Below are 55,668 nucleotides of genomic sequence, written 5' to 3'. Positions count from 1 at the left end.
CGCACCGGCCGCACCCGTGGCAGTTGCCGCAGCCAAGCCGGCCGGCCGCACGCTGCAAACGCGCGTGGATGACGACGTGGCGTTTGGCGAAGAAGATGCGCTGGCGGCGTCCACCCGCATGCTGGCTGGCTTGTCGCTCGACCGTGCCAGCGCGGACGTTGCCCAGTCTGCGGCGCAGGCCCTGGCCAGCACCGCTCAGTTCATCGCCCGCCGCACCACGGTGGAAGACGAGCAGCCGGAGATGGAATCGACCGCCCGCTTTGCCGCCCGCCGCGAACAGGCGCGTGAACAGGCACGCGAGCAGGATGATCGCCCGGTCACGCTGCGCAGCTTTGCCGAGCGCGTGGAAGCCCAGGCCCGCACCCTCCGTGCAGAACAGCAGAAGGCCGAAGCGCCCATGAAGGCGCGCACCGAGGGGCATACCGAGGCACAAGCCGACGTCGGCAAGTCGTCCGACATTTTCGTCCGCGTGGAGGACACGATGGCCAAGCCCGAAGCCCCGCGTGAAGACGTGAGCCTGCAGCGTTCGGCCATCCAGGCCGACGTGAAGGAAAGCATCCGTGCCGAGACCGACGTGATGACCCGCCGCATGGTCGGCGAGATCGAAACGCTCAAGAGCACGCTGAACGACGCCATGTCGAGCCTCGCCTCGCTGGGCGTGAAGCTGGGCGACCCGGTGCGTACGCGCCTGTTCCAGACCATGCTCAACGCAGGGTTCTCGGCACAGCTCACGCGCTACGTGCTGGAGAACATGCCGCAGCACGACTCGTATGAAGGCGCGCTGGACTTCGTGCAGCGCGCGATTGAAAAGAACCTGACCACCGTGTCGGATGAAAACAGCCTGCTCGACCAGGGCGGCGTGTTTGCACTGATGGGCCCGACCGGCGTGGGCAAGACCACGACCACCGCCAAGCTGGCTGCGCGCTTCGTGCTGCGCCATGGCGCATCGCGCGTGGCACTGCTCTCGACCGACAGCTACCGGATCGGCGGCCATGAACAACTTCGCATCTACGGCAAGATCCTGGGCGTTTCGGTGCATGCCGTGAAAGACGCGCAAGACCTGAGCCTGGCGCTGAACGATCTGCGCGAGAAGCACGTGGTGCTGATCGACACCATCGGCATGAGCCAGCGTGACCGCGCTGTGTCCGAGCAGATGGCGATGCTGCATGCCGTGGGGCCGTCGATCAAGCGCCTGCTGCTGCTCAATGCAGCCAGCAACGGCAAGACGCTCGATGAAGTCGTGGGCGCCTACCGCGACGCCAACCTGGCCGGCTGCATCCTGACCAAGATCGACGAGGCTGCCTCCGTGGGCCATGCGATGGACGTGATGATCCGCCGCCGCCTGCCGCTGCACTACGTGTCGTACGGCCAGCGTGTGCCGGAAGACATTGCGGTGCCGAACAAGAAGCTGCTGATCCACCGCTCGTTCCGGGCCGGTGCGGAGCAGTCGTCGTTCACGCTGGATTCGGATGAATCGTTGCTTGTGGCGCAGGGCGCTACGCGTAACCGCGAACCTGGCCTGGCCGCTTTCGATTTCGCCTGAGAAGGGGGGCGACCATGACAACGCCATTCGCCAAGGATCAAGCCGCAGGGCTGCGGCGCATGCTCGGTCATGCCGCTGCACGCCGCGTGCTGGTGATCGGCGCGGAAGAGCAGGTCGATGACTTTGTCGACAACCTGCGCATCGCGCTGTCCGCCATGGGCCGCGACACCGCCGTGGTGAGCGCCCAGACCGTACTGGCCATGGCGGGCGTGCTCGAACAACACGACGAGACGGCGGATGTGACGCTTGTTGCCGCGCATTTCGGCACCCGGGCGCTGGGTACCGTGGCCGAAGCCTGCGACGACGTGCTGCTGACCTTCTCCGATGGTCCGGAAGGCATCAAGAGCGCGTACACGCTGCTCAAGAAAACCGCCGTGCTGCAAGGCAGCGCCGGCATCCGCACCGTGGTGTGCGGCGCGCATTCGGTGGATTCCGCCGTGCGCGTGTTCGGCAACCTGGCCAACACCGTGGGCCAATACCTGAACACCCGTATCGATTTCGCCGGCTACCTTCCTGAGGACCGGCACGTAGAACTCGCGCTCTCGCTTGGCAAGCCCGTGGCGAGCGCGTTTCCCGCATCGCCTTCGGCCATGGCCTTCCGCCAGCTTGCCGAAGAAATGTTGAGCTGGGCCAGCGCCGAGGCCCAAGCCGGTGATGGCAGTGCGCCGTCGCGGGTGGTCATGTCGGCGCGGGCTCCGGCACAGCCGGCAGATGAATCGGCGCAAGCAACGTCAATGTCGGCATCGACTGCGACGGCCTGCGCCACCGCAGGCGCGGCCGAATTGGTTTATTGAGGCGCAGCATGAACGAAGCGTCAAAGGCAGGCATGGATATGTACACCGCAACCGGTCGCAAGACCAAGTCCGACGAAATGGCCACGTACGCACCACTGGTACGCCGCATTGCCAACCAGATGATGGTCAAGCTGCCGGCCAGCGTTGAGCTGGACGACCTGATCCAGGCCGGCATGATGGGCTTGCTCGATGCGCTGTCGCGCTATGAGGAAACGCAGGGTGTGCAGTTCGAGTTCTACGCGGCCCAGCGTATTCGCGGCGCGATCCTGGACGAGCTGCGCGGCTCGGATTGGCTGCCGCGCGGCTTGCGCCGCAACGCGCGCACGATCGAACAGGCGATCCAGAAACTGCAGCAGCAGAAGGGCCGCGCGCCCACCGAAACCGAGATCGCCGCGGCGCTGGGCATGTCGCTGGCCGAATACCAGAAGCAACTGGTCGACCTGCAAGGCAGCCAGCTGCTGTATTACGAAGATTTCGACCGCGAAGACGCGGACGCCTTCATCGAGAACCGCGCGCCCGAGAACGACGCCACGCCGCTGGACCAACTGCTGGACCACGACCTGCGCGAATCGGTTGTCGCGGCCATCGAGGCACTGCCCGAGCGCGAAAAGCTCATGATGAGCCTCTACTACGAGCAGGATTTGAACCTGCGCGAAATCGGCGCCGTGATGGGCGTGTCGGAATCGCGCGTGTGCCAGATCCACAGCCAGGCGATTGCCCGCATTCGCTCGCGCCTGCGTGATCGCGCATGGTTGCCGACGCCGACCTGATCTGATGTCGACTGAGCGCCACTGGCATAACCCTTCACGCGTCGCCAGGGCTGCGTTGCCGGGGTTTTGACGGCAGCGCTCAGTTTCCGTTTTTACCTGCCATTTTTTACTGCGCGGCCAGCGCGTCATTTCGCGGCCGCGCTTTTTCTTTGGGGGCCTCAGTAACGAGGCGCGAGGTGGCGGCATCCCACACACGGGTCTCGCCATGCTTGAAGCGGGCGAACCGTTCGGCGGGCACCTCGGCCACCTGCAGCGCATGGGCCAGATCGGTGATGGGCTGGTCCAGCGTTTGTCCGCCAGCGCAAACGCGGGTGGGGTGCGCTTGATCACGGCGTGGCGATGTTCGAAGCGCACTCCCGTTTTGGAACGCAAAATATGTACACAAAAAACGATTGAAATTGTTGACATAAAAATGAAGGCCCTCCAAGATTCCGGCAAATACGCGGCATCACGCCGCATGAATGCTGGCGGACGGAACCCACCCCATCCGCCAAAAGTACGCTCCCTGCAATGACATGGGGGCGGCCCCAGGAGACAGACAATGCGCCCATCCCCCGGCCAACCCTCGCATTCTTCGTCGACAATCGGTGACGCCGTTGCCGATCCCGTCAACGAGTTTCTGCCACTGCCCCGCCTGTTCGCGCTTGGCCTGCAGCACCTGCTGGTGATGTACGCCGGTGCGATTGCAGTGCCGCTGATTGTCGGCAATGCGCTCGGCCTGTCGAAGGGCGATCTGTCGTATCTGGTCAATTGCGACCTGTTTGCGGCCGGTATCGGCACGCTCATCCAATCGCTCGGTTTCCTGATCTTCGGGATCCGCCTGCCGGTGATGATGGGGGTCACGTTTGCTGCGGTTGCACCGATGATCGCCATCGGCGTGGAGCCCGGTATGGGGCTGCCCGGCATCTTCGGGGCATCGATCGTTTCGGGCGTGTTCGGCATTGCCGTTGCCCCGCTGATGGGTCGGCTGCTCGGCTTGTTCCCGCGCGTGGTGACGGGCACGGTCATCATGCTGATCGGTTTTTCGCTGCTGAGCGTGGGGATCAACTGGGCTGCGGGTGGTCAGCAGATGATTCCGGAGGTGGTGGATGGCGTGCGCCACATGGTGCCGAATCCCGCCTTTGGCGATCCGTTCGGCCTGGCCATTGCCGCGCTTGTGCTGGTGACGATCCTGCTGCTGACCAAGTTCGGTAACGCACTGCTGTGCAATATCGCTGTGCTGCTGGGCATCGTGACAGGCACGCTCGTGGCGGCGGCGTTCGGCAAGGTGTCGCTGGCCGACGCGAGCGCCGCGCCGCTGATGACGCTGGTCACGCCGTTCTACTTCGGTATGCCGAAGTTCGAGTTGTCGGCCATTCTCTCGATGTGCATCGTGATCGTGATCACGCTGGTGGAATCAACCGGCATGTTCCTCGCGCTGTCGCACGTGGTGGGCAAGCCGATCTCGCGCAACGAACTGACCAACGGCCTGCGTGCCGACGGTCTGGCGACGGTCGTGGCCGGTGTGTTCAACACGTTCCCGCATACGTCGTTCTCCCAGAACATCGGGCTTGTGTCGATCACGGGCGTGCGTTCGCGCTACGTGGCGGCTGCCGGCGGGGTGCTGCTGATCGTGCTGGGGCTGTTTCCGAAACTGTCTTACGTGGTGGCATCGGTGCCGCAATACGTGCTGGGCGGCGCGGGCATCGTGATGTTCGGCATGGTGGCCGCAGCCGGTATCCGCATGCTCGGCATGGTGGATTTCCAGCAGCAGCGCCACAACCTGCTGATCATCGCGGTGTCGGTCGGCTTTGGCATGATGCCCACGCTGGCGCCGGCGTTCTTCCACCACTTTCCGGACTGGACGCGCCCGATCACCCACAGCGGCATCGTGATGGGCACGTTGGTTGCCGTGGTGCTGAACGCGTGGTTCAACGGCGTTCGCGGGTCGCAAGAGATCATGCATGGTGCGGCCGCCGCCGCGCATTGAGGATCGAGCCCCGCGCCTCAAGTCTCCCGGGCAACCGAGACGCGGTATGCGGTGCGCTGCCGATACACCGCGCCCGGGCGGAGCATGACCATTTCCGCATCGGGCATGTTGACCTGGTTCGGGAACGCGCTCGCTTCCAGACATAAGCCGCTGCGCAGCGCGTGTGTGCCCGCGAGCTTGTGGCCCGAGTAGAACTGAAGCCCGCGCTGGTCGGTGAGCACCGTCAATTCGCGGCCGCTGCCCGGGTCATACAGCCGGGCGACCGCGCGCACCTGAGGGCGATCGTCCGGCGCCGTATTGCGCAGCACGAAGCAGTGGTCGAACCCGCCGGCCTGCGCCAGTTGCGCGTTAGGCCAGTCCAGCCGTACCCCGATCGGTGCTCCCTGGCGAAAATCGAATGCCGTGCCCGCGACACTGGATGCCCGCGTCGGAATCAGCTTTGCATCGACTTCCAGATACGCGTCGGCGTCGATCGACAGGATGTGGCCCTTGATGTCCGTGCCGGGCTTGCCGCTCAGGTTGAAATACCCGTGGCTCGTCAGGTTGATCGGCGTGGGCGCATCGGACCGCGCTTCGTAGTCGATCGTCAGCGTGCCCCCGTCGTCAAGCGCATAGCGCACCTGGACGGCGACATTGCCAGGGAATCCGGCATCGCCTTCCGGGGACGTGAGCCGCATGACCAATGCGCCGTCTTGTTCCTCCGCGTCCCACAGCGCCCGATGGAATCCGCTTGCCCCTCCATGGAGCAGATTGCCGCCCTCATTACGGTCGAGCGCGTAGTCGATGCCGTCGAGCGTAAAGCGCGCACCGGCAATCCGGTTGGCCCAGCGCCCGATCAAGCCCCCGAGATAGGCCGTCGATTCAAGGTAGTCGGCGGGCGACGCGTGGTTGAGGAGAATCTCTCCCAGGCGTCCGCCGCGATCAGGCGCTTGCCACGAGACGAGCGTCGCCCCCAAGTCGCTGATCGATACGCGCATGCCCAGGGCATTGCGCAGCGTAAACAGCCGAACCGGTTCACCGTCGGGCAATGGCCCCCATGTTGCCGACGAGATGGCGCCGTCGACCGGCGCATGTGCGGACAGCGCTGGCGCGATGCTCATGATTGGTCCTCTGTGATGGTGCGTTCCTGGTATTCGCGTGGCGTGCAATCCAACTCACGGCGGAAGACGGCGTGCATGTATTGCGGTGAGGTGAAACCGCAGCGCACCGCCACCTCGGCGGTTGCGACATCACGGCTGGCCAGCATGTGCTTGGCGGCGTCGAGCTTATGGCGAAGGATTTCCTGGTGCACGGTGCAATGCAATTCACGACGAAAATGTTCTTCGAGCGAGGACCGCGAGATACCGACGTAGTCCGCGACCTGCTCGGTCTTGATCCCCTGGCAGGCATATTGCCGAATGAAGTGCCGCGCGCGCATGACATACGGGCTGGCAAGCGGCTGGTGCCGGGATGACGCCAGCACATTGATGCCGACCGGCGGCACGAGAATCTGCCGGCCTGCCAGGCGGGCACCCCCCAGCATCTGATGCAGCAGATGGGCGGCGGTGCGCCCCATCTCCATGGTGCCCTGAATGACCGATGACAGCGGGATACGGCTCAAGGTGCGCGTCAGCGGATCATTGTCGATGCCGATGATGGCGATTTCCTCCGGCACGGCCAACCCAGCCGTCATGCAAGCCTGAAGCAGGTGCCGCGCCCGCGCATCGGTCACGGCAATGATGCCGATGGGCTTGGGCAAGCCCCGCAGCCATTCAATCAACTGGCCGATTGCCTGATGCCAGGTTGGCGCGCTGGTCGAGAGGCCCCGGTAAATCTCCTGCTCAACCGGGGCGGCGGGATTGTCCTGGCGACGCAAGCGGGTAAAGGCCAGTTCGCGCTGCTGTGCCCAGCGGTTCTCGGGCGCCTGGGGCAGGCTGTACAACGCAAAATGCTGCAGGCCGGCCTCGATCAGGTGCCGGTATGCCAGCGACACCAGCTTGCCGTTGTCCGTTGCGACATAAGGCGCCTTTGCCGGGTATTGCGCTGCGTCTTCATACGAAGAGCCGACGGCCACCACCGGCAGCGGGCAACCGCGCAGCGCTTCGGCGACGGCTGGGTCGTCGAAATCCGCGATGATGCCGTCGCCATCAAAGCGCTCGATCCCGGGCAGTCTGCAGCGGAAATCCTCTTCCAGAAACAAGTCCCACGTCACGCGGGTGGAGCGCATGTAGTCGCCAATGCCCGCAATGATTTCGCGGTCATACACCTTGTTGGCATTGAACAGCAGCGCAATGCGATGAATCTGCGCCTGCTGCGATGGATCGGACGATTGACGGTGCATGGTGGCTCGGGCCGCTCGCGGTGGCAGGGGTTTGCCAAACGGCTGCGGCGCACAGAGGGGTGCCGCTCGCTCGCACATTCTATGGGCTACATGGGGCGCTGTCAGACGATCGCGGCGGGGTGGCAAGAAATGTTAGGGCGGTTGGGCAATTTCGTAATTGCTCGTGCTGAGTGGGCGCATGCACCATGCGATTGCCGTGGAGCCGGGCGAGATCACTATTGCGGCGCACCACGCGCCCCGTCGGCCTAGGGGTATCCACCAACAATAGAAGATGGAGTGAGACATGAAATCGAACCACCGCCGTAGTGTTCTGAGAGCCGCCTTTTGCGGTGCAATGCTCGCCAGCCTGACGATGGCGGCGCCGCTGGCGTACGCAAGCAAGGCGCATCCGGAAATTGGCTTCTGTATTGACGACCTGCGCGTCGAGCGCTGGTCGCGCGACCGCGATTACTTTGTCGCCGCAGCGGAAAAGCTCGGAGCAAAGGTGTCGGTGCAATCGGCCGATGCCAGCGAGCAACGCCAGATCTCTCAGATCGAGAACCTGATCTCGCGCGGCGTCGACGTGATCGTCATCGTGCCGTTCAACTCCAAGGCGCTGACCAATGTGGTGGCGGAGGCGAAGAAGGCGGGCATCAAGGTGGTCTCGTATGACCGCCTGATTCTCGATGCCGATGTCGACGCCTACATCTCGTTCGACAACGAAAAGGTGGGCGAGCTGCAAGCCCAGGGCGTCTACAACGTGCGGCCGAAGGGAAACTACTTCCTGCTCGGCGGTGCACCCACCGACAACAACGCGAAGATGCTGCGGCAGGGCCAGATGAAGGTGCTGCAGCCGGCAATCGACCGCGGCGACATCAAGGTCGTCGGCTCGCAATGGGTGCCCGAGTGGAGCGCGTCTGCGGCGCTGGGTATCGTTGAAAACGCGCTGACGGCCAACAACAACAGGATCGATGCGGTGGTCGCGTCCAACGACGGCACGGCAGGTGGCGCGATCCAGGCACTGGCTGCGCAGAAGCTGGCGGGGAAGGTACCGGTGTCGGGGCAGGATGCGGACCTTGCCGCCGTCAAGCGCGTGATTGCCGGAACGCAGACGATGACGGTCTACAAGCCGCTCAAGCTGATAGCCACGGAGGCCGCGCAGCTTTCGGTGGCGCTCGCCAAGGGTGACAAGCCGAAATACAACGCGCAATACGACAACGGCAAGAAGAAGGTCGACACGGTGTTGCTGCAACCGACCCAGCTCACCAAGGACAACGTCAACCTGGTGGTGAAAGACGGCTTCTACACGCAGGCTCAGATCGGCGGCCAGTAAGGCTCAGAGCGTGCCGGTGACGGGCCCGTGCTTCGTCGCCGGCCACTTGTACCTCAAGGACCAAGCATGTCTGAACCTCTGCTGCAGATGCGCGGCATCGTCAAGACGTTTGACGGCGTAAAGGCGCTCGACGGTATCAACCTGGTCGTGAGGCCGGGCGAGTGCGTTGGCCTGTGTGGCGAGAACGGTGCCGGAAAATCGACACTCATGAAGGTGCTCTCTGGCGTCTACCCGAGCGGCACCTGGGATGGCGAAATCCTCTGGGAGGGCCGGCCGCTGCAGGCCAACGGTATTCGTGACACGGAACGGGCGGGCATCGTCATCATCCATCAGGAACTGATGCTCGTGCCGGAATTGTCGGTGGCCGAGAACATCTATCTCGGCAACGAGGTGACGCTGCCCGGCGGCCGCATGAACTACGCGGCCATGTACCAGGGCGCAGACAAGCTGCTGCGCGACCTGAACATCCAGGGCATCAACGTCGCTCTGCCTGTGATGCACTACGGTGGCGGCCATCAGCAACTGATTGAAATCGCCAAGGCGCTCAACAAGCGCGCAAAGTTGCTGATTCTGGACGAGCCGTCCTCATCGCTTACGGCGGCTGAAACGCGCATCCTGCTCGACATCGTCCGCGACCTGAAGGCGCGCGGCATTGCATGCGTCTATATCTCGCACAAGCTCGACGAGGTGGAAGCGGTGTGCGACACGGTCACCGTCATCCGTGACGGCCGCCATGTGTCGACCGCACCGATGCGCGACCTGAGCACCGATCGCATCATCGCGCAGATGGTCGGGCGCGAGATTACGCAACTGTTCCCGCGCGAACCCCATCCCATCGGGGAGGTAGTTTTCGAGGCGCGCAACGTGACGTGCTACGACGTGAACAACCCGGCTCGCAAGCGGGTCGATGGTGTGTCGTTCTCGGTGCGGCGTGGCGAAATTCTTGGCGTGGCGGGCCTGGTCGGGGCGGGGCGCACCGAGCTGATGCAGGCGGTTTTTGGCGCTTATGAGGGTGCCAGTGAAGTGGAACTCGTGCTTGACGGAAAACCGTTGAGAGTCCGGGCGCCGCTTGACGCCATTCGCGCGGGCATCGCGATGGTTCCTGAAGACCGCAAGCGTCACGGCATCGTCTCGCTGATGAGCGTTGGGCACAACATCACGCTTGCCGTTCTCCAGCGTTTCGCAAACTTCGGGCGTATTGACGGGGCGGCCGAGCTTGACACGATCCGCACGGAGATGCGGCGGCTCGCGGTGCGGGCCGCGCACCCGATGCTGCCGATTGCCAGCCTGTCCGGCGGCAATCAGCAAAAGGCCGTTCTCACTCGAATGCTGCTCACCGAGCCACGCGTCCTGATCCTGGATGAGCCGACGCGCGGCGTGGATGTCGGCGCCAAGTACGAGATCTACAAGCTGATCGGCGACCTCGCCAAGCGCGGCATGGCCATCATCGTCATTTCATCGGAGCTGCCCGAAGTGCTTGGCCTCTCGGATCGCGTGCTCGTGATCGGAGAGGGCGAACTGCGTGGCGACTTCGTGAACGATGGGCTGACGCAGGAACACATTCTGACCGCAGCCATTCAACCGGTGCGGCACGCATCAACTTTCCATCAGGTAGGCCAGGCATGACTTCTCAAACGCGCCCACAAGCCGCCAGCGGGGTGGACCCTTCGCGCAGTACTTTCAACGCAACGCAGCGCCTGAGGCAACTTTTCGCACGCTACAAGATCCTGGCGTTGCTGATCGCCGTGGCTGCGATCTGGCTGTTCTTTTCGATGCTGACCAACGGTGCGTTTACCTCGCCTCGCAACCTCTCCAATCTGCTGCGCCAGATGTCGATTACGGGGATGCTGGCCTGCGGGATGGTATTCGTCATCATTGCGGGCGAGATCGATCTCTCGGTCGGTTCGCTGCTTGGCTTGCTTGGTGGTGTTGCTGCCATCCTGGACCAGGGACTGGGCTGGCCGATCACGGCCACGGTGCCCGTAGTGCTGCTGCTCGGCGTGGCCATGGGTCTGTTCAACGGATGGTGGTCGACCTACCGGGGCGTTCCGTCCTTCATCGTTGGCCTGGGCGGCATGCTCGCGTATCGCGGCATCCTGCTGGGCCTCACACATGGCTCGACGATTGCGCCGGTGTCGGACAGCTTCGTGCTGATCGGCCAGGGCTATCTGCCGCGCCAGGTGGGTGACCTGATGGCGGTGCTGATCTTCTGCCTGTTGATCTTCGTGGTGATCCGGCAGCGGCGTGAGCACCGCCGTTATGAACTCGACGTCGCGCCGCTATGGCAAGACGTCGCCAAGCTGATTGCTGCGGGCGCGGTCATCGTCGCATTTGTCGCCACGCTCAACAGCTATGGCGGCATCCCGGTGCCCGTGCTCCTCGTGCTGGCCCTGCTGGGTATTTTTTCGTGGATTGCGAGCCAGACGGTATTCGGGCGCCGCGTCTACTCCGTGGGTTCGAACCTCGAGGCCACGCGCCTGTCGGGCATCAATACCGATCGCGTCAAGCTGGCCATCTTCGGGCTCATGGGCCTGATGTGCGCGTTTGCCGGCATCGTCAATACAGCGCGTCTCGCTGCCGGTTCGCCATCTGCCGGAACCATGGGCGAGCTGGATGCCATTGCGGCCTGCTTTATCGGCGGCACGTCGATGCGAGGCGGTGCGGGCACGGTCTACGGCGCGCTGGTCGGCGCGCTGGTCATGGCGAGTCTGGATAACGGCATGTCCATGCTCGACGTCGACGCTTACTGGCAGATGATCGTCAAGGGCGGCATTCTCGTGTTGGCCGTCTGGGTGGATGTCATCTCGCGCTCCGGCCGCCGCTGAATCTGCACTACAGGCTTTATCCCTTTGCTGTCATTGGAATCTCTTATGTCTTACGCAATCTATCCGAGCCTCGTTAATAAGAACGTTGTGATTACCGGCGGCGGCAGCGGCATTGGTGCTGCCATCGTTGAAGGCTTTGCCAAGCAGGGGGCGCGCGTTACGTTTCTGGATATATCGCGTGCGGATTCAGAAGCGCTGGCGGCCTCGCTGGGTGAGTGCGTGCATCCGCCGGTCTTCCGCTACTGCGACCTGCGCGACATCGACGCGCTGAACGCAACATTCTCGGATATAGAAGCCGAATCCGGCCCCATCGAAGTCCTGATCAACAACGCGGCGAATGATGACCGCCACCAGATAGGAACGGTGTCCGAGGCGTATTGGGACAACCGCGTCGAGGTGAACCTGCGCCATCAGTTCTTCTGCGCGCAAGCCGTGCTGCCGGGCATGAAGAAGCAGGGGCGGGGGGTGATTCTGAACCTCGGGTCCATCTCCTGGCACCTTGCCCAGCCGGACCTCGCCATCTACATGACAGCCAAAGCCGGCATCGAAGGCCTGACGCGCGGCCTGGCGCGTGATCTTGGCGGATTCGGTATTCGCGTCAATTGCATCGTGCCCGGCGCGGTTCGCACGCCGCGGCAGATGGCGCTCTGGCAATCGGCCGAAAGCGAAGCCAAGCTGCTGCGCGAGCAATGCCTGCATGAACGTGTCGAACCCGAGCATGTGGCGCGTATGGCATTGTTCCTCGCATCGGACGATGCCGCCCGCTGCACGGCGCGTGAGTACTTTGTCGATGCCGGGTGGTACGGCGCATGATGGCGCCCGTCATGCCGGATTGCGTCTGGCGTGTGGCAGCGACGCTGGGTGAAGGCGCGGTGTGGCACGCTGCGTCGCGCTGCGTGGTCTTTGTCGATATCAAAGGCAGGCGGCTCTATCGATATGACCCCGACACCGCTGTGTGCCGCAGTTGGGTCGCACCGGGCCAGATCGGCTTTGCGCTGCCCTGCGTTGACGGCAACTGGATCTGCGGCGTGCAAGGCGGCCTCTACCGGTTCGGTTTTGCATCGGGCACCTTCAGCCGCGTGTTGCCGGTCGAGACCGATCGGCCGGGGAACCGCCTGAACGACGGCTATGTCGATCGCACGGGGGCGCTGTGGTTTGGCTCGATGGACGATGCGGAGTCTGAGCCGAGCGGGCAACTCTATCGCGTAGGTCGGGATGCCCGGCTGAGCGTGCGCGATTCGGGCTACGTGATCACGAATGGCCCGACCGCCAGCCCGGACGGCCGCACGCTGTATCACACAGATACCTTGCGGCGCGTGGTCTATGCCTTCGATCTGGACGGCGACGGTAGGCTGGAACGCAAGCGCGTCTTCACCTTAATTGAGGGCAACGGTCATCCGGACGGCATGGCCGTCGACGAGGAAGGGTGCGTGTGGGTCGCGCTGTTCGGCGGAGGACGGATCGAGCGGTTCTCGCCCGACGGCCGATACATCGGGCGCGTCGACTTTCCGTGTTCCAACATCACCAAGCTCGCGTTTGGCGGCGATGACTTGCAGACAGTCTATGCAACCACTGCCCGAAAGGGCCTGACGGACGAGGCGTTGCAGGCGCAGCCGCTTGCAGGCGGATTGTTCGCGTTTCGCGCGCCGGTCAAGGGGCTGCCTTCCACGGAGTGTGCGGTGGCGTTTCCCGCGGCGACGGTGGGTCAGTCCTGACGGACAAGCCCGCGTGCGGCCAGGCTGCGATACAGGGCGCGGACACCGAACGTCCACGGCGCGATCTCCGTCGACAGGCGCACCGTGTTGACGAGCGCACCGAGCGCAGGCGCGCTGATCATCACGCGGTCGCCCAGGTGGTGCGTAAAGCCGGCGCCCGGCGCGTCTCGGTCCTTGATCGGCGAGAACATCGTGCCGAGGAAGAGCATGAAGCCGTCGGGGTACTGATGGTGCGGCCCGCAGGTCTGGGCGACGAGGTCGAGCGGGTCGCGGCTGATCTCGCTCATGTGGCTCACGCCGGTGAGCACGAAGCCGTCGTCGGCGCCCTCGACACGCAGCGATACCTGGGTCGTGCGGATCGTGTCGATGGTGAAGTGCTCGTCAAACAGGCGCACGAATGGGCCGATGGCGCAGGAGCCGTTGTTGTCCTTGCATTTGCCCAGCAGCAATGCAGAGCGTCCCTCGATGTCGCGCAGATTCACGTCATTGCCGAGCGCCGCCCCTACGACATGCCCAGCACTGCTGACCGCAAGCACGATCTCCGGCTCGGGGTTGTTCCAGCGCGAGGCCGGATGCAGGCCCACGTCGGCGCCGAACCCCACGGCCGACATCGGCTGCGATTTGGAAAACACTTCCGCATCGGGCCCAATGCCGACTTCCATGTATTGCGACCACGCGCCCTGGCGCTGCAGCTCCGCCTTGAGCCGCATGGCGGCATCGGAGCCGGGCTTGATCTGTGAGAGATCGGAGCCCACCACCTCGACAATGGACTCGCGCACGTCGCGGGCCTTTGCCGGATCACCGCCAGCCTGTTCTTCGATCACACGCTCGATCAGGCTGACCGCAAACGTCACACCGCAGGCCTTGATCGCCTGGAGATCGTTCGGGGCGAGCAGAGTTGGGGCATGGTTTGTCCGAGCGCCAGCAATGGACTGTTCGACAAGCGCTTCGACGCGGCCCAGGTCTTCCCCGGGTGCCTGCCGGGCAACGGCCAGGGCGTCGGGATGCTCGAACAGGTCCGCCACCGTTGGCACGGCTTGCGTGATGTCGAACACGATACCGTTGCGCACCACCACGACAGATGGGCCCTCGCCATGGGCGGTCGTGCGCCAGACCCGGCCCACGAGCGTTGACTGCTCCAGATCGTGCGGCAAGTAGTTGGCGATCGCGGTCATGTGCGCTCCATCAATTGGACACCCTTGTTGCCAGGGAACCCGAGAGATCGTAGAGAGGGCGATGCACGGTGTCCAACACAGTGACGGAATTTCCAACCTGTTGGACAATCGAGCCAATCATGAAGGGGCCAGGTTTCCGGTGAAGACAGACTATGAGGTGCCAGCACTCAAGCGCATTCATGACGTGCTGGAACTACTCTGCGCGGCGACGTCCCCCGTCAGGCCCGCCGCGTTGGCGCAGGCGACGGGTATGTCCCGAAGCACGTTGTATCTGCTGCTGGAGTCGCTCGAAAAGCGCCGCTGGATCGAGAAGCGGGCTGACGGCTATCTGATCGGCTTGACCCTGTTTGAACTGGGCAACGCCTATTTCCGCCACGACCGCTTGCTGGCAGCGTTCCGGCGCGAATCCGCCGCCTTTGTGGCCACGCACAACGAAGTCGTGCAGCTCGCCGTGCTCGACGGCACGGAAGTCGTCTACATCGCGCGGGAGGATGCGCCGAGGCCGGTTCGCCTGGTATCGGACGTCGGCCTGCGCCTGCCGGCGCATTGCTGCGCGCTGGGCAAGGCGCTGCTTGCCAGCCTCGATGACGAAGCGGTATGCGCTCTATTGCCGGCCCGTCTTGCCGCCATGACGGCGCACACCACCACGCGCCGTGCCGATCTCCTCCATGAGCTTGCGAGCATTCGCGTGCGGGGGTTGGCGACGGAGCGAGAGGAGGTGGTGGCCGGGCTGGCCTGCTTCGCGGCGTTCGTGGGGGTCACGCCACTGGGAAAGCGCGTTGCTGTGAGTTCCAGCGTGCCCACCAGCCGACTGGACGCCCGAAGGGAGAAGCGGCTCGTTGTCGGTGTTGCAGGCATGGCAGACCGTATCAGCCGCGCGCTGGCGCAGGCGTAGCGCCCGGCTGTTTCACGGCCGGTTCCGCTATGATCGCAACTCCTCATTCCCCTCGCACGTAGACGTTTCTCATGACGGCAGGCCCTACACCCCCTCGCATGGCCGATGTTGCGCGCGTTGCCGGCGTGTCGAAGATGACGGTGTCGCGGGTGCTGACAGGCGGCAGCGTGTCCCCCGCGACCCGGGCGCGCGTGCAGCAGGCCATCGACGAACTCGGTTACGTTGCAACGGCAGCGGCCGGCATGCTGTCCAGCGGACGCTCGGAATTCGTGGCCGCCTTGGTGCCCTCGCTGGCCAGTTCCAACTTTGCCGATACCGTGCGCGGCCTGACGGATGCGCTAGCGCCGCACGGTCTGCAATTGCTGCTCGGTGACACCGGCTACCACCTCGATCAGGAAGAGGCGCTTGTGAAATCGCTTCTGCGCCATCAGCCGCGTGGCATCGCCCTGACGGGGCGCCACCACAGTGCAGGCACGCGCGCGCTGCTGGAGCGCGCCGGGATTCCGGTTGTCGAGATGTGGGATCTGCCCGAGCGTCCGATCGATATGGCGGTGGGATTCTCAAACGCCAAGGCGTCGCTTGCGATGGTGTGCCACCTGCACCAGCGGGGCTACCGGCGCATCGGGTTCCTGTGTGGCGCAAGCGAGCTGGACCGGCGCGGCACGGATCGCATGCGCGGATACGCGAGCGGGATCAAGGCGCTGGGCCTGGGCGAGCCGCGCGTGATCCGCCTGGGCGACTCCCCCATCACCATGAGCCACGGCGGGCCCGCCATGGCCGCCTTGCTGCAAGCCTGGCCGGATACCGATGCCGTGATGTGCGTGAGCGACATGTCCGCATTCGGCGCCATCATGGAATGTCACCGGCGCGGCCTGTCCGTGCCCGGCGACATCGCCGTGGCGGGCTTCGGCAATTTTGAAATCGCGTGGTGCTGCCACCCGACCATCACGACCATTTCCGTCGATGCCTATGGCATCGGGCTGCGCACGGGGGAGGTCTTGCTCGATGCGCTCGACGATGGCGAGGCCACAGCTGCGCGCAAGCTCTCGCGCATCGACTTCAGCGTTGTGGAGCGCGAGAGCGCATAGCCGGCACCCAGGCCGCCGCCTGCTCACTGTGTCAATGCGAGTGCCGTGGGTTGCCGCGTGTCTCGATGACGTTCAGATACAGCGTTGCAGGCTCCAGACAGCCGCCCGTTGAAAGCTGCCCGACGCACTTCCGATAGATTTCCTGCCAAGGCGTTTGCGACTGCGGCACGCTGAACGTTGCGGTTTCACGCCGGCGTTCAAGCTCGTCCGCATCAACCAGCACATCGACCTTGCGCGCATTGAGGTCGACACGGATGCGGTCACCCGTGCGCAATAGCGCCAGGCCGCCACCGGCGGCCGCCTCCGGAGACATGTTCAGGATGGATGGGCTTGCGGAGGTGCCGCTCTGCCGACCATCGCCCATGCACGGCAGCGATTCGATCCCTTGCTTGACCAGTGCCGCCGGCGGCGCCATGTTGACGACCTCGGCACTGCCCGGATATCCGACCGTTCCGCAGCCACGGATGACGAGAATGCAGCGTTCGTCAATGGCGAGCGCCGGGTCATTGATGCGGGCGTGATAGTCCTCGGGGCCATCGAAGACGATCGCCCGCGTCTCGAAGACGTTTTCCGCGCCGGGTTCGCTCAGATACGTCTTCCGGAATGCCTCGCCCACCACCGACATCTTCATGATGGCGCTGTCAAAGAAGTTGCCCGACAGCACGATGAACCCCGCGCGATGCTTGAGCGGTGCGTCCGCGGGAAAGATGACTTCGCGGTCGGCGTCGGGGGCGGCATCGGCAATTGCGCCGATCGTGCGGCCCGACACGGTCGGGCAATCGCGCCGCAGCAGCGCCGCTGCGGCGAGCTGGCGCAACACGGCGGGCACGCCCCCCGCGCGGTGAAAGCTCTCCCCCAGGTATTCGCCTGCCGGCATGCAGTTCACCAGAAGCGGAACCGATTCTCCGTGACGCTGCCAGTCTTCGAGGCTCAGCTCCACGCCCATGTGGCGCGCGATCGCGATGAGGTGAGGCGGGCAATTGGTCGACGCGCCAAGCGCCGAGGCCACCATGATGGCGTTTTCGAACGCCGCACGCGTCATGATCTTCGAGGGGCGGATGTCTTCGTGCACGAGGTCGACGATGCGCTTGCCGGTGACGTAGGCCATCTGCCCGCGCTCCCGATAGGCCGCCGGGATGCTGGCACACCCAGGCAGCGACATCCCCAGCGCTTCGGCCAGGCTGTTCATCGACAGTGCAGTGCCCATCGTGTTGCAGTGGCCGATCGACGGCGACGATGCGGTGGTCAACTCCATGAAGCCTTCGTAGTCGATGTCGCCGGCAGCCAGCCGGTTGCGCGCGTGCCAGATGACGGTGCCGGAGCCGACCCGCTTGCCCTCGTGCCAGCCGTCCAGCATCGGCCCGCCAGACAGGACGATGGCCGGCAGGTCGACCGTGGCGGCGGCCATCAGGCAGGCAGGCGTGGTCTTGTCGCAACCCGTCGTCAGCACAACGCCGTCGAGCGGAAAGCCGTGCAGGATCTCGACCAGCCCGAGATAGGCGAGATTGCGGTCGAGCGCGGCGGTCGGGCGGCGGCTCTGCTCGGCAAGCGGGTGAACCGGAAACTCCATCGGGATGCCGCCTGCGTCGCGTATGCCGGCCTTCACACGCTGCGCCAGCTCCAGGTGGTGCCGGTTGCACGGCGCCAGATCGCTACCCGTCTGTGCAATGCCGATGATCGGCCGGCCAGACTGCAGCTCTTCGCGCGTCAGGCCGTAGTTCATGAAGCGTTCTACGTAGAGGGCGGTCATGTCTGCATGGCTTGGGTCGTCGAACCAAAGCTGGCTGCGCAGTCTGCGTGGAGGTTGGGCGGGCATGGTGTCTCGGTTGTTGTGTGGAACAGGGTTCCCTCTGCGGGGAATCGGCGTGGTGGCGTGGTGGTTTCCAGAGGCTTGCCATCCGATTTTGGTACCGGTAACAACGAATAGTAGAACCGGACGCAGGCGCAGGCAATAGCGGGCTGGCGAGGGGGTGTCAGGCCATGCGCGGCGCGTGCCGCATCAACGATGTGCGCGCGTTGTCAGCCCCACTTCGGGGGAGGGTGTTTTGATTTGACGACATCCGCCTGAGCGCAAGCGTTTGCCGGGCGCCGGCTGAAGGCGGGGCGCCCACGTTTCACGATTCTGCAAACAACGCCCCCTATGTTGTGCCGATCTTCGGGCGAGGATGGGGGCTGCCATGCAGGGGTTATCTGCACGATTCGAAAAAACAGACGCGGGGCGCCGTGAGATCGCCACGCGCAACGGCGCGCTCAGCCGCTCAAGCCGCGCGCTGCTGATCATGGTGGATGGCCAGGTCACGGGCGAAGACCTGGCCGTGCGTGCCGGCCAGCTTGGCCTGGAAGCGCAGGCCGTGTTCGAGCTGGTGCAAGCCGGTTTTATTCAGAGCGCAACGGATGTTGCCGGCGAGCCCGTCTTCGTTCGGGTGGCCGAACCGCAGCCCGAGGCGCCCAAACTGACCGCGCCCGCTGCACCGGCGCGCAAGCGTTCGCTGGCGGCCGCACGCATGTACCTGATGGACATTGCGGCACGTACGTTCAGTTCGGCCGAGCATCCGCTGCGCCAGCGCCTGGTCGAGGCCACCGACCGCGCCTCCGTGGAAAGCGCGTTCGATGCGTTGCTGGCGGCCCTGCGCGAAGCCACATCTGCGTCGATGGTGGAGCAGGTGGAAGTGTCGTTCCGCGGGTTTCTGCCGGCAGAAGAGGGTGCGGCTGGCTGATCGATCACGCTGCCCGATGCACCGCCTCATCCTTGAGCAGCCCACGCGCGCGCTGGTTTGACAGATAGATGTTGTCGCGCACCGGCAGCGCGCCGGTCTTCACGCTGTGCACCCATTCCTGGGTCGACATCACCGCCGCAAAGCGCGATTGCAGCACGACGCTGAACACGCGGTGAATCTCTTCCGCACTCGCAAAGCCTGCCTGGTTTTGATATGGCACCGCGCCCGACGCGTCGTGCAGAAACTCGACTGCCGTGCCGTTGTGCAACGCGTGGTTGATGGTCGACGCATCGCAGTTGTGCGTCATGTAGCCGACCACGGTCAGCGTATCGATGCCGCGTGCTTCCAGCCATTGCGCCAGGTCCGTCTCCGGATAGGCGCTGGGCAGCAGCTTGCGCAGGTAGTGGTCATGCGGGCGCGACGCCACCACGGGGTGCAGCTGCCAGCCATCGGTGTCGATGGCAAACAGGGGCGAGCTGGCGGGCGAGGTCTGCTGCACAACGATGACCGGAATGCCCGCCTCGCGCGCCGCATCCATAGCGACACCGACGTTGGCGACCGTCTGCTGCGGGTCCGGATACTCGATCGGCAGGCCGCCGGTGAAGTATTCGTTCTGCACATCGATGACGATCAGAGCGCGCTTCGGGGTGGCGGTTGCAGTCATGGCAAAGCTCCTCAGGGTGGTTAGTGGCGGGCATTTGCGTGAGCCCGTGGACAGCATCTTCGTGGATGACTATCCTTTCCGACAGTGGCCCGGAAGACGTTTATCGAAAGAATCGGGCCAAAGCGCGGAGCCCCCTATGCCACCTCAGGAAATCGCCGTTCTGGCCTTCAACGACATCAGCCCGTTTCACCTGTCCGTGCCGTGTCTCGTGTTTGAAGACCGCATCTGGGCAGGGCTGCCGTCTTACCGCCTGCGGATATGCGCGGGGGAGCCCGCGAGGAAAGGTGCCTTGCGCACCACCGCCGGGTTTGCCGTGCAGACCGATCTCACACTCGAAGACGCTGCCCGCGCTGATGTGCTGATCGTGCCCTCCTGGCGCGATACGCAAGAGCGCCCGCCCGCGCCCATGGTGAAAGCGGTGCGCGATGCCTACGAGCGCGGCGCCACGGTGGTCGGCCTGTGCCTGGGAGCGTTTGTGCTGGCCGAAGCAGGCGTGCTCGACGGCCGTGAGGCGACCACGCACTGGAGCGCCGCCGATGCGTTCTCGCAGCGCTACCCGCGTGTGAAGCTTGTGCCGGATGTGCTTTATCTGGACGCCGACGATGGCCGGCTGGTGACATCCGCGGGTACGGCCGCCGGGCTCGATTGCTGCCTGCACCTCGTGCGCCGCTGGCATGGCGCGGAGGTCGCCAACCGGATCGCACGGCGGCTGGTGGTGGCGCCCCACAGGCAGGGCGGCCAGGCGCAATACATCGAGCAACCGCTGCACGATGCGCCCGGCGGCGATCGCCTGTCGGATCTGCTGAACTGGACGGTGGCCAACCTCGCGCAGCCGCATTCGCTCGATTCGCTGGCCGCGCGCGCGGCCATGAGCCGCCGCAATTTCACGCGACGCTTTCGTGAGTTGACGGGAACGACCGTTGGCCAGTGGTTGCTCGGGCAGCGTCTGGCCTATGCGCAGCGCATGCTGGAGACGACGGCTCAGCCCGTGGAATCGATCGCACTACTGGCGGGGTTTGGTAGCGCGGTATCGCTGCGGCAGCATTTCAGCCGGACGTATCACACGTCGCCCAGCGCCTACCGCGCCTTGTTTGCGCAAGCCTGAAAGGAGAAAGCGGCCGGTCGGCCGCTGGTGGGTTACTTGCTCAGCTCGTGCCCGATGACGGCGCCTGCTGCGGCACCCCCGATCGTCCCGGCCGTGCTATGCGTGAGTTCGTGGCCGGCCACACCGCCTGCTACCGCGCCGCCTGCCGTACACGCCGTGAGCGTAGGAGCCAGCAAGGCAATTGCGCATACCAGCGCTGTTTTCCATGCGTTCATGATGTCCTCCTGAGTCGCCGGCCGGATGCAGGCCGGCATACCCTCAGGCGAGCAAGGCGCGTGCCGTACTCACATGAACAATGGCGAGAGCGACAGATGCGACAGCGCGATCACGATCACCTGTGCAATCACCAGCAGGATCAGCGGAGACAGATCGAGCCGCCCGCCCAGCGGCGGCACCACACGGCGGATCGGGCGCAACAGCGGGTCGACCAGCGTGTTGAGCACAGCGCCCATGGGCGATGCCGGCCCCATCCACGACAGCACTGCCGACGCAATGGTCACCCACACCAGCACGTTGAACGCCCACTTGAGCACCGTAAAGAGCGCCGCCACAAAGCCCATCGGCACGAGTGCCACCGGGCTTACGCCCACCGATGCCAGCAGCAGGAACAGATACACAAGCGCCGTGGCATAGGCCGCCACCAGCGACGACCAATCGATATAGCCCGTGGCCGGAATCACCCGGCGCAGCGGATGCACCAACCAGCCGGTCAACTGAAAGATGGCCTGCGACAGCGGATTGCGCGGCGACAGCCGCACCGCTTGCGTCCAGGCGCGCAGGAGCAGCGCTGCGCCAAAGAGCGAGAAGATCGTGTCGAGCAGGAAACGCGTGATATCGCCGAACATGCGTCCGGTTCTCCTATGGTCAGGTCAGGCAAGAGCGCGCGGCAAACCTGGCGCGCTGGGGCGCGGTATTGTCGCACGGCAGTCTGACAGCCATCTGTGCGGGGATGTCGCAGCGCACGGGCGGCGCATTCGCGTATTGTGGTATCCCTTCGCCGCCTTTCCTGCCAGGAGACCTGCCTTGAAGCCAACTCTGTTTCGCGCGTTGTTGTCGTTGGCGTGCCTGTCCGCTGTACCGCATGTGCATGCGCAGGCCGATACCACGTTCACCGTCGAGTCGTCTGCGTTTGCCGACAACGGCGTCATGGACCGCAAATACGCCGGCAAGAATCCCGCCAACGCCAATTGCACGGGCGACAACATCTCGCCGCCGCTGCACTGGTCCAACGTGCCTGCCGGCACCAACAGCCTTGCGCTGATCGCCACCGACCCGCAGGGCGCGGGCGGCCTGGGCGTGAACCACTGGATGGCCTATGGCATTCCTGTCACGCAGACCAGCTTGCCGGAAGGGGCCGGCACCGGCAGTGCCCTGCGCATGGGCCAGAACGCCATCGGCAAGCCTGCGTACCTCGGGCCGTGTCCGCCCAAGGGCACAGGCATGCACCACTACGTTTTTGTGCTGATCGCCACGGATCTGGCGCCAGACGCGCTGCCCAATGGGCTGACCCGCGCCGAACTGGACGCCGCGCTCAAGGGGCACACCAAGGGCGCGGCTGCCTGGATCGGCCGGTTCGGCAACTTCTGATGCTGATGAATGAGCGGCCGCCCACGGTGCGCATTGCGGGCGGCCGTCGGCGACTCACAACCCCGCCACCGGGAAGCTCGCTTGCCAGACCGCGTCCTGCACGTTCACGGCCTTCGGGATCAGCTTGTGCTGCAGGAACAGGTCAGCAATCTGCTGCTGCGAGGCCACGATCTGTGGCGTGACTGGCGTGACGCCGTAGGGCACGCGCCGCAGCCAGGTTTCCACAACGGGTTGCTCGATGCCGAGCTTGGGCGCCAGCAGGGCCGCGGTTTCCTGCGGGTGCTGATTCACCCACTGCCCGGTCGTGCGCAGTTGCGCCAGGATGGCGTTGACCGCGCGCGGATGTGCCTTCACGAATTCCGGCGTGGCTTCGTAGAAGTTGAACACCGGCAAGTCGCTGAAATCGCCTAGGGTGCGCGTCTTCAACGCCTTCTGTGCCAGCGCGTAGTACGGGTCCCACACCACCCAGGCATCGACTGCGCCGCTCTCGAACGCGGCCCGCGCCTCGGCAGGCGGCAGGTAGATCGGCTGGACATCGTGCACCGTGAGGTTGGCGCGCCGGAGCAACTGCACCAGCAGGTAGTTGGAACTGGAGCCTTTCTGCAGCGCGATGCGCTTGCCTTTCAGGTCTGCCACGCTGTGCGCGGGTGAGCTGTCCAGCACGAAAAGCGCCTCGTTGGTCTTGCCGCCCGGCTCGGCACCCACATAGACGAGGCGCGCGCCTGCGGCCTGCGCAAACACCGCCGGCGGCGCGCCGGTATAGCCGAAGTCAATGCTGCCGGTGTTGAGCGCTTCAAGCAATTGGGGCCCGGCCGGGAATTCCTTCCACTCGACCTTGTAGCCAAGCTCGGCCAGGGGCTTGTCGAGCGCACCCTGCGTTTTCAGCACGGCCAGCAGACCGGCTTTCTGGAAGCCGATGCGCACGGTGGCCGGGTCGGCTGCCTGTGTCAGGGTCGTAGACAGCGCCATGCCGGCGCCAAGCAATGCGGCAAGCCAGCGTCGGCGGCCAGATGGGGCGGTGTGGGGCGAATTTCGTTGCATGGTTCCTCCTGCGTCGTCTGTGTTGTGCGGGTGATGCTACGGACCGCGCACGCGCGAAGGAACGAACAAGATTGCATGTGCATAGACGTCGCCAGCGTCAGCCTGCCGCCGCGGTTGCGGCAAGCTCCGCCAGATACGCCCACGGATAGATGCCGCGCGCGTGCCCATCGCTGAACACCAGTTGCACGCCGTAACCGGCGGGCTCGATGGTGGTGACGCGCACGTCGGCCGCCACATTGATCGGCGTGCCGTGATGACGCTTGAACTGGCACGCGGCGCAGCGGCACGCCTCGCGCAACGTCACGTGGCTGAACGTGACAACGGCCTCTGCCCAGTGCAGCCGCAGCCGGCCTTGTGCGGTGTCGTTGTCGATGCGCTCAGGTGCCTGCATGGGCGCCCTCGATTTGTGCCCGTGCGATCCGCACCGCCTTGACGACTTCCGGGTCGCCATCGGTTTCCGCGTTGCGCAAGGCGGGCAGGGCGGCGGCGTCGCCGGTTTCGCCCAATGCGAGCGCTGCCTCCTTGCGCAGATTGCTGATGGGGTGCGTGAGCAATGCGGCGAGCGCATCGACGGCATGCGCAGCGCGCCACCGGCCAAGCGCGCGTGCGGCTTGCAGGCGGACCTGCCAATACGCATCAGCCAGTGCTTCGACCAACGCTTGCGTGACGTGCGAGTCGGGAGCAAGCGCGCGCAGCTTGCCGAGCGTGCTGGCGCTTTCCTCGCGCACGCGCCAGGCGGTGTCGTGCAGCCCATCGAGCAGCGCGGGCAGGACGGCGGCATCGGTGGCGAGGCCGAGGGCGCCCACTGCGGCGCGGCGCACGTCGACATCTGCGTCATGACGCGCACGCTCTGCCAATGCGGGCAGTGCGCCCACATGCTTGCGCCAGCCGAGCACCGCAACGGCTTCACGGCGCACGGCGGCATCGGTGTCCTGCAAGGCGCGCAGCGCGGGCGCTTCGCTCTCGGGCACGCGCAGTTCACGCAGGCCGCGCAACGCGGCGGCGCGCACAAAGGCGCTCATATGATCGACGTAAGGCAACAGCGCAGGGGCAGAGTCGGGCGATTTCAAATCCCCCAGGCCGAGTGCAGCCGCCTCACGCACGGCGGCATCAACGTCTTCCAACGCGCGGGCGAGTGCGGCCACCGTATCCGGCTGCTCCCACGTCGCAAGGATGCGCGCGGCTTCCAGGCGCACCTCCGGCGCCGGGTCGTGTGCAAGCAGTGCAATCACGTCGGGAAGCGCGTCGGCATCTTCCGCATCGGCAAGCTGTAGGAGCGCGACGCGGCGGGTGGCGGCATCCGTGTCGCGCAGGCGGGCCAGGAGTGTTGTCGTCATTGCCACCTCAACGCAGCAGGTAGGGGATGTCGACCTTGACCGCGCCGGTCGGGCAGTCCTGCTCGCAGGGCATGCAGTACCAGCATTCGTCGAATTGCATGAAGGCCTTGCCCTTGGTCAGGTCAATGGCGAGCAGATCGAGCGGGCACACGTCCACACACACGGTGCAGCCCTTGTCGGCAATGCACTTGGCTTCGTCGATGGTGACGGGTGCGCTGCTGCGCGAGGTGATGTCGTGGGGCGTGTGGGTCAAAGGAATGGTCTGGAGCATGGTCATGCGGCCTTCGGAATGCGCATGTGCGCGTAGGAATCGGTGCCGAGTACATCGACAGGGATGACGTACGGCTCAACCGCCTGCTTGCGGCTGGCCATCGCGCCGTGCGCATCCTTGTACAAGCGCGTGTGGCAGAACCAGTTGGCGTCGTCGCATTCGGGGTAATCCACGCGGTGGTGGTACAGGCCCCAGCGGCTCTCGGTGCGAAAGAGCGAGGCGCGTGCGGCCATCTCTGCGCAATCGCGGATGAAGCCGACTTCCATCGCACGCATCAGCTCGTGCGGGTTGCGCGCGTGCAGGTGCGTAATGTCTTCGGCAATCTCGTTGAAGCGGCGCAGGCCGATCTCCATCTTGCGCGTGACCTTGGGCGGCTGCAGGTAGTCGTTGACCATGCGGCGCAGCTTGTATTCGACCTGCGCGGGGGCGAGGCCGTGGTCGCGTTGCAGCGGCGCAAAGATGCGCGCCCGCTCGCGGGCGATCTGCTCGTCGTTGATGCGCGCGTCGCCTTGCCGGCCGGCAATGTAGTCCGCCGCGTTCTGCCCAGCAAACCAGCCATACGTGAATGCGCCGAGCATGTAGTTGTGCGGAACGGCGGCCATGTCGCCGGCGGCGTAGAGCCCGCGCACCGTCGTCTGCGCACGCGCATCCACGTGTACGCCCGAGGCGCTGTGCCCGCTGCAGAAGCCGATTTCCGAGATGTGCATCTCCACCATCTGCGTGCGGTAGTCGGTGCCGCGCCCGGCGTGAAAGCGGCCGCGGCTGGGGCGCTCGTTGGTGTGCAGGATGGTCTCGATGGTCTGGATGGTTTCTTCGGCCAGGTGGTCGAGCTTGAGGAACACCGGGCCCTTTCCGCCCTGCAGCTCCTGGTAAAACTCCCACATCATCTGGCCGCTCCAGTAGTCGCACTGGATGAAGCGCTCGCCGCGCGCGTTGGCCGTGTAGCCGCCGAGCGGGCCAGTCACGTACGCGCAGGCGGGGCCGTTGTAATCCTTGATGAGCGGGTTGATCTGGAAGCATTCCAGGTTGGAAAGCTCGGCGCCCGCGTGATACGCCATCGCATAGCCATCGCCTGCATTGGTGGGGTTCTCGTACGTGCCCATCAGGTAGCCGGACGAGGGCAAACCAAGCCGACCGGCTGCGCCGCAGCTCAGCACCACGGCCTTGGCGCGCACCACGAGGAAATCCGCCGTGCGGCAATCGAAGCCGAGCACGCCGCAGGCTGTGCCATCGGCATCCGTCAGCACACGTGTAACGACGATGCGGTTGGTGATCTCCACCCGCGCACGCTTGAGCTGCCGATACAGCACCTTCTTGATGTCGTGCCCCTCCGGCATCGGCAGCACGTAGCTGCCCATGTGATGGACCTTCTTGACGGCGTAGTCGCCGGTTTCGTCTTTCTCGAACTTCACGCCCCAGCGGTCGAGCTGTTCGATGGTGGCAAAGCTATGCTGGGCATACGCATACACGGCCGATTGATCGACGATGCCATCGTTGGCCAGCGTGATCTCGCGCGTGTATTGCTCCGGCGTGGCATGCCCCGGAATGACGGCGTTGTTCAGCCCGTCCATGCCCATCGAGATGGCGCCGCTGCGCTTCACGTGCGCCTTGTCGATCAGCAGCACGCGCAGGGCGGGGTTGCGTTCTTTTGCCTTGATGGCGGCCATCGGGCCGGCCGTACCGCCGCCCACTACGACGAGGTCGTATTCCAGTTCCAGCGTGTTCATGCGTGTTCCTGCAGGGGGAGAATCGATTGGGCAGCCGCCGCCACGTGCCGGTCCAGCCGAAGCCGGTACTGGAAGGCGTCGCCGCGAAAATAAAGACGTTCAAAGTCGATGGGCGCGCCCCGTGCGTCATGCGTCAGGCGCTCCACGCGCAGCAGCGCTGTGCCCGCACCCGTGTCGAGTGCTGCGGCAGTGGCGTGGTCAGCCAGTGCCGCGTCGATGGACAGCGTGGCGTGGCCCAGCGCCACACCCGCGTCCTGCTCCAGCACGAGAAACACGTCGCGCGTGACGAGGTCCGCCCGGCTAACGATGCAGCCCAGTGCTTCGGGCAGCCACGTCACCTCAAGCGACACCGGCAACTGGTCCAGCAACCGCACGCGATGCAATTCCGTGACGGGCGTACCTGGCGCCAGTTGCAGCGCCTGCGCCACGTCGGTCGGCGCAGAGACCGTCCGCAGTTTCAGCACGCGGTTGCGAATGGCGTGGCCTTGTGCCGACATCGCCTCGGCAAAGCCCTGCAGCGCCGTCACGTTCTGGAAGGCCTTCGGCTGGCTTACAAACGTGCCTTTCCCGTGGCGGCGGAAGATCAGCCCCTCGTTTTGCAGATCGGCCAGGGCCTGACGCACGGTGATGCGGCTGGCGTTGAACTGCTCGCCCAGCGCCGCTTCCGAAGGCAGGAGCGACGCCGGCGCGTAGCGGCCGCTGAGAATGCCCTCGCGCAGCGTGCCCTTGATCCGCTCATAGAGCGGCGGGGCCGGTTGGCGGTGCAGGGTAGGGGGTGTCATCGGTGGCGGAACTCGTCATAACAAGTGCGCCCAGTGTAAAAAGCAGACGTATGCAGCGGAACGAAGCTTTTTCGATATGCATGCTCGGTTTCTGACATGAGCCGCCGCTAGAGTTGCGAGAGTGCTTTGAGCCGCCCGCGCGCCTGCAAGACTTTTCTGCCGGCTTTGCCGACACGTTGCGGCAGACCATGCACGACGTCGACTTCGACTTCGACGGGCTCTCGTTTGGCCTGATGGAATACCTCGGCGAGGCGAGCAAGCAGCGGGGCAAGCAGCGCGTGCTTTACAACACCAACTCCCCTGCCGGCTGGAAAGAGCGCTATCTGGACGAGCCCGACTTCGAGATCGACCCACGCACCGCGCTGCAGGGGAACAGCGGCGTACGTCGGTCCTTGCCCTGCGCGATTTTGGTGCGCTGCACGATGCGCAAACGTCCTGTCTGATATCAAAACCGATATCGGTTGACCCCCAAAAAAACATTAGACGGTCATGTCAGGGTGTCCATACCATGGCTCACCACGAATCACCGGCAAGGGAAGACGGGCGCCCCATGCCGGGTTTGACTCGTGCCTCGCGTTGCAAAGACGACGTGCGCAGCCCCGGGGGCAGTCACCGGCTGCGTCCCACCATAACGGAGACAAACGATGCAAAAAACGAGCGCCGCGCGCGCCAGACGGACCGTATTGACCTTCCTGGCCACGGCGGGTGTGCTGCTGGCCACGGGCCTGACGACAGCGGCCCATGCGGCTGACAAGTCGTTCACCATGGGTTTTGCCCAGGTGGGCGCCGAGAGCGAATGGCGGACCGCCAATTCGGAGTCCATCAAATCGACGGCCAAGGCGCAGGGCGTGAACCTGAAGTTCTCGGACGCGCAGCAGAAGCAGGAAAACCAGATCAAGGCGATCCGCTCGTACATCGCGCAGAAGGTCGACGTCATTGCGTTCTCGCCGGTGGTGGAATCCGGCTGGGACACCGTGCTGCAAGAAGCCAAGGCCGCCAAGATTCCGGTCATCCTCACTGACCGCGGCGTCGACAGCAAAGACACCTCGCTCTACACCACGTTCATCGGGTCGGATTTCGTCGAGGAAGGCCGCAAGGCGGGCCGCTGGCTGGTCGACAACTACAAGGGCAAGGGCGATGTGAACATCGTCGAGCTGCAAGGCACCGTGGGTTCCGCCCCGGCCATCGACCGCAAGCGCGGCTTTGAAGAGATCATCAAGGCCGACCCGCGCTACAAGATCATCCGCTCGCAAACCGGCGACTTCACCCGCGCCAAGGGCAAGGAAGTGATGGAAGCCTTCCTGAAGGCCGAGGGCAAGAAGATCAACGTGCTGTTCGCGCACAACGACGACATGGCGATCGGTGCCATCCAGGCCATTGAAGAGGCGGGCCTCAAGCCGGGCAAGGACATCATCATCATCTCGATCGACGGCGTGAAGGGCGCGTTTGAAGCCATGATGGCCGGCAAGCTGAACGTGACGGTGGAATGCAGCCCGCTGCTCGGGCCGCAACTGATGGATACCGCGCGCGCCGTGCTGGCGGGCAAGACTGTGCCCAAGCGCATCGTCACCAAGGAAGGCATCTTCCCGATGGACGTGGCGGCCAAGGAGTTTCCGAACCGCAAGTACTGAGTACTGAGCTGCGTTCGCAGGCCCTTTGCTGAACCGGGGCATGCCGGCAGGGCGGGTGACGGTGACTCGCCTTGCCGGCATGCCTCATCAACAGGCGATATCCATGTCGGACCACGTTGATCATGCCGCCGCGTCCGAGGCACGTGGCGCACTGCTGCACATGCGCGGCATCTCCAAGAACTTTCCCGGCGTGCAGGCGCTGGCCGGGGTCGATTTCCGCATGTTTCCCGGTGAAGTGCATGCCTTGATGGGGCAGAACGGCGCTGGCAAATCGACGCTCATCAAGGTGCTGACCGGAGTGGAAGCGCCCGATGGGGGGCAGATCCTGCTGGGCGGTCAGCCCATCTCCCCAGGCTCGCCGCTGGAGGCGCAAAAGCTCGGTATCAGCACGGTGTATCAGGAGGTCAACCTCTGCCCCAATCTGACGGTGGCGGAGAACATCCATATCGGCCGCTTTCCCATGCGCCTGGGCAGCATCGATTGGCGCGCCACTAACCGCGCGGCGCAGGCACTGCTGGCCGATCTGAACATCCACATCGACGTGACGCTGCCGCTGTCGCTCTACCCGGTGGCCATTCAGCAGATGGTGGCGATTGCCCGCGCACTCTCCACGGAAGCCCGCATCCTGATCCTGGACGAGCCCACCTCCAGCCTGGACGACGACGAAGTGGCCCGCCTGTTTGCCGCCATCCGCACGCTCAAGGCGCGCGGCATGGCCGTGCTGTTCGTCACGCATTTTCTGGAGCAGACCTACGCCATTGCCGACCGCATCACGGTGCTGCGCAACGGCCGGCTGGAAGGCGAATACGCCGCGCGCGATCTGCCGCAACTGCAATTGATCAACAAGATGGTCGGGCGCGACATTGACGCGAGCCGCTTCGAGCGCACCGAAGTGCCGCCCGTGGACGACGCCGCGCCGGCATTCCTCAGTGCGCGCGGCATGGGCCGCCGCGGTGTGGTGCAGCCGTTGGATCTGGACGTCCGCCCCGGGCAGGTGCTGGGCCTGGGCGGGCTGCTGGGCTCGGGCCGCACCGAGACCGCGCGGCTGCTGTTCGGCGTTGACCGCAACGATGCGGGCTCGATCAACGTGCAGGGCCGGGCGCGTCAGTTCAGCTCCCCACGTGACGCCATCCGCCAGGGCATCGGCTTCTGCCCGGAAGACCGCAAGACCGAGGGCATCATTGCCGAGCTGTCGATTCGCGAGAACATCATCCTCGCGCTGCAGGCCAAGCGTGGGCTGTTCCGCTATCTGTCCAGGAAGCGCCAGCGCGAGATTGCCGACCAGTACATCGCCCAGCTCGGCATCAAGACGCCCGACGCTGAAAAGCCCATCGGCCAGCTCTCGGGCGGTAACCAGCAGAAAGCCGTGCTCGCGCGCTGGCTGGCGACCGACCCCGCCATGCTGATCCTGGACGAGCCCACGCGCGGCATCGACATTGCGGCCAAGCTCGACATCATGGACCTGGTGACCGCGCAGTGCCGCAAGGGCATGGCGATCCTGTTCATCTCCAGCGAGTTGCCGGAGGTGCTGCGCGTGAGCCACCGGCTGGCGATCCTGCGCGATCGCAAGAAGGTGGGCGAGCTTGCCGGCGCCGATGTCACCGAAGACAACCTGTGCCACGTGATTGCCGGCGGCGAGGTGCCCGCCAGCCAATCCACCACCACCGGAGGCGCCGCATGAATCCCGCCCGCCTGCGCGCACTCAGCGGCCACCGGTTGTTCTGGCCGTGCGTGACGCTACTGCTGCTGTGCTTGCTCAATGCGTGGTTCAACCCGCATTTCTTTCACCTCGATATCCGCAACGGGCACCTGTACGGCAGCCTGATCGACATCCTCAACCGTGCAGCGCCGCTGATGCTCGTATCGCTGGGCATGACGCTGGTGATTGCCGTGGGCGGCATCGACATTTCCGTCGGCGCGGTGGTGGCCATTTCCGGCGCCATTGCGGCATCGCTCATCGGCGGCACGCTGGTGGTGCAGAACGGCCTGCCCGTCTACGTGACCAAGGTGCCGCTGCTTTTGGCGCTGCTTGCCGCCGTGGGCGCGGCGCTGGTGTGTGGCTTGTGGAATGGGTTGCTGGTGGCGGGCGCTGGCATGCAGCCCATCATCGCCACGCTGATCCTGATGGTGGCCGGGCGCGGCGTGGCGCAGCTCATTACCGGCGGGCAGATCATCACCGTCTACTACGAGCCCTTCTTCTTCGTGGGCAATGGCTATCTGTTCGGGCTGCCGTTTGGGCTGTACATCGCAGCCGCTGTGCTGGGGCTTTTGCTCCTGTTGATGCATCGCACGGCGCTGGGCCTGTTTATCGAGGCAGTCGGCATCAACCCCGTGGCCGCACGGCTTGCGGGGCTGAACACCAAGGCGCTGCTGTTCGGCATCTATGGGTTCTGTGGTGCCATGGCTGGCGTTGCGGGGCTCATCATCTGCTCCAACGTCAAGAGCGCGGACGGCAACAACGCGGGGCTGCTGCTGGAGCTGGACGCCATCCTGGCCGTCACGCTGGGTGGCACCTCGCTCGCGGGCGGCAAGTTCAGCTTGTGGGGCAGCGTGATCGGCGCGCTCATCATCCAGACGCTCACCTATGCGATCTACTCGATGGGCGTGCCGCCCGAGATCAACCTGGTGGTGAAAGCCGTGGTGGTGTTTGCCGTGTGCCTGGCGCAGTCCGAAGCGTTTCGCAGCACGCTCTTTCAACGCCAAAGCCGTGCAGGGGCGCAGCCATGAGAATCAATCCGCGGCGCTTGCCGTTCTACGTCACGCTGTTCCTGTTCGCGTTGTTGTTCGGCTTCGGGTCTGTGACGTACACAGGCTTCTTCAGCGTGCAGGTGTTTCTCAATCTGTTGATCGACAACGCGTTCCTGATCGTCGTTGCCATCGGCATGACGTTCGTCATTCTGTCGGGCGGCATTGACCTATCCGTAGGGGCGGTGGTGGCGCTCACCACCATGATCTCCGCCGCGCTGGTCGAACATCATGGCTGGTCGATTGGCGTGGTGGTGCCGCTTGTGCTCGCTGTCGGGTGCCTGTTCGGCTTGATGATGGGCGTGCTGATCCAGGTGTTCCGCATTCAGCCGTTCATTGTCACGCTGGGCGGCATGTTCCTTGCGCGGGGGCTGTGCTACCTCATCAGCATTGATTCGATCAGCATTACGGACCCGATCTACACCGCGCTGTCGCAGCACAAGATTCTGGTGGGTGGCGGCAACTACGTGTCGCCGAGCGTGGTGATTGCGCTGGTGGTGTTTGCCGCAGCGGCGTGGCTGGCGCATTGCAGCCGCTTTGGCCGCACGGTCTACGCGCTGGGCGGCAATGAACGCTCCGCCTTGCTGATGGGCTTGCCGGTGGCACGCACGCGCATCCTCGTCTATGTGCTCAGTGGCTTCTGCTCGGCGCTGGGCGGCGTGCTGGTCACGTTCTACATGCTCTCCGGCTACGGGCTGCACGCACAAGGCATGGAGCTGGACGCCATTGCCGCCACGGTGGTCGGCGGCACGCTGCTCACAGGCGGTGTGGGGCTCATCAGCGGCAGCGTGGTGGGCGTGCTGTTGCTCGGCGTCATCCAGTCATTGATCACCTTTGACGGCACACTCAGCTCCTGGTGGGCGCGCATTGCCATTGGTGTGCTGCTGTGCCTGTTCTGCCTCATGCAGCGCTTTCTGGGCCGCGCACAGCGCGGGGCATCATTGCCGCCATCCAGCCCGCACAGGCCGGCGCAGCGGCCGAATGAAACGGCCAAGGACACCGCGGCCTCGGTCATCCTCATGCAGTCGCACGCCGTGCCCCCGTTCAACTAGGGGGCGTACGGCGCTGACTGCACAGTGTCGGTCCGTCGCGCGTACGGGCCGACCCTCCGATGCCTCTCTTCGCGCACCCGAATCGCGGCTGCATGCACCAATGCAAAGCGTATTGCGGGCACTTTCACTTACCCACTTAAGGTATTTCGCGGCCTACCGATATCCCTGTTTAGAACGACCAAGATTCCGGAGCGTGGGCCTTCGGACAAACAGTGCGGGGGGAAATCATGCCGTCTATCGTGCATTCGGTGCGCTTCAAGTTGCTCGGGGCTTTTGGTCTGTGTCTGGTGCTGCTGCTGGCCACAGGGGTGTTTGGGGTGCGCGGGCTGATGCGCCTGAATGCCAACATTGGCGACGCCTACACCGGCAACACGCTGCCCATTGCGCAGCTTGCCGAGCTTCGGACGGCGCAACTGGATATACGCCTGCAACTGCGCCGCGCGCAGGTCTTCAAGGATGATGCCGCGCAGGTCGCAACGGCCGTGCGCACCATGCGTGCCGATCTGGACCAGATCAACGACGCGTGGAAGCAGTACTACCCCGCCAGCGTGACGAGCGACCAGGAACGCGAGGTCGCCAGCAAGGTCAATGACGCCCTGCCGCAGTTCAACACCGCAACAAGCGAGGCGATTGAAGCGCTGCAGGCCGGCCACCATGACGCTGCCGCGCAAATCATCAACCGCCACGCCCGTTCCGGACAGGCTGTGAGCGATCTGCTGGCAAAAGACATTGCCATCAACATGGAGCAGGCCAAAACCTTCGTCGCCGACAGTGAAGCCACCTACCACTCCATCTTCATCGTGGCTGTTGTGCTCGTGTGCGCAGGGCTGGCAGTGGGCGTGGGCATGTGCTGGTATCTGCTGCGCGCGATCTCTCGCCCGCTCAACCGCGCGGTGGACGTTGCCAACCACATTGCCGGGGGGCAGTTGGAGAACAACATCGTGATCGACACGCAGGGCGAGTTTGGTGCGTTGCTGGCTGCACTGCGCACGATGGATCGGCAATTGGCCGAGACGGTGCGCGGCATCAAGGTATCGGCCGAATCCGTGACGGTGGCATCCAAGGAAATTGCGGCCGGCAATATCGACTTGTCTGCTCGCACGGAACAGCAGGCCGCTTCGCTTGAGGAGACCGCGTCGAGCATGACGCAGTTGACCGAGACCGTGAAGCAGAACGCCGAGAACGCCGCACAGGCCGACAGCCTGGCCTCGAGCGCCAGCACGATCGCGCAGGCCGGCAACGAGGCGGTGCAGGCCATGGTCGGCACGATTGACCAGATCAGCAGCAGCTCGGGCAAGATCTCCGAGATCACGGGGCTGATCGAGGGCATCGCCTTCCAGACCAACATCCTCGCGCTGAATGCCGCTGTGGAAGCCGCGCGCGCCGGTGAGCAGGGCAGGGGCTTTGCTGTTGTTGCCAGCGAGGTGCGCACGCTGGCCCAGCGCTCGGCCTCTGCCGCCAAGGAGATCAAGGGGCTGATTGGCGCCTCCGTTGCGGTGGTGCAGGCAGGCTCGCAGCAGGCCGCCGCAGTGGGCGAGACCATGAGCGAAGTGAAGGACGCCATCCGCCGCGTGTCGGAGATCGTGGCCGAGATTGCTGCCGCCTCCGCCGAGCAAAGCCGGGGCATCGAGCAGGTCAACCAGGCCGTCACGCAGATGGACGAAGTCACGCAGCAGAAGGCCGCGCTGGTCGAGGAGGCTGCGGCGGCAGCGCAATCGCTGGAAGAGCAGGCGACGACCCTGCGGCGCGCGGTGTCGGTGTTCCGGCTACCGGACGGGTCGGGGCGGCCTGCGTTTGCCTGAGCGCCTGCTACAGGCGCGTTAGGCGCTGTCCGCCACGACAGTGCCGGCCTTGAAAAGGTTGTTTCGTGCAACTATATTTGGTTGCGCGAAACAACTAATTGAGGCCGGCATGGATTTCATAGAAGCGCCCACGCAATCACGCGAACAAACGATCCGCGAGTTGCGAGAGGTCTCGCGCAAGCTCGTTCGTGAACTCGGCTTCATGCGCAACACGCTGGCCGAGAGCGACCTGCCACCCTCTGCGGTGCACGCGATTCTGGAGATTGCCGGGGCGCCCGGCATCCAGGCGCGCGACTTGGCCGAACGCTTGCGGCTGGACAAATCGAGCACCAGCCGCCAGGTCACCCGGCTTGAATCGGCGGGGCTTGTCGAACGCCGCACCTGCGCCGACGACGCCCGATCTTCCGAACTGCACCTCACCAAGGACGGCCAGCAACTGCGGCGCAAGATTGATGCATTTGCCTCCGACCAGGTATCCAACGCGCTGCGCCACCTGACCCCGGCAGACCAGCAACGGCTGGTCGCATCGCTGTCGCAATACGTCAGCGCGCTGGCCGATGACAACGACCACAAGCCCGCGCAACCCCCCGCCGATGCCGGCCCCCAGATCGTGCAAGGCTACGTGCCCGGCTGCATTGGCGATATCGCCAGCCTGCACGGCCGGTTCTACGCGCAGCACTGGGGGTTTGGCGTGTTCTTCGAGCGCCGCGTCGCCCAGGAGCTGGCCGACTTTGCGCAATCCCTGCCTGACGCCAACAAGGCGCTGTGGCTGTGTGTGGAAAACGGCCGCAGCCTTGCGTCGCTCGCGATTGACGGAAACTCGGACACGCGCGTTGCACACCTGCGCTGGTTCATCGTGGATGATTCACTGCGTGGCACCGGTGTTGGCCGTAAGCTCATGTCGCAAGCCATGCGCTTTGTCGACGAGCGCTTTGACGAGACCTACCTCAACACCTTCAAGGGCCTGGATGCCGCCCGCCACCTCTACGAATCGTTCGGCTTTGAACGCACGCATGAAGAAGCTGGCACGCAGTGGGGCAGCACCGTAACCGAACAGCAATTCCGCCGCCGCAGAAAGGGCTGACTTCGCCTCACCTCTGGCACACAAGGAGACCGCACGTGACATCGCAACTGAACCTGGACGCCTACTTCAACCGCATCCAGTGGGGCGGCAGCGTCCGCCCAAGCTACGACACGCTCGCGCAACTGGTGGGCGCGCACATGCGGCACATACCGTTTGAAAACCTCGATGTGCTGCTCGGGCGCGGCATCCGGATCGATCTGGAAAGCCTGCAGAACAAGCTCGTCCACGCACGCCGCGGCGGCTACTGCTTCGAGCACGCCACCTTGTTTGCAGCGGTGTTGGAGCAGCTTGGCTTTCAGCCCACGCGCCACTCCTCCCGCGTGGTACTGCTTGCCCCGCGCACCGAAGCACCCCGCACGCACATGTTCCTGACGGTGCCGCTGCCCGAAGGCACGTTCGTCGTCGACCCCGGCTTTGGCTCGCTGGCGCCGCGCGTGCCGGTGCCGCTGGATGGCACGCACGCCAACATCGATGGTGAACTGCACTGGATGGTGCGCGACGAAGACCGCTGGGTGCTGCGCGCCCAGGTGCGCAGCGACACGCCCGTCGACGCCTGGGTCACCACGCTGGAGCAGGACCACCCGATCGATTTCGAAATGGCGAACCACTACACGTCAACGTATCCGGCGTCGCCGTTTATGAACCGCATCCTGATGCGCTCGCTGACGGACGAAGGGCGCGTGACGGTGATGAATCGCGATGCCACGATCTGGCGTGGGAATACGCCGCACAGGTTCGAGTTGGAAGATCGGCGGGCGCTGCGTGGGCTGTTGATTGAGTACTTTGGGATTGATTTGCCGGAGGTGGAGGGGATGCGGGTGCCGGGGGTTCCCGAATGGACTTGATGGGAAGGTTGACGGTTGCTCAGCGCGCGGGGAGTCCAGAGAGATTGGTGAACCACTGATGTCTCCCCAGGATTATTTTTGGTGCTGACCAGCTTCCCCGCCCGTCCTCGGGGAAAGCAACTGCATCTTCTTATTTACCCCGCGCCCGTTCCAATTGCTTCAACAACTCCCAGCGGTACAAGTCCACCAGCACGCCCTCTAGCGTGGTCATCACATACACCCCTGTCACATCCAGAAAACAGGCCTGGTACTCAGGCGATTTCTCGCAGGCGTAGATCTGGAACTCCCACCGCAACAGCTTCGGGTCGAAGTACCGATGCGGTTTCATCCCCGACTGCGTCCGCCGGAGGAAGTCGCGCGCAGCCAGCGCACCTGTCAGGTATTCACGGTTGTTTTCGAGCGTCATCGCACACCTCCGTAATCGGCGCGGCGATGCATGCAAGGCAGGGTGGAAAAGGTCGCGGAGCAACGTCCGCAAGCGGCGGGGATAGCGTGAATCAGTAAAGCCATCGTCTTGCCCTCTAACTGGTTGAGTAGGGGAGCCGCCCACCGCGAGGGGTGGGCGGGCACACGGCAAGGTCTGCAATACCGATCAGAAATACCAAAGAACCGGCAGGGCCGAAGCCCTCCCTGCCGGGCCCGCCCATATAGGCGAACGACGGCACGCGAGGGCTATAACGGCACTCACGGGTATTTCTGTTTCGGGATTGCAGTCCCGGCTGCGCCTGGTTTGCGCGGGCGGGAGTGAGTTTATGGGCGCCGAGCTGCGGCGGCAAGTTGCGGTTTGTGGCGGTGACCGACTCGGAGCGCATCCGCGCAGCCCAAAACGCCGCGCGACGGGTTCGGGACTCGGTGCCCCGAGTGCCGAACCTCAAACGCCGAGCAAAAAGCCCGGCACGTCGAGTCCGGAGCCTCAACGGTCGAGTTCAGAACGCCAATCGCCGAGTTCATCACCTCGACCGCCAGCAAAAAGGCGTCATGTGTTGCTGAAAAAAACAGCAAGCGCGAGGCAAAAAGTGTCGCGCGCGGGGTTCAGAACCTCGCGCGCGGAGTTCAGAGCGCAGCGTCTCAAGATCAAAGGCCCGACCCCTTGCGGGAAAAAGCAGCAGCGGCAAAGCAAAAAGCCTTGCCAGCGCCTGTGCGGCCGGATGTTCGACGTTCTGTTCGTCAATACCGGCACGACGAATCCGGGCCCGACCCAGAGCATCGGTGAAGTCTCCACGGAGGATTTCGTGGCTCTGATGATGACCAATGCGCTCAGCCCGATGCGCGTGGCCGAACGCCTGGCGCAGGGAGCCGGGCAGCAGGCGCCGATTTACGCTTGCCACACCGCATACCCTTCTTCGCGCAATCCGATCGCCAACTCCACTTCCATCTCCCGTGCCGCCTCGTAGGGCATCGGGTTGAAGCACTCGTACAGCTCCGGGATCAGACGCAAGCCATACTCCCGCACAAACCGGTTCGCCTTCAGCCCCGCCTTGTGTTTGTCAAAGCGCACGTCCGGTGACTGTCCTGTCATGCCTACATAAACGCAAGGCTTGTCGCCGAGGTAATCGGGATTGGCTTTCACGAAGCGCGCTTCGGCCAGCACTTGCCGCGAGAGTTCGATGACGTAGACGTGGTGGTGGTGACGGCGTGGCATTGAAGGAGTCTTCGACAGCGAAGAAGCGGACTGTGAGCCTAGATCGTAGCGCCCGGGCGTTTCTTCTACCACTGCGCAGGCAGACGCTTCTGGTTAGCGCCCCCGATGCTGATTCTCGCGACAACGCGACAACGCGACAACGCGACAACCTTCGCGCATCGGCTGGATGCGCGATCGCCTTTTCGTCCATCGCCGCCGCCTTTAGCTGGTTGGGCTGAGTTTGTCCACAGCCCCCAGCTCAGACCGCTACTGCCCCGACAGCGATTTGCCTCGGCCCATAGAGCCGAGTATGCAACCCGTCCAGGTGTGCCAGCCCTTGTGCGATGCTGGACATCGGCAGGTAGCTGAAGCACAGCCGCACATGGTTGAGGCTGGCGGGGCCGTAGTGCCGGCCATGCACCAGGCGCACGTCGTGCTCGCGGCGCGCGGCGTCGATAAAGGCCTGCGCATCGGTGCCAGCCACCAGCCGAACCCAGAACGAGAACCCCCCGCGTGGCACGGGGTAATCGGGCTCGCAGAAGCGGCTGCCTTGAAGCAGTGTGTGCAGCGCATCGCGCTTTGCGCGGTAATGCAGGCGCAGCCGCGCGATATGCGTATCGAGCACGTCCGACTGCATCAGCCCTAGTACCACGTTGCTGACGATCGGGCTCACGCCGCCGTCGCACTTGAGACGCGCGAGTTGGCCGATGATGTCGGGCTCCGCCAGCACCCAGCCTACGCGCAGGCCCGGTCCAGCCACCTTCGAGATGCTGTGCACATTGATCACGTTGCCACCGGACGAAAGCCACTCGGCGGGGCCATCGTAGGGCAGTTCGGCGTAGACCAGATCCTGCACCAGCGGCACGCCGTGCTGCGCCAGCAGCGCCGCCACGCGGGCCATGTGTGCGCGTGGCATATGGCGGCCAGTCGGATTGTGGAAGGCAGGCGTGGTGTAGTACAGCTTGACGCGGTGCGTGTGGCGCAGGGCGGCTTCCAGTGCATCCAGGTCGACGCCGTCTGCGCCCATGCCGAGCTGCACGATGGTCGCCCCTGCCACCGAAAACGTGCGTAGCGCGCCCAGGTACGACGGGTCCTCGGTCAGCACGACGTCGCCAGGATCGAGGTACAGGTCAGCCAGCAGTTGCACCGCCTGCGAGGCCCCGTTGGTCAGGATCACCTGGTCGTGCCGCATGCCGTGGCGCAGTGCGATCTGCGTGCGCAGTTCCGGCAGGCCCAGCGCATCGGTGTATTGCGGGAGGTCGGCCGCCGATACGCCGGTGGTGGTGTCGAAGGCATCCGGCCAGGCAAGCTCTGCGAACAGGGCTGGGTCCGGCAGGCCGTAGGCGAAGTTGACGGCGTGCTTGCCACCCGAATAGTCGAACGCGGCAAAGTCCTGCGACAGGCGGCTGCGGTGCGAGGGGATCAGGTCCATGGGGTCAGGCAGGCATTGTCGCGGCGGCGTGGTCAGGGCGAAAGCGCTCGTAGTAGGCCGCGATGAAGCTGGCGGGCACCGGCGCACTGAAGTAGGGGAAGTCGACCCTGGCTTTGGGCAGGGCAGGCTGTACGGGGAACTCCTTGAGTGAGGGCTGCCACGCCGCGCCAAAGAAGTGCTGACCGTAGCGGATCGCTAGCGCCGGCACCACTGGATACAACAGGCTCAAGAACACCGACACGTGCTCCGCCTTCCATGCGCCTGTGCTCTCATGTGCCAAGTCCGACGCCTCGAAATACGCATCGATGGCGTCCAGCGCGTCCCAGAAGCGCACGCCTTCGATGGCACGTGCGTAGCGCTCGGTGATGTCGCGCAGGGTGGGCGAAAGGCCACTGGTATCCACCTGGCGAGCGCCCTCGGCGTTGCGGCGCAGTGCGTCTTCCCAGGCGCGCAGATGCGCTGCAGCGGCAATCAGGCCGTCGATCTGGAAATCGTTGTCGTTACCGCCAAACGGTTTGGCCACGCGCGCCAGTGCATAGCGCAGGACGCTGGGTTCCAGCTCGCGGGCCACCTCGTCGGCCCACAGCGCGTGGTTGCGGCTGGTGGAGAACTTCTCGCCTTCGAGCTTGTAGAAATCCTGGATCGAATGGTTATCAGGGATGGGGTAGCCGCGCGCGAGCAGGGCACTGCTCACGCCCACCGTGTAGTAGAAGCGGTTGTCCTGGCCCATGAAGAACAGCAGGTGCGTGTCGGGGTCGTGCAGCACGGCTTCTGCGTCCAGGCCGTCGCGGGCGCATTGCTCGCGGATGCCTGTGTCGTAACACCACAGGCCTTCGAACCAGGTGAGCAGCGTCTGACCCGCCACGGCTTCGGGCTGGTCGAGCACGACGCCGCGGTTGAAGTGGCGCGACATGGGCAGGGCATGGGCATCCCGAGCCAGCCAGCCGCACTCCTTGTTGCGGATCACCTCGGGCCATGCGCTCTGGGTGATGGCTTCGTCCAGCGCCTGCGCCAGCAGCGGCACGTTGAGCACCGCGTGGCGAATCGGCCGCAACTTGAGTGCGTTGCCGCACGTGGTGTGCCGCGCGTTGCGCAACGTGGCGTGTTGCACGGCCAAGCCGCAGTTTTCGCACAGGTTGCTGTCGGTGGGTGCGCCGCAAGCCGGGCAGTTGCCGGCGGCCAACGAGTCAGCGACGAACTCGTCGCAGTGCTCGCAGTAGAGCTGCACGCCGTCGCGCACTTCAACGTAGCCGGCGTCCTGCAACTGGCGGAAGATCGCCAGGGCGTTGTTCTTGTGGGCGGCACTGGAAGTGCGCACAAACACGTCGGGTGTTATCTGCAGCGCGCGCAGGCACTGCAGGATCTCATCAATGTGCATCTGTGCGACCTCGTCGACCGGGCGGCCGAGCTTGCGGGCCTTCACGAGGGTGTAGGTGCCGTGCTCGTCGGCGCCAGTGACGTGGTACGCCCGGTGGCCGGCCATGCGCTGGAAACGCACGAAAACGTCAGTCAGCAGGTAGACGCCGCCGATGTGGCCGAGGTGAAGCTTGCCATTGGGGCAGGGCGGTGCGGGGCAAACGAAGTAGGTGCGCATATCGGTCAGGTCAGTCCCACCAGATGGAGAGGAATTTGAGGCTGGCATCCGGGTCGGTATTGCGGATGGCGTGTTTCTGGTGCGGCGGCATGTAGAACAAGGTCGATGCGTCCACCAGACGGATCTGGCCGTCGGCCTCGAACTCGCCGCGGCCCGAGATGAGCACCCACAACTCGTGCTCGTGGTGCGCGTGCAGATCGACCGCGCCGCCCGGCACCACTTCCACCACCGACGTGCCGAACTGCGTGTGCAGGCCCTGCGGCAGGTGCTCCAGCAGGCGGCAGACCAGCACGCCGTACTCGGGCCGCATCATCGTGCGGTCGATCTGCTTCGTGTACACGTATGTGCTCTCCCGGCGTTGTCCGCTCAGTCGCGGTAGAAGATGCCGTTGGACACCTTCAGGTTATCCATGTCCGCCACCTTGCCTTCGGGCGGGTTGTAGGCGCGCTTCATGCGGTTGTATTCGGCGCGCGTAGGGCCGCCGGTGGAGGCGCGCTGAAACACCAGATACAGCGTGCGGCGTGAGCGGTCGCTTTTGTTGGGCTCCGAATAATGCGGCGCGTAGTCGTCGAAGATGAAGATGTCGCCGGCATTCCAGGGCGTCGGTTCCCACGTGAAGGTGTCTGCCACTTCGGGGTCGATCACGCCGCCCTTGTTCATCGGAAACACGCCTTCCTTGTGGCGGCCGGGCGTGAAGAAAAGGCCGCCGTTGTCGGGGTCGGAATCGTCGATGCCGATGGCGACCACGGCGTGCACCATCCGGTCCGGAATCTTGTGCGGGATGTGATAGATGTCCTGGTGCGGACGGTAGCCGCCGCTGTCGGGGTACTTGAAGATCAGCAGCTCCTTGAGCATGCGCGTGTCTTCGTCGAGCAGCGTCTCGACGGCGCTGCGGATGCGGCCATCGGCCAGCAGGGCTTCGCGCAGGGCATCGTTGTAGTCGAGAAAGTTCTCCACCTTGGAGACGATCTTGCGGTCTTCGTGGGTCTTCTCGAACCACATCATCCACTTGTCGTCGCTCACGTTCCAGCGGCCGACCTCGTCGACCAGGTTGGAGATGCGCTCGCGCGCGGCCGCGTCGAAGAAGCCTTCCAGCCTGAGATACCCGTCCTGGTGCCACTTTTCCTGTTGCGCTTCGGTCAGCATACGAAAACCCTCCTTGAGAAGAAAGACGAAGGCCGCGCGTCAGCGCACGGCCGGTGCGGCCGCCCGCACACGCAGCGTGGCCAGCAGCACGACATTGATGGCCACTGCGCCCAGTAGCGCGAGCAGCATGGCGTTGGGGCCTGAGCGGCGGATCAGGTGCCCGCCGATGAACGGAAACCCGAACAGCCCGATGAAGTACGCCAGCGTGAAGATCTGTGAGGTGACGGGCACCGACACGCCTTGTTCGCCAGCCAGGTTGACCGCCATGCCGTTGAGCGTGGAGTAGCTCAGCCCGTAGCCCGTGGCGAATACCACCGTGGCCGCCACGTACAGCAGCGTGCTGCCTGTGTTGGCGATGAACAGCGCCAGCGATGCGGCCGTCGCCACGAACAGCACCAGGGCCAGCCGCTGCACAGGCATGCGCCCCATCACGCGTGCCAGCGAGAAACGCAGTGCCACGCTGGTTGCCGTGAAGGCCAGGAAGAACAGATCGGGCCGCAGGTGGCGCGATTCGGCATACACGCTCTGATAGGTCGACAGCCCCGCAAAAATGCACGCGGCAAACACGATCATGGCGATGGGTGCGACGGTGCGCTCGCTCAGTAGCGCCAAGGTTTCACGCGCGGTGATGGCCACACGCGTCATCGGCAGGCCGGGTGCATGGGCCATGGCACGCCGCGCGGCTTCCACGCACATCGCCGCCACCACGCAGGCCGCCGCAAACATCACGTAGACGACCGCCACCGAGCCGGTGTATTGCGCCAGCAGGCGGCTGAGTGGCGTGGCCAGCCCTAGGCCCGCCATCTGCGCGCCCGACACGATGGTCAGGTATTGGATGCGCGCGGCCGGCCGCAAGTGGTGAATGATCTGCAGTGGCGCCAGGATGAAGAACACCGACCAGCCCACGCCTACCAGCATGCCGCCCACGTATGCCGCACGCGCATCGAATGCCACACTGGCAAAGCCCAGCATGGCCAGCGCCATGGCCAGCGATGCACCAGCGATGGTCGGCATCACGCCGATGCGCTGGGCCACCCACCCCGCCAGGCAGCAGCACACGATGGTGGCGACCATTCCGCTGGAGATGACGGCACCCGCTGCGGCGCTGTTCATGCCGTGCGCCTTGAGGTAGTCCGGTAACAAGAAGCTGGTGCCATAGGCAGCCGCAATTACGATCGACGCGATCAGGAACGGCACGAAGGCGCGCAGCTCGAGCGTGCCGGGCAGCAGGTCAGCATGTGGTGGCACCGTGCTGCCTGTCCGTTTGTGGAGGGCAGAGAGCGAGGCGGCGGTCATGCGATGGCCGCGTGGCGGCGCGGGTGCGAGATGGCCTCAAAGCCGAGGCTAAGGTCAACCTCGGCGGCGGCGTCATCGGCCTGGTCGAGGGCGCCGAGCAGCTGCTGGTCCGGTACGTCTGGATAGAACGCATGCCCGAGCAGGCTGTTGATGATGCGACTGTTGCGATACGCCACCAGCGAGAGGTTGACGCTCTGTAGCCCATGCTGCACGCGGCCCTGATTCTGCAGATAGACCGGACCGGGCATGCCCTGCTCGAAGCGCACGGCGTAGTCGTGGCCGAGGTCGGGCAGGCCGTCTTCCAAGCAGGCGCCGGCCAGCAGCGTTTGCAGGAAGGGCGGCGTGCGCGGTTGGAAGCCGGTTGCCAGCACGATGCGGTCGGCCTGGGTGCGGCTGCGGTGTGGCGTGGCGAGCGCGGTCAGCCCCACCTGCCAGCGTTCGTCGCGGCGGTTGATGTCTTCCATTGCCACGCCGGGCAGCAGGCGGAAGCTGCCGGCCAGCGTGCCGGCCACGCTGCGTTCGTACAGCACGTCGTACAGACGGTTGCATAGCTCGGCCGAGATGCCGTCGCTGGTGAGTTTCTCGGCCTCGACAATGGCGCGGCGCTGGCGGATCGGCAGGGTGTGGAAGCGCCGGTTGTAGCCCGGCATGTAGGCCTCGTTGACGAAGGCGTTATCGTCCATGGCAAACAGGTTGGCCCGCGAGGTGACCCACGTGATGCGCGCCGTCGGCGCATGCTCGAGCATGTGTTCGACCACCTCTGCGCCGCTTTGGCCGCCGCCCACCACCAGCACCTCCTCGCCCGCGCGTAGTGGTGGGCGATCGAGGTAGTCGGCCACGTGATAGACGGTGTCGCCAAGCCATGAGCGGGCGCAGGCCGGGATCTTCGGCTCCACGCCCACGCCCATCACGACGGCTCGCGCATGGTAGGTGCCGGCGCGCGTGCTGACGCGATAGCCGCCAGCCACGGGCACTATGTCGAGCACCTCCTCACCAAAGCGCAGCGTACCGAGCTGCTGCGCAACCCACTGGTAGTAGTCGGTGAACTCGCGCCGCGAGGTGGAGGCGCTGCGCTTGTTGACGAAGCTGTAGAGCCGCCGGTGCACCGCCAGGTAGTTGAGGAACGAGTAGGGGCTGGTCGGGTCGACCAGCGTGACGCAGTCCTTGAGCGGCGAGACCTGCAGCCGACCGTTAGGCAGCATCAGCCCCGGGTGCCAGCAGAAAGCGCCGCGCTTTTCTAGGAACAGTGCCCGCAGCGGTGTGGGCGCAATCAGTGCTGCCAGGCTGAGGTTGAACGGGCCGATCCCGATACCAATGACGTCCAGCATGTCCATGTGGGGCTTCCTGCGGGTCTGATGATGAGCGACGCCGACGGCTGCGCCGCTGCAAGGCGCAGCGGCGCAACGACGGTGGGCGAAAGACGAGATGCGTGGTGCGGTGAGGGTGCTTCGCGCGTTCAGGCCGGAGCACACCGGCCGCCATGCGGCGGGAGGTTGGTCATGACGGCCGCTGAATCAAACCGTGCTGGATGCGCGGCGCTGCCGGAGGGGGTTAAGGACTTCATGGGGATACTCACCTGTCGGGTGCGCTGTTTGAGGGACAACCGCCTCTGCTCGTGCGCGCTGTTCTTGCGCATCGCTTTTTGTTCGGACTGCCGCCAAAGTAGAAAACGCGTAAGCCGTCCGCAAGACAACGGCACCATGAAGATTTTTTCCGCCAGAGAAAAATTTGGCGCAGTTCCGTCGTTCGGTCTACACAGGACGGACAGGGTGCACAGGTGAAGCGCCGTGTTGGTCCGGCTTGGCCTATTCCCGACATTGCCGTGCAAATGAACCGTCAGTGCCGCAAATGATCGTAGGCTGAAATCCAATGACGTCGAAGATCTTCGCGGGTTGGCCGGCGTTGGTCTTTCGCATCCCGCGGTGGATTGCCAGAGTTGAGGTTTTTTGAACCAGGACGCGAGCGCATCGCCTATGCTCGTTGCCGGCTCAGAATCGGGGCGGATCAGAAGCGCGATGGCGTTGGATCCAATTTCGCCCTGGATCGGCCGCCTATTCCGTATGCCGATGACCGCATCGGCGGCGCGCACCGATTGCAAAGCTGGCGGATGGTTCCCGAATCTTCCTGATGCAGCCGGGGCGCGATTGGATGCCGATTGCGTAGACTGCAACCCTTCCCGTTCACCCGCCCCCGTCCTGGCTTTATGAAACTCGCCGATCTGTCCACCCCGTCATTCCTCGAGAACCCCTATCCCCTGTACGAGGCGCTTCGCGCGCAGGGCGCTTTCGTGCGCATCGGGCCGAATGCGGTGATGACGGGGCGCTACAGCATCGTCGATGCTCTGCTGCACAACCGGCAGATGGGTAAGAGTTACATGGAGAGCATACGTCTGCGGTACGGCGAGGAAGGCCCCAACATGCCGCTGTTCCAGGGGTTCAGCCGGATGTTCCTGATGCTCAATCCGCCCATGCATACGCGCTTGCGCGGCCTCATGATGCAGGCGTTCAACGCACGACAGATCGAAGCCATGCGCGAGGTCGCGACAGCCACCGCACATCGGTTGATCGACGGCTTTGTGCAGAGGGCATCGGCCGAACTGGTGGCGGAATTCGCGCATCCCCTTCCCGTGCGGATCATCTGCCAGATGATGGATATCAATGTCGACGATGCCATGGCGCTGGGAGTGGCGGTCAGCAAGCTCGCGAAGGTGTTCGATCCTTCGCCGATGAGCGCCGATGCGCTGGTTGAAACGAGCGCCGCCTACGAAGCGCTTGCGCAGTACTTCACGAAGGTGATCGAGGCCCGCCAGGGGCGACCCGGCACCGACCTGATTTCGATGCTGCTCGGTGCCGAGGAGGACGGCGAGAAGCTGACGCACGATGAAATCGTGTCCAACGTGATCCTGCTGTTCATCGCCGGTCACGAGACCACATCCAACATGATCGGCAATGCGCTGATCGCGCTCCATCGCAATCCGCAGCAGCTCGACCTGCTCAAGCGCGAGCCTTCGCGGATGCCGAACGCGATACTGGAGTGCCTGCGCTACGACGGGTCGGTGCAGGTCACGCTCCGCTCGGCGATGGAGGACGTCGAAGTCGAGGGCGAAGTGCTGCCGCGCGGCACGTCAGTGTTCCTGATGCTCGGTGCCGCCAATCGCGATCCGGCCCAGTTCACCGATCCGGACCAGCTCGACATCGGTCGGCAGCAAGGCCGACTGCAGACCTTTGGCGCGGGCATCCATCATTGTCTCGGGTATCGGCTTGCTTTGATCGAGCTTGAGTCTGCGCTGGGCGCGTTGTTCGAGCGTCTGCCGAATCTGAGCCTCACCAATCTTGATCAACTGAGCTGGAACCAGCGCGGTAACCTGCGCGGCGTCAACGCGCTGCTAGCGTCGTGGTAGGCCAAGCTTCGTCCGCCCCCCCCCAAGCAAGCGCTTTTGAGCAGGGCATCGTGAGGCATCAAAGCGGTCTACCTTGGCGAATGCGGTTTGCGAATGGATCTGCGTGGCTGATGAACGTATGCCCTTGGAAATAGTTGTAGCCGCAGCGCAGCACCCAAAAATCCGTCTTGGGGTACACCTCAAGCGGGTCGCCATTGCACGCTGAGACTCGCAATCGTTCGAGGCCTTCGAATTCCACCGCCCCCAGGTCCTTCGCCATAAAACGCGGATACTGCTTGCCCTTGACGAGGTACAGGCGCTCCGCGCCAGAAAGAAGGCCGATGATGCCAATCCCAAGCGGAATGACCGCTCTCAGCAATGCAGTGGTGTTCATTGATGCTGTCCAAGCCGTTCGGTGTTGGGACCAACTCGTCAACGACGAGTGGCAAGCGCGCGCTCGATCTTCTTTGCCGGTCTTGCATTGGCTCAAGGCATAGACCGGCCAGATGACGGCGGGAATCCAGCCAATCGGCATGGGCTTGCCCCTCGGACACAACCGAACGCGTGCTGCGCTTCGTCGCTTATGAGCAGACCGATAGCAACTGAGCCATCTGCTCAAGCCCTTGCTCGAGCTCCGCGAGCGAGACGCCGCCGGCGCCGAGCCTCAAGTGCTGAGGGCATGCGTAAGCAGTACCGGACATGACGAACGTGTTGAACGGCGGCGCAAGCAGCTTCTGTGCGAAGCTCTCAGCCGTGATCGGCAGATCGAGATGAGCGAGCCCGAGCAGGCCGGCGGCGGGCCGATGCCAATGCAGGGCCGGTTGCCCGGCGACGAATCGATCCAGCAGGTCGATGCGCGCTTGGCCGGTGGCACGCGAGCGCTCGACCCGGGCAGCGAATCGCTCGGGCCGCAGAGCGACTTCCGCAATGCGCTCGCCCATCACGTTCATGATTTCGCTCGTGTTCTCCCGCAACACCATCGCGTCCGCAATGAGCTTGCGATCGGGCGTCACCATCCAGCCCGTGCGCAGCCCTTGCAAGCCCAGAAGTTTTGAAACGCTGCCCGTGCTGACGCCTCGCTCGTACATCGTGGCAACGCGTGGTGTTTCCACCTCGGTCCACTCGAGCCCGCGATACACCTCGTCAGACACAACGTACGCCCCTACACGGTCGGCGGCAGCGATGATCCGGCGCAGCGTGGCTTCATCCTCGACTCGCCCGGTGGGATTGTTCGGATTGCAGATGAAGATGAGCTTCGTCTTGGGTGTAACGAGCGCCTCGAGTTGATCGACGTCGAGCGCCCATCCCAATGCCTCGTTGCGCGGCACGAGCTTCGGCGTGGCCCCGATCTGCCGGGCAAGAACAAGCGGCTGTTGCCATCCGGGGGCGTCGATGATGAATTCGTCTCCGGGGCTGAGTAGCTGGGTGAGGGCCAGGTAGTTCGCCTCTTGAGCACCTGCCGTGATAAGCACGTCTTGCACGCTGCACGCGCTGCGGTAGCCATAACGATCGAGAACTTGTTCACGCAGCCCCAGCGCTCCCTGGTAGTCCTCGCTCGACCAGTCGAGCGGCAGATCCGGGTCGAGGTCGCCCAGGAATTCCCCAAGCAACGGCGATGGTGAGAGGGAGAACGTGACGCACGCCTGCGGCTTTGCACGATGTGCGGTGAGCCACTGTTCCCAGAAGCTGTTAGACGGTACGGGCATGGATGGGCTCCTTATGACATGACGGCCGGGCAGACGCCCAGTCCGAGGGAGGCGTCGATCACAGCGCCTCGCAGAATGCGCGCCTCGTCTCGACAAAGATAAAAACAAAGGTCGGCAATCTCACGCGGTTCGATCAGGCGGCCTCCGGGCAGCGAGGTCTCAAGCGCCCGACGTTGCTCCGGAGAGAGCCCCTGCAGGGTGCTTGCCTGGAACATCGGCGTATCGGTCGCACCCGGGCACACGGTGAAGACGTCGATGCCCGTATACGCGAGCGTGGCCGCGAGCTGCCGGCCGAGAAACGCGACGGCGGCCTTGCTCATGCCGTCTGCGGCGCGGAAGCGGGGGAAATGGGTGATCCCGCCGTCCACAGAGCTGACAAAGAGGATCTTGCCCCGCCCGCTTTCCCGCATGCTCGGAAGGAGATCCTCGCTCAGCCAGAGCGGGCCGATGGCGTTGACCCGGAAGAACGCCTCGTCCTGTCCCTTGTATGTCGACGCTGCGCGCTCCACGGTTTTCGTGCCGACGCCGGCGTTGTGGATCATGATGTCCACAGGTTCGTCCAGGGCTTGCATGAGCTGCCCGTGGCTTTCCCGGTCACCCACGTCCAGGGGCAGCGCTACGACCCGCTTGTCGCGGAACGTCTCGACAAGGCTGAGTGCGCGTCTGCGGCTGTCTTCGCCGGGCCGGTAGGTGAATGTCACATGGTCGGACGCCTGCGCGAAGACGCGGATCAGCTCGATGCCGATCCCGCCGCTGCCCCCGGTGATCAGGACGTGCCGGGCCTTTTGAGTTTCAGGTTTCATGATTCAGTACTCTTCTAGGTGCGGGCACGCGCCAGCGTGCCCATGTCTTGCGGGTTTTCAATGACGCTTTGCAGTGCGTCACCAAGTCGAATGAAATCGTCGATCGTGTTGTAGATCTGCGCTGAGACGCGCAGCACGCGGCTGCGCGCTGCCGGCCACGCCGTGACGGCAACGTCGATGCGGTGCGCGTCGTAAAGCCACCGCTGGAGCGATGCCGCCGCATCGTCAGGCGCGGGCCCGGGTGTGTCGGAAAGTTGGAAGGCGACCATGCTGCCGACCATCGAATCGGGCGCGAGCCGAGTGAGCGGCAACGCCTGCGCCATGCGCCGCGCACCTTCCAGAACAAGGGCGTGGTTGTGCGCCATGAGATCAGGCAAGCCGCCTGGCAGTAGGCGGTTCAGGAAGCGGATCGCATCCGCCACGCAGAGCAGTGGTGTCGGATCGGCCGTGCCGAGCCAATCGAACTCGAGATGCAGCCGAGGGCGGCCCGCGCTCGTGACGCCGTAGCCGCGGCTGATCACCGGCGGATGCAGACCTTCCTGGCGATCCCGCCGGACATGGAGGAAGCCGGCGCCGCGCGGGCTGCAGAGCCACTTGTGACAGTTGCCCGCGTAATACGCGGCGCCAATGGCCTGCACATCGAGGGGAAGCATCCCTGGGGCATGGGCTCCGTCGACGAGTGTGTCGATGCCTCTGACCGAAAGCTGTTCGACCAGCGCCGCGATCGGGAAAATCAGCCCGGTGGGGCTGGTGACGTGGTCGAGGACGGCCAGCCGCGTGCGTGGCGTGGCATGTTGGAGCACTGCATCGATGACCGCGTCCGCGTGCGTCACGGGCGTCGGCACGGCTGCGACCACTACTCGCGCTCCCGTTTGTCGCGCCACGAAATCGAGCAGGTTCGTGCACGAAAGGTAAGCGTGGTTTGTCGTGAGGATCTCGTCTCCGGGCGCGAACGAACGCGAACGGAGTACCGCACTCAACGCCGTCGTGACATTGGGCAGCAGGACCAGATCGTCTGCGTCGGCCGAGATCAGCTCGGCCAGAGCCTGTCGCGCCTCATCGAGCAGACCCGCGAGATCACGAAGGATGAACGCAGAGGGCTGACGCTCGATGCGCGCGCGCAGTTCGTTCTGCCGCTCCAGCACGTCGGCAGGACACGCCCCCAGCATGCCGTGATTGAGGCACGTTACGCTCGTATCGAGCAAGAACTGACTTCGAAAGTCCTTTGGACTGTCCTTGAATTCCCACTTTGAATGCATGTTTGGCTCCACATCAAAACGGCTCTGCATGTGACAAGGCTGGCGATTGCAACCCCAGCTGCGCATCAATGACTTGCAAAAGATCGGCTTTCGACGGCCCCGGCATCGGAGTCGGAGCATGCTGCGCGAGCACGCTGCGAACGCGGGCAAGCACGTCGTGGCGCGTGAAGATCGCGTTGGGCGCGTCAAGCATCCCTGAGCGCCGCGCCAGCGCATGCCAGACAACGTCGTCATGGCGCGCCGCGAGTGCGATCTGCTGCAGTGTCACCACGTCTTGCGGTGTTTGCGGGCGGGGCTCGCCTCTCCAGAGGGCGTTGCGCAAACGGTCCTGTGCGACGCTGTCTTCAAACCACGGACGGAGCATGTGCTGTGCAATCTCGTCCACGCTCATCGCCAGCCGGCGTAGATCACCAAGACCACCCTGTCCAACGATGTCTGCGACGAAAAACGCGTGCTGCGCCGCGAGCGACATGCCGCGCGTGTACGTCGGATTGGTGACGCAGAGCGCATCACCAACCGCGATCAACCCAAGCGCGATGGGTTCACCGTCGACGACGAAACGGCGAAAGCGGTTCTCGCAACCGGGCCAACGGAGGACAGCCGACACGGGCTCGCAGACGCCGGGCTCGAGCCACGCCGATATGCCGGGGTGGAGCCGTGCGGCAGCGGTGAAGGCCGGCTCGTTGGCGAGAGGGGACAGGGCCGTATCGCCATGCGGTGTCATCACCGTGATGGAGACGTAATCGTTATCCGCCGGGCAGGCGATGCATCCGCTCGATGATGCATAGCCACCCGCCGAAAAGCCCGCGTTGAGCTGCACGGCTGGCCGGCTGCGGAGGCGATACCACCGCGTCAGGTAGACCAGCCCGCAGGGCTCGGCCGTCTCTTCCGGCGCACGCGCACCGAGCGCGCGCAGCCACTTGCCAAAGGGAGACGCCCGACCAAGCGCGTCGATCGTCAGGTCGGCCCGGATGTCCCCGAGCGAGGTCCGGACGCCCTCGATGACGGGCGTGGCACCTGGACTGGCGAGCAGGCCCATAGCGGTGACGCCCTCCCGCACCTTGACGTTCCGCTGCGCGAGCACGATGCGCCGAAGTACGTTTTCAATCAGGGAGCGACGACCCGAGAGGCCGAAGAGATCTGCATCGCTGCACCGAGGCACGGCGGAGGCGTCTTCAAGGCGGCCGCCGAACGGCATCTCGATTGCACCGGCTTCCAGGAGCGCATTCCAGACATCGGGCATGCGCTCCCGGAAAATCTTGCGCCCGAGCGCCGACAGCGCGTGTGTGTGCCGGGCTTGCGGGACGCCGCGCCTCCACTCGGCATCGATGGTGGCGCCTGTCTCGCCCGCGCCGTGCGGGCGTACGAACATGTTGTCGCGATCCAGGAGTTCGACCTCGGCACCGCTGCGCGCGAACGCAAGGGCGCTCAGCAAGCCGGCCATGCTTCCACCCACGACGGCAATGCGCATGCCTTTCATTGGTTTGTCCTCCGGATGGCGAACGACCGCCACGTACTAAGCATTCGCGGCGTGAGATACAGCGGCGATTCATCGCATGCGGATCGCAGCATCACTGCACTGCCTCCACAGCGAATTCATAGCTGACGCCGCGCTGGATCTCGGGGACACTCGATTTGCGCAGGAGCATGGAGCGAACTGTCCAAAGGTCAGAGAACACGCGATAACGAAGCGCGGTCTGATCCAGGTAGTCGACCCCGGCGGAGCCGCCCGTACCGACGCGCCGTCCAATGATCCGCTCCACCATGCGTGCATGCCGCTGCCGCCAGATCAGCATCGACTGTTCCAACTCCAGAACGCTTTCGAGCATCTCGCGCGGCCATGCGAGCTGGGGCAGCTCGCGGTAGCTCTCGATGAAAACCATTGCGGCACGGGCGGCGCGGCGCTTCTCGCGGGTCGCTGCGTCCGCCTCGGGATCTTCCTCGGCGAGCAGGTATGTTTCGGCGCTTTGATCCTCTGCCTGATACCGTGCGGTCAGCTGCTCAAGCTCCTGCGGCGCGAGCGCTCTGTCGATCGCGGTCCGAAAGCGACGCCGACTCTCGGCGCGCAGGGCGCTGACGTAATCGCGCAGGAAACGTTCGATGACGGCCGGTTCATTCGAGCCGTCGATGGGCATGCGCGAAAGCCATTCGTAGAGACAGTGCTTGAGACTCTGGCCTTGGGTCGCGCGCGCCTCGACGCGACGTGCGGCCGAGGACAACGCCCCATCCTGGAGTTTGAGCGCGTCTTTGAAGGAAGCGCCCTGGCCCATCTGGATCCGCTCGTTGTCCTCCAAGCCGAGCAGGATCTCAATCTCGCGCAGCTGCGCAGATTGGAAGCCGCTTGCAGGCGCCAGTCGCTCACGGAAATCCAGAAAATCGCGCGTCGTCATCGTCTCCATCACGCGAAAGTGCTGATTCGCTTGCTCGAAGACGGCGATGGCCCGGCGCAGCGACCGCACACCCTGCGTGATCTCGTGAGCGGGCACCGGGTCTTGCCGAAGGACGTCGCGTACAAACGTAAGCTCGCGCAGGATGAGCTTGAACCAGAGTTCGTAAATCTGATGCACGACAATGAAGAGCGCCTCGTCATTGCCGACGTGTCTCTCATCCTCGCTGGTGCCTCCCTGCAGGGCTAGCAACTCCTCGACTTTGATGTAATCCCAATAGCTCATTGTCTTCACGGCTTGACCTCAATCACTTTCATCGCTGTTGTGAAATGGAACTCGGCAAGGCAACCGGCGTGAGAGTGCGCATTCTCAGCCGGCGACGTTCTTCTTCATTTCCACCCATTTCGCGAGATCGTCGTATGCCGAAGCGCTGAAGCTGTCCCAGATGGCAGTCGGGGCCACCTCGGGCTTCACGATCAACTCCATCCGGTGGCCGCTTGGATCATTGAAGTACCAGGAACGGGCCAATTCACCGTGAACGACGGGGCCGACCACGTTCACACCGCGAGCACGAAGCCGCGCGCTGATCTCTTCCGCGCGGGCCTCGTCGCATACCTCGAGCGCCAGATGCTGTGCCCAGTCGTTTTCGATAGGAACCACAGGTTCGTTGCTTCCGAGAATTTCGAAAAAGCAGATATAACTGCCGTCCTCCATTTCGAAAAAGACGTTGTTATTCACTGCCTTGAGTCCGGTCGACGGCACGTGGTTGATCATCGTGGCCGCGAATTTCAAACCGATACCCTTGGTGTAAAAATCCACAGTCTCTGCGGCGTCACGGCAACGATATGCGGCATGGTGGAGCTTTTTCAGCATGCTGATTTTCCTAACGATATGACGGCTGCGGCAGTGCGAGGGTGCCACTGGAAAAAAGTCGCTTGCATAGGCGCGACTATGCGTCGTTTATTCAAATCGAGAATAAATGTGTGTTCCCAAGCCAAAATAGGGCTCGCGTGACAGCTTGCGATGAGGGCTTTTCGAGGCGATTAGCTAGATGCAAAAGCCCGGAACATCGAATTGCGTTAATTTTTGCGCGAAATCGTGCTGCAAGTGGTCGCTACGGCGCACTCCACTGGCTCGCAACTTCGATGTGGATTTTTCAAGAATGGCGAAAAAAATGGCGACTGAATGAATCGATCTGTCGCTAGCGGTTAATCAATCCGCATATGCGTAAGCGGGCGATAGCGGACGTCGATAAACTGATCAAGGCTATTGGGCGAGCGATCAACTTCATTATTGTGTAAATGCATTTGATAATTCGGCGGGCAATTCATAAAAATGCAAATCCAGAATGGAGCATGAATATAAACGGTGAGCGCGCCAATAATTTTCAATAATCCTCAAAATGTAAAAAATACAAAAATTTTGATTTAAGTGGGGGTCTTCGTTTTCGTGTGATTTCTTACGGTTTCACGATTCTGACCTGGAGTGCCCGACTGGGGCGGGCAGCATATTCACTGCGCAGTGAATATGCCGTTTCCACCGAATATTGGGGCTGGGAGCGCCAGCCTCCCGCCAGACGTGCAGCGAAACGAGCTTGACTGCAGGTCTTGAGCGGTTCGCAGAGGTTCGGATTTGACAACCACTGAGCGAGCGATGCGAGCGGCATCGCGAGCTATCTCGCCAGCGCCGCCTAACAAGCGCTGGCAGGACGATTTTCTAGGCTCAAATGGTACGAAGAAGTCGAGCGGGTCATGCTGTGGGCGCTGATCTCTGCGTTGCGCCCGTTCTTGCGTTTTGCGATTACGAGTGCAGACGGAAGAACGCTACCGCGTGGCTCAGTTGCTGACCCTGGCCTTCCAACGATGTGGACGCGGCCGCTGCCTGCTCGACCAGCGCGGCGTTCTGCTGCGTGACTTCGTCCATCTGCGTAATCGCCAGGTTGATCTGTTCGATGCCACGGCTCTGCTCGACAGAGGCGGCGGCAATCTCGCCCATGATGTCGGTCACGCGGGCCACGGCCTGTGTGACTTCGGTCATGGTCTTGCCCGCGGTCTCCACCAGGCTGGAGCCGTCCTGGATCTTCTGCACCGAGGTGCTGATGAGTTCCTTGATCTCCTTGGCGGCGCTGGACGAACGCTGCGCGAGGCTGCGCACTTCACTGGCCACCACGGCAAAGCCGCGCCCTTGCTCGCCGGCACGGGCCGCTTCCACAGCGGCGTTGAGCGCAAGGATGTTGGTCTGGAACGCGA

At 64.2% G+C, this 55,668-nt stretch carries 53 protein-coding genes and 1 pseudogene (2 of these 54 cut by a window edge); 24 read left to right on the top strand and 30 right to left on the bottom strand.

Going from position 1 to position 55,668, the window contains the following annotated elements; translation table 11 throughout:
• The 3 genes in view from flhF to R2N16_RS08555 are tightly spaced (at most 14 nt apart) and all read left to right on the top strand, a layout consistent with a single transcriptional unit that may run on beyond the window.
• On the top strand, positions 1-1,543 hold the 3' portion of the coding sequence (gene flhF / locus R2N16_RS08565) for a flagellar biosynthesis GTPase FlhF (RefSeq protein ID WP_316665204.1). It extends 371 nt beyond the left edge of the window; the window shows 1,543 of its 1,914 coding nt (coding positions 372-1,914); its start codon lies off the left edge, out of view; it ends in the stop codon at positions 1,541-1,543.
• Between the two features lie 14 nt (positions 1,544-1,557).
• Positions 1,558-2,337, top strand: coding sequence for a MinD/ParA family ATP-binding protein (locus R2N16_RS08560; protein WP_316665203.1), 780 nt, complete (start codon positions 1,558-1,560; stop codon positions 2,335-2,337).
• A gap of 8 nt (positions 2,338-2,345) precedes the next feature.
• Positions 2,346-3,107 carry an RNA polymerase sigma factor FliA gene (locus tag R2N16_RS08555; RefSeq protein WP_027679301.1) on the top strand — a complete coding sequence of 254 codons (762 nt, stop codon included), beginning with the start codon at positions 2,346-2,348 and terminating at the stop codon, positions 3,105-3,107.
• Positions 3,108-3,213: 106 nt separating this feature from the next.
• Here R2N16_RS08555 and R2N16_RS08550 read toward each other — a convergent pair whose 3' ends face one another.
• Positions 3,214-3,534, bottom strand: a complete 321-nt coding sequence (locus tag R2N16_RS08550) for a hypothetical protein (RefSeq protein ID WP_316665202.1) — start codon at positions 3,532-3,534, stop codon at positions 3,214-3,216.
• A 114-nt stretch (positions 3,535-3,648) separates the two neighbouring features.
• Between R2N16_RS08550 and R2N16_RS08545 the strand changes: the two genes are divergently transcribed.
• Positions 3,649-5,076 (top strand): nucleobase:cation symporter-2 family protein, encoded by a 1,428-nt coding sequence (locus R2N16_RS08545; RefSeq protein WP_316665201.1) that lies wholly within the window; start codon positions 3,649-3,651, stop codon positions 5,074-5,076.
• 17 nt (positions 5,077-5,093) lie between these two features.
• On the opposite strand, the gene R2N16_RS08540 is transcribed toward R2N16_RS08545, so the two are convergent.
• Both R2N16_RS08540 and R2N16_RS08535 read right to left on the bottom strand, forming a co-directional pair.
• The gene (locus R2N16_RS08540) at positions 5,094-6,176 is read right to left on the bottom strand and encodes an aldose epimerase family protein (protein ID WP_316665200.1); all 1,083 of its coding nucleotides are present in this window, start codon (positions 6,174-6,176) and stop codon (positions 5,094-5,096) included.
• Positions 6,173-7,396, bottom strand: a complete 1,224-nt coding sequence (locus R2N16_RS08535; protein ID WP_316665199.1) for a XylR family transcriptional regulator — start codon at positions 7,394-7,396, stop codon at positions 6,173-6,175. The genes R2N16_RS08540 and R2N16_RS08535 overlap by 4 nt, the downstream gene beginning before the upstream one ends.
• Before the next feature lie 283 nt (positions 7,397-7,679).
• On the opposite strand from R2N16_RS08535, the gene xylF reads away from it, so the two are divergent.
• The 5 genes from xylF to R2N16_RS08510 all read left to right on the top strand — a co-directional run bounded on the left by xylF (position 7,680) and on the right by R2N16_RS08510 (position 13,248).
• Entirely contained in the window at positions 7,680-8,708 is a 1,029-nt protein-coding gene (xylF, locus tag R2N16_RS08530; RefSeq protein ID WP_316665198.1) for a D-xylose ABC transporter substrate-binding protein, read from the top strand.
• Positions 8,709-8,774: 66 nt separating this feature from the next.
• Positions 8,775-10,334: a D-xylose ABC transporter ATP-binding protein gene (gene xylG / locus R2N16_RS08525; RefSeq protein ID WP_316665197.1), complete on the top strand. Its 1,560-nt coding sequence runs from the start codon at positions 8,775-8,777 to the stop codon at positions 10,332-10,334.
• Positions 10,331-11,533: a sugar ABC transporter permease gene (locus R2N16_RS08520; RefSeq protein ID WP_428984104.1), complete on the top strand. Its 1,203-nt coding sequence runs from the start codon at positions 10,331-10,333 to the stop codon at positions 11,531-11,533. Before xylG ends, R2N16_RS08520 begins: the two co-directional genes overlap by 4 nt.
• Before the next feature lie 45 nt (positions 11,534-11,578).
• Positions 11,579-12,346 carry a D-xylose 1-dehydrogenase gene (gene xylB, locus R2N16_RS08515; RefSeq protein WP_316665196.1) on the top strand — a complete coding sequence of 256 codons (768 nt, stop codon included), beginning with the start codon at positions 11,579-11,581 and terminating at the stop codon, positions 12,344-12,346.
• Positions 12,343-13,248 (top strand): SMP-30/gluconolactonase/LRE family protein, encoded by a 906-nt coding sequence (locus R2N16_RS08510; RefSeq protein WP_316665195.1) that lies wholly within the window; start codon positions 12,343-12,345, stop codon positions 13,246-13,248. Before xylB ends, R2N16_RS08510 begins: the two co-directional genes overlap by 4 nt.
• Here the strand turns inward: R2N16_RS08510 and R2N16_RS08505 are convergent.
• Positions 13,239-14,423: a fumarylacetoacetate hydrolase family protein gene (locus R2N16_RS08505; protein WP_316665194.1), complete on the bottom strand. Its 1,185-nt coding sequence runs from the start codon at positions 14,421-14,423 to the stop codon at positions 13,239-13,241. The two genes, R2N16_RS08510 and R2N16_RS08505, sit on opposite strands and share 10 nt — an antisense overlap.
• A 139-nt stretch (positions 14,424-14,562) precedes the next feature.
• On the opposite strand from R2N16_RS08505, the gene R2N16_RS08500 reads away from it, so the two are divergent.
• Entirely contained in the window at positions 14,563-15,318 is a 756-nt protein-coding gene (locus R2N16_RS08500) for an IclR family transcriptional regulator (RefSeq protein ID WP_316665412.1), read from the top strand.
• 71 nt (positions 15,319-15,389) lie between these two features.
• Positions 15,390-16,406, top strand: coding sequence for a LacI family DNA-binding transcriptional regulator (locus R2N16_RS08495; RefSeq protein WP_316665193.1), 1,017 nt, complete (start codon positions 15,390-15,392; stop codon positions 16,404-16,406).
• 31 nt (positions 16,407-16,437) lie between these two features.
• Here R2N16_RS08495 and R2N16_RS08490 read toward each other — a convergent pair whose 3' ends face one another.
• Complete coding sequence (locus R2N16_RS08490; protein WP_316665192.1) at positions 16,438-18,222, bottom strand: IlvD/Edd family dehydratase; 1,785 nt, start codon at positions 18,220-18,222, stop codon at positions 16,438-16,440.
• Between the two features lie 361 nt (positions 18,223-18,583).
• Here R2N16_RS08490 and R2N16_RS08485 point away from each other — a divergent pair, with 361 nt between their 5' ends.
• Positions 18,584-19,123, top strand: a complete 540-nt coding sequence (locus R2N16_RS08485; RefSeq protein WP_316665191.1) for a hypothetical protein — start codon at positions 18,584-18,586, stop codon at positions 19,121-19,123.
• Between the two features lie 4 nt (positions 19,124-19,127).
• Here the strand turns inward: R2N16_RS08485 and R2N16_RS08480 are convergent, their stop codons facing one another.
• On the bottom strand, positions 19,128-19,787 hold the full coding sequence (locus R2N16_RS08480; protein WP_316665190.1) for a cysteine hydrolase family protein: 660 nt from the start codon (positions 19,785-19,787) through the stop codon (positions 19,128-19,130).
• A 136-nt stretch (positions 19,788-19,923) separates the two neighbouring features.
• On the opposite strand from R2N16_RS08480, the gene R2N16_RS08475 reads away from it, so the two are divergent.
• Positions 19,924-20,892: a GlxA family transcriptional regulator gene (locus R2N16_RS08475; RefSeq protein WP_316665189.1), complete on the top strand. Its 969-nt coding sequence runs from the start codon at positions 19,924-19,926 to the stop codon at positions 20,890-20,892.
• Positions 20,893-20,924: 32 nt separating this feature from the next.
• On the opposite strand, the gene R2N16_RS08470 is transcribed toward R2N16_RS08475, so the two are convergent.
• Positions 20,925-21,107 carry a glycine zipper 2TM domain-containing protein gene (locus R2N16_RS08470; RefSeq protein ID WP_316665188.1) on the bottom strand — a complete coding sequence of 61 codons (183 nt, stop codon included), beginning with the start codon at positions 21,105-21,107 and terminating at the stop codon, positions 20,925-20,927.
• 69 nt (positions 21,108-21,176) lie between these two features.
• Complete coding sequence (locus R2N16_RS08465) at positions 21,177-21,737, bottom strand: YggT family protein (RefSeq protein ID WP_316665187.1); 561 nt, start codon at positions 21,735-21,737, stop codon at positions 21,177-21,179.
• 178 nt (positions 21,738-21,915) lie between these two features.
• On the opposite strand from R2N16_RS08465, the gene R2N16_RS08460 reads away from it, so the two are divergent.
• Positions 21,916-22,479 (top strand): YbhB/YbcL family Raf kinase inhibitor-like protein, encoded by a 564-nt coding sequence (locus R2N16_RS08460; protein WP_316665186.1) that lies wholly within the window; start codon positions 21,916-21,918, stop codon positions 22,477-22,479.
• A 54-nt stretch (positions 22,480-22,533) separates the two neighbouring features.
• Here R2N16_RS08460 and R2N16_RS08455 read toward each other — a convergent pair whose 3' ends face one another.
• From R2N16_RS08455 to R2N16_RS08430, 6 genes are all read right to left on the bottom strand, one after another.
• Positions 22,534-23,520 (bottom strand): sulfonate ABC transporter substrate-binding protein, encoded by a 987-nt coding sequence (locus R2N16_RS08455; protein WP_316665185.1) that lies wholly within the window; start codon positions 23,518-23,520, stop codon positions 22,534-22,536.
• Between the two features lie 97 nt (positions 23,521-23,617).
• Positions 23,618-23,911 carry a DUF971 domain-containing protein gene (locus R2N16_RS08450; RefSeq protein WP_316665184.1) on the bottom strand — a complete coding sequence of 98 codons (294 nt, stop codon included), beginning with the start codon at positions 23,909-23,911 and terminating at the stop codon, positions 23,618-23,620.
• Positions 23,898-24,857, bottom strand: a complete 960-nt coding sequence (locus tag R2N16_RS08445; RefSeq protein ID WP_316665183.1) for a HEAT repeat domain-containing protein — start codon at positions 24,855-24,857, stop codon at positions 23,898-23,900. The genes R2N16_RS08450 and R2N16_RS08445 overlap by 14 nt, the downstream gene beginning before the upstream one ends.
• Positions 24,858-24,864: 7 nt before the next feature.
• On the bottom strand, positions 24,865-25,110 hold the full coding sequence (locus R2N16_RS08440; protein WP_316665411.1) for a 4Fe-4S dicluster domain-containing protein: 246 nt from the start codon (positions 25,108-25,110) through the stop codon (positions 24,865-24,867).
• A 20-nt stretch (positions 25,111-25,130) separates the two neighbouring features.
• Positions 25,131-26,855, bottom strand: a complete 1,725-nt coding sequence (locus tag R2N16_RS08435; RefSeq protein WP_316665182.1) for a fumarate reductase/succinate dehydrogenase flavoprotein subunit — start codon at positions 26,853-26,855, stop codon at positions 25,131-25,133.
• Positions 26,852-27,637, bottom strand: a complete 786-nt coding sequence (locus tag R2N16_RS08430; RefSeq protein WP_316665181.1) for a GntR family transcriptional regulator — start codon at positions 27,635-27,637, stop codon at positions 26,852-26,854. The genes R2N16_RS08435 and R2N16_RS08430 overlap by 4 nt, the downstream gene beginning before the upstream one ends.
• Positions 27,638-27,825: 188 nt before the next feature.
• Between R2N16_RS08430 and R2N16_RS08425 the strand changes: the two genes are divergently transcribed.
• From R2N16_RS08425 to R2N16_RS08390, 8 genes are all read left to right on the top strand, one after another.
• Entirely contained in the window at positions 27,826-28,080 is a 255-nt protein-coding gene (locus tag R2N16_RS08425; RefSeq protein WP_316665180.1) for a hypothetical protein, read from the top strand.
• A gap of 201 nt (positions 28,081-28,281) precedes the next feature.
• Positions 28,282-29,268, top strand: a complete 987-nt coding sequence (locus R2N16_RS08420; RefSeq protein WP_316665179.1) for an ABC transporter substrate-binding protein — start codon at positions 28,282-28,284, stop codon at positions 29,266-29,268.
• 103 nt (positions 29,269-29,371) lie between these two features.
• Positions 29,372-30,949 carry a sugar ABC transporter ATP-binding protein gene (locus tag R2N16_RS08415; protein WP_316665178.1) on the top strand — a complete coding sequence of 526 codons (1,578 nt, stop codon included), beginning with the start codon at positions 29,372-29,374 and terminating at the stop codon, positions 30,947-30,949.
• Entirely contained in the window at positions 30,946-31,995 is a 1,050-nt protein-coding gene (locus tag R2N16_RS08410; RefSeq protein ID WP_316665177.1) for an ABC transporter permease, read from the top strand. Before R2N16_RS08415 ends, R2N16_RS08410 begins: the two co-directional genes overlap by 4 nt.
• Positions 31,992-33,065 (top strand): galactofuranose ABC transporter, permease protein YjfF, encoded by a 1,074-nt coding sequence (gene yjfF / locus R2N16_RS08405; protein ID WP_316665176.1) that lies wholly within the window; start codon positions 31,992-31,994, stop codon positions 33,063-33,065. The genes R2N16_RS08410 and yjfF overlap by 4 nt, the downstream gene beginning before the upstream one ends.
• Before the next feature lie 227 nt (positions 33,066-33,292).
• Positions 33,293-34,867 (top strand): methyl-accepting chemotaxis protein, encoded by a 1,575-nt coding sequence (locus R2N16_RS08400; protein WP_316665175.1) that lies wholly within the window; start codon positions 33,293-33,295, stop codon positions 34,865-34,867.
• 109 nt (positions 34,868-34,976) lie between these two features.
• Complete coding sequence (locus R2N16_RS08395) at positions 34,977-35,951, top strand: bifunctional helix-turn-helix transcriptional regulator/GNAT family N-acetyltransferase (protein WP_316665174.1); 975 nt, start codon at positions 34,977-34,979, stop codon at positions 35,949-35,951.
• A gap of 35 nt (positions 35,952-35,986) precedes the next feature.
• Complete coding sequence (locus R2N16_RS08390) at positions 35,987-36,796, top strand: arylamine N-acetyltransferase family protein (RefSeq protein WP_316665173.1); 810 nt, start codon at positions 35,987-35,989, stop codon at positions 36,794-36,796.
• 130 nt (positions 36,797-36,926) lie between these two features.
• Here the strand turns inward: R2N16_RS08390 and R2N16_RS08385 are convergent, their stop codons facing one another.
• A complete protein-coding gene (locus tag R2N16_RS08385; RefSeq protein ID WP_316665172.1) occupies positions 36,927-37,202 on the bottom strand; it encodes a hypothetical protein in 276 nt (91 codons plus the stop codon).
• A 577-nt stretch (positions 37,203-37,779) separates the two neighbouring features.
• Here R2N16_RS08385 and R2N16_RS25500 point away from each other — a divergent pair.
• Positions 37,780-38,190: a Rossmann-fold NAD(P)-binding domain-containing protein gene (locus R2N16_RS25500; RefSeq protein WP_428984103.1), complete on the top strand. Its 411-nt coding sequence runs from the start codon at positions 37,780-37,782 to the stop codon at positions 38,188-38,190.
• Here the strand turns inward: R2N16_RS25500 and R2N16_RS08375 are convergent.
• The 7 genes from R2N16_RS08375 to R2N16_RS08345 all read right to left on the bottom strand — a co-directional run bounded on the left by R2N16_RS08375 (position 38,112) and on the right by R2N16_RS08345 (position 45,219).
• Positions 38,112-38,438 carry a hypothetical protein gene (locus R2N16_RS08375; protein WP_316665171.1) on the bottom strand — a complete coding sequence of 109 codons (327 nt, stop codon included), beginning with the start codon at positions 38,436-38,438 and terminating at the stop codon, positions 38,112-38,114. The genes R2N16_RS25500 and R2N16_RS08375 overlap by 79 nt on opposite strands.
• Positions 38,439-38,676: 238 nt before the next feature.
• Entirely contained in the window at positions 38,677-39,849 is a 1,173-nt protein-coding gene (locus R2N16_RS08370; protein ID WP_316665170.1) for an aminotransferase-like domain-containing protein, read from the bottom strand.
• A 4-nt stretch (positions 39,850-39,853) separates the two neighbouring features.
• Positions 39,854-41,443, bottom strand: a complete 1,590-nt coding sequence (locus tag R2N16_RS08365; RefSeq protein ID WP_316665169.1) for a class I tRNA ligase family protein — start codon at positions 41,441-41,443, stop codon at positions 39,854-39,856.
• 10 nt (positions 41,444-41,453) lie between these two features.
• Positions 41,454-41,783 carry a cupin domain-containing protein gene (locus R2N16_RS08360; protein WP_316665168.1) on the bottom strand — a complete coding sequence of 110 codons (330 nt, stop codon included), beginning with the start codon at positions 41,781-41,783 and terminating at the stop codon, positions 41,454-41,456.
• Between the two features lie 26 nt (positions 41,784-41,809).
• Positions 41,810-42,589, bottom strand: a complete 780-nt coding sequence (locus R2N16_RS08355; protein ID WP_316665167.1) for a phytanoyl-CoA dioxygenase family protein — start codon at positions 42,587-42,589, stop codon at positions 41,810-41,812.
• A 39-nt stretch (positions 42,590-42,628) separates the two neighbouring features.
• On the bottom strand, positions 42,629-43,885 hold the full coding sequence (locus R2N16_RS08350; protein WP_316665166.1) for an MFS transporter: 1,257 nt from the start codon (positions 43,883-43,885) through the stop codon (positions 42,629-42,631).
• Positions 43,882-45,219: a lysine N(6)-hydroxylase/L-ornithine N(5)-oxygenase family protein gene (locus R2N16_RS08345; RefSeq protein ID WP_316665165.1), complete on the bottom strand. Its 1,338-nt coding sequence runs from the start codon at positions 45,217-45,219 to the stop codon at positions 43,882-43,884. The genes R2N16_RS08350 and R2N16_RS08345 overlap by 4 nt, the downstream gene beginning before the upstream one ends.
• Before the next feature lie 869 nt (positions 45,220-46,088).
• Between R2N16_RS08345 and R2N16_RS08340 the strand changes: the two genes are divergently transcribed.
• Positions 46,089-47,285 carry a cytochrome P450 gene (locus tag R2N16_RS08340; RefSeq protein ID WP_316665164.1) on the top strand — a complete coding sequence of 399 codons (1,197 nt, stop codon included), beginning with the start codon at positions 46,089-46,091 and terminating at the stop codon, positions 47,283-47,285.
• A 58-nt stretch (positions 47,286-47,343) separates the two neighbouring features.
• Here R2N16_RS08340 and R2N16_RS08335 read toward each other — a convergent pair whose 3' ends face one another.
• The 8 genes and pseudogenes from R2N16_RS08335 to R2N16_RS08300 all read right to left on the bottom strand — a co-directional run.
• Positions 47,344-47,658 carry a hypothetical protein gene (locus R2N16_RS08335; protein ID WP_316665163.1) on the bottom strand — a complete coding sequence of 105 codons (315 nt, stop codon included), beginning with the start codon at positions 47,656-47,658 and terminating at the stop codon, positions 47,344-47,346.
• Between the two features lie 187 nt (positions 47,659-47,845).
• Positions 47,846-48,970 carry an aminotransferase class I/II-fold pyridoxal phosphate-dependent enzyme gene (locus tag R2N16_RS08330; RefSeq protein WP_316665162.1) on the bottom strand — a complete coding sequence of 375 codons (1,125 nt, stop codon included), beginning with the start codon at positions 48,968-48,970 and terminating at the stop codon, positions 47,846-47,848.
• An 11-nt stretch (positions 48,971-48,981) separates the two neighbouring features.
• Positions 48,982-49,773, bottom strand: a complete 792-nt coding sequence (locus tag R2N16_RS08325) for an SDR family oxidoreductase (RefSeq protein ID WP_316665161.1) — start codon at positions 49,771-49,773, stop codon at positions 48,982-48,984.
• Positions 49,774-49,787: 14 nt separating this feature from the next.
• The gene (locus tag R2N16_RS08320) at positions 49,788-51,032 is read right to left on the bottom strand and encodes an aminotransferase class V-fold PLP-dependent enzyme (protein WP_316665160.1); all 1,245 of its coding nucleotides are present in this window, start codon (positions 51,030-51,032) and stop codon (positions 49,788-49,790) included.
• Between the two features lie 13 nt (positions 51,033-51,045).
• The gene (locus R2N16_RS08315) at positions 51,046-52,512 is read right to left on the bottom strand and encodes an FAD-dependent oxidoreductase (protein WP_316665159.1); all 1,467 of its coding nucleotides are present in this window, start codon (positions 52,510-52,512) and stop codon (positions 51,046-51,048) included.
• Positions 52,513-52,603: 91 nt separating this feature from the next.
• Positions 52,604-53,704 carry a tryptophan 2,3-dioxygenase family protein gene (locus R2N16_RS08310; protein ID WP_316665410.1) on the bottom strand — a complete coding sequence of 367 codons (1,101 nt, stop codon included), beginning with the start codon at positions 53,702-53,704 and terminating at the stop codon, positions 52,604-52,606.
• A gap of 84 nt (positions 53,705-53,788) precedes the next feature.
• Positions 53,789-54,292, bottom strand: a complete 504-nt coding sequence (locus tag R2N16_RS08305; RefSeq protein ID WP_316665158.1) for a VOC family protein — start codon at positions 54,290-54,292, stop codon at positions 53,789-53,791.
• A gap of 939 nt (positions 54,293-55,231) precedes the next feature.
• A pseudogene (locus tag R2N16_RS08300) lies at positions 55,232-55,668 on the bottom strand (methyl-accepting chemotaxis protein) (its annotated part continues 1,121 nt past the right edge of the window); the annotation flags it as partial.

It is taken from the genome of Ralstonia psammae, from assembly GCF_958405935.1.
GTDB classification, from domain to species: Bacteria; Pseudomonadota; Gammaproteobacteria; order Burkholderiales; family Burkholderiaceae; genus Ralstonia; species Ralstonia psammae.
This window is presented reverse-complemented; position numbering and strand designations above follow the sequence as displayed.

Excerpts from the sequence above, each read along its gene's own strand:
- R2N16_RS08560 (WP_316665203.1), top strand. The coding sequence starts at position 1,558 with ATGACAACGCCATTCGCCAAGGATCAAGCCGCAGGGCTGCGGCGCATG.
- R2N16_RS08555 (WP_027679301.1), top strand. The coding sequence starts at position 2,346 with ATGAACGAAGCGTCAAAGGCAGGCATGGATATGTACACCGCAACCGGT.
- R2N16_RS08545 (WP_316665201.1), top strand. The coding sequence starts at position 3,649 with ATGCGCCCATCCCCCGGCCAACCCTCGCATTCTTCGTCGACAATCGGT.
- R2N16_RS08540 (WP_316665200.1), bottom strand. The coding sequence starts at position 6,176 with ATGAGCATCGCGCCAGCGCTGTCCGCACATGCGCCGGTCGACGGCGCC.
- R2N16_RS08535 (WP_316665199.1), bottom strand. The coding sequence starts at position 7,396 with ATGCACCGTCAATCGTCCGATCCATCGCAGCAGGCGCAGATTCATCGC.
- xylF (WP_316665198.1), top strand. The coding sequence starts at position 7,680 with ATGAAATCGAACCACCGCCGTAGTGTTCTGAGAGCCGCCTTTTGCGGT.
- xylG (WP_316665197.1), top strand. The coding sequence starts at position 8,775 with ATGTCTGAACCTCTGCTGCAGATGCGCGGCATCGTCAAGACGTTTGAC.
- R2N16_RS08520 (WP_428984104.1), top strand. The coding sequence starts at position 10,331 with ATGACTTCTCAAACGCGCCCACAAGCCGCCAGCGGGGTGGACCCTTCG.
- xylB (WP_316665196.1), top strand. The coding sequence starts at position 11,579 with ATGTCTTACGCAATCTATCCGAGCCTCGTTAATAAGAACGTTGTGATT.
- R2N16_RS08510 (WP_316665195.1), top strand. The coding sequence starts at position 12,343 with ATGATGGCGCCCGTCATGCCGGATTGCGTCTGGCGTGTGGCAGCGACG.
- R2N16_RS08505 (WP_316665194.1), bottom strand. The coding sequence starts at position 14,423 with ATGACCGCGATCGCCAACTACTTGCCGCACGATCTGGAGCAGTCAACG.
- R2N16_RS08495 (WP_316665193.1), top strand. The coding sequence starts at position 15,390 with ATGACGGCAGGCCCTACACCCCCTCGCATGGCCGATGTTGCGCGCGTT.
- R2N16_RS08490 (WP_316665192.1), bottom strand. The coding sequence starts at position 18,222 with ATGCCCGCCCAACCTCCACGCAGACTGCGCAGCCAGCTTTGGTTCGAC.
- R2N16_RS08485 (WP_316665191.1), top strand. The coding sequence starts at position 18,584 with ATGCAGGGGTTATCTGCACGATTCGAAAAAACAGACGCGGGGCGCCGT.
- R2N16_RS08480 (WP_316665190.1), bottom strand. The coding sequence starts at position 19,787 with ATGACTGCAACCGCCACCCCGAAGCGCGCTCTGATCGTCATCGATGTG.
- R2N16_RS08475 (WP_316665189.1), top strand. The coding sequence starts at position 19,924 with ATGCCACCTCAGGAAATCGCCGTTCTGGCCTTCAACGACATCAGCCCG.
- R2N16_RS08470 (WP_316665188.1), bottom strand. The coding sequence starts at position 21,107 with ATGAACGCATGGAAAACAGCGCTGGTATGCGCAATTGCCTTGCTGGCT.
- R2N16_RS08465 (WP_316665187.1), bottom strand. The coding sequence starts at position 21,737 with ATGTTCGGCGATATCACGCGTTTCCTGCTCGACACGATCTTCTCGCTC.
- R2N16_RS08455 (WP_316665185.1), bottom strand. The coding sequence starts at position 23,520 with ATGCAACGAAATTCGCCCCACACCGCCCCATCTGGCCGCCGACGCTGG.
- R2N16_RS08450 (WP_316665184.1), bottom strand. The coding sequence starts at position 23,911 with ATGCAGGCACCTGAGCGCATCGACAACGACACCGCACAAGGCCGGCTG.
- R2N16_RS08445 (WP_316665183.1), bottom strand. The coding sequence starts at position 24,857 with ATGACGACAACACTCCTGGCCCGCCTGCGCGACACGGATGCCGCCACC.
- R2N16_RS08435 (WP_316665182.1), bottom strand. The coding sequence starts at position 26,855 with ATGAACACGCTGGAACTGGAATACGACCTCGTCGTAGTGGGCGGCGGT.
- R2N16_RS08430 (WP_316665181.1), bottom strand. The coding sequence starts at position 27,637 with ATGACACCCCCTACCCTGCACCGCCAACCGGCCCCGCCGCTCTATGAG.
- R2N16_RS08425 (WP_316665180.1), top strand. The coding sequence starts at position 27,826 with ATGCACGACGTCGACTTCGACTTCGACGGGCTCTCGTTTGGCCTGATG.
- R2N16_RS08420 (WP_316665179.1), top strand. The coding sequence starts at position 28,282 with ATGCAAAAAACGAGCGCCGCGCGCGCCAGACGGACCGTATTGACCTTC.
- R2N16_RS08415 (WP_316665178.1), top strand. The coding sequence starts at position 29,372 with ATGTCGGACCACGTTGATCATGCCGCCGCGTCCGAGGCACGTGGCGCA.
- R2N16_RS08410 (WP_316665177.1), top strand. The coding sequence starts at position 30,946 with ATGAATCCCGCCCGCCTGCGCGCACTCAGCGGCCACCGGTTGTTCTGG.
- yjfF (WP_316665176.1), top strand. The coding sequence starts at position 31,992 with ATGAGAATCAATCCGCGGCGCTTGCCGTTCTACGTCACGCTGTTCCTG.
- R2N16_RS08400 (WP_316665175.1), top strand. The coding sequence starts at position 33,293 with ATGCCGTCTATCGTGCATTCGGTGCGCTTCAAGTTGCTCGGGGCTTTT.
- R2N16_RS08395 (WP_316665174.1), top strand. The coding sequence starts at position 34,977 with ATGGATTTCATAGAAGCGCCCACGCAATCACGCGAACAAACGATCCGC.
- R2N16_RS08385 (WP_316665172.1), bottom strand. The coding sequence starts at position 37,202 with ATGACGCTCGAAAACAACCGTGAATACCTGACAGGTGCGCTGGCTGCG.
- R2N16_RS08375 (WP_316665171.1), bottom strand. The coding sequence starts at position 38,438 with ATGCCACGCCGTCACCACCACCACGTCTACGTCATCGAACTCTCGCGG.
- R2N16_RS08370 (WP_316665170.1), bottom strand. The coding sequence starts at position 39,849 with ATGGACCTGATCCCCTCGCACCGCAGCCGCCTGTCGCAGGACTTTGCC.
- R2N16_RS08365 (WP_316665169.1), bottom strand. The coding sequence starts at position 41,443 with ATGCGCACCTACTTCGTTTGCCCCGCACCGCCCTGCCCCAATGGCAAG.
- R2N16_RS08355 (WP_316665167.1), bottom strand. The coding sequence starts at position 42,589 with ATGCTGACCGAAGCGCAACAGGAAAAGTGGCACCAGGACGGGTATCTC.
- R2N16_RS08350 (WP_316665166.1), bottom strand. The coding sequence starts at position 43,885 with ATGACCGCCGCCTCGCTCTCTGCCCTCCACAAACGGACAGGCAGCACG.
- R2N16_RS08345 (WP_316665165.1), bottom strand. The coding sequence starts at position 45,219 with ATGGACATGCTGGACGTCATTGGTATCGGGATCGGCCCGTTCAACCTC.
- R2N16_RS08340 (WP_316665164.1), top strand. The coding sequence starts at position 46,089 with ATGAAACTCGCCGATCTGTCCACCCCGTCATTCCTCGAGAACCCCTAT.
- R2N16_RS08335 (WP_316665163.1), bottom strand. The coding sequence starts at position 47,658 with ATGAACACCACTGCATTGCTGAGAGCGGTCATTCCGCTTGGGATTGGC.
- R2N16_RS08330 (WP_316665162.1), bottom strand. The coding sequence starts at position 48,970 with ATGCCCGTACCGTCTAACAGCTTCTGGGAACAGTGGCTCACCGCACAT.
- R2N16_RS08325 (WP_316665161.1), bottom strand. The coding sequence starts at position 49,773 with ATGAAACCTGAAACTCAAAAGGCCCGGCACGTCCTGATCACCGGGGGC.
- R2N16_RS08320 (WP_316665160.1), bottom strand. The coding sequence starts at position 51,032 with ATGCATTCAAAGTGGGAATTCAAGGACAGTCCAAAGGACTTTCGAAGT.
- R2N16_RS08315 (WP_316665159.1), bottom strand. The coding sequence starts at position 52,512 with ATGAAAGGCATGCGCATTGCCGTCGTGGGTGGAAGCATGGCCGGCTTG.
- R2N16_RS08310 (WP_316665410.1), bottom strand. The coding sequence starts at position 53,704 with ATGAGCTATTGGGATTACATCAAAGTCGAGGAGTTGCTAGCCCTGCAG.
- R2N16_RS08305 (WP_316665158.1), bottom strand. The coding sequence starts at position 54,292 with ATGCTGAAAAAGCTCCACCATGCCGCATATCGTTGCCGTGACGCCGCA.